Annotated in this window: 56 protein-coding genes, 1 tRNA gene and 1 rRNA gene (1 of these 58 cut by a window edge); 41 read left to right on the top strand and 17 right to left on the bottom strand. The window is 68.0% G+C overall.

Annotated features, from left to right (window positions below):
• Nucleotides 1-235 precede the first annotated feature (235 nt).
• From rrf to der, 17 genes are all read left to right on the top strand, one after another.
• Nucleotides 236-352: ribosomal RNA gene (gene rrf, locus ASF51_RS08895) — 5S ribosomal RNA — on the top strand.
• A 195-nt stretch (nt 353-547) separates the two neighbouring features.
• Nucleotides 548-1,702: a hypothetical protein gene (locus ASF51_RS08900; RefSeq protein WP_235497201.1), complete on the top strand. Its 1,155-nt coding sequence runs from the start codon at nt 548-550 to the stop codon at nt 1,700-1,702.
• Entirely contained in the window at nt 1,674-2,693 is a 1,020-nt protein-coding gene (locus tag ASF51_RS08905) for an HAD-IIA family hydrolase (RefSeq protein WP_055928207.1), read from the top strand. The genes ASF51_RS08900 and ASF51_RS08905 overlap by 29 nt, the downstream gene beginning before the upstream one ends.
• 28 nt (nt 2,694-2,721) lie before the next feature.
• Nucleotides 2,722-2,877, top strand: coding sequence for a hypothetical protein (locus ASF51_RS19415; RefSeq protein ID WP_200920405.1), 156 nt, complete (start codon nt 2,722-2,724; stop codon nt 2,875-2,877).
• Nucleotides 2,870-3,673, top strand: coding sequence for a TlyA family RNA methyltransferase (locus ASF51_RS08910; RefSeq protein ID WP_055928209.1), 804 nt, complete (start codon nt 2,870-2,872; stop codon nt 3,671-3,673). Before ASF51_RS19415 ends, ASF51_RS08910 begins: the two co-directional genes overlap by 8 nt.
• A 2-nt stretch (nt 3,674-3,675) precedes the next feature.
• Entirely contained in the window at nt 3,676-4,590 is a 915-nt protein-coding gene (locus ASF51_RS08915) for an NAD kinase (RefSeq protein ID WP_055928214.1), read from the top strand.
• On the top strand, nt 4,583-6,289 hold the full coding sequence (gene recN / locus ASF51_RS08920; protein WP_055928217.1) for a DNA repair protein RecN: 1,707 nt from the start codon (nt 4,583-4,585) through the stop codon (nt 6,287-6,289). Before ASF51_RS08915 ends, recN begins: the two co-directional genes overlap by 8 nt.
• Before the next feature lie 118 nt (nt 6,290-6,407).
• Nucleotides 6,408-8,171, top strand: a complete 1,764-nt coding sequence (locus tag ASF51_RS08925; RefSeq protein ID WP_055928220.1) for a CTP synthase — start codon at nt 6,408-6,410, stop codon at nt 8,169-8,171.
• The gene (locus ASF51_RS08930) at nt 8,164-8,826 is read left to right on the top strand and encodes an NUDIX domain-containing protein (RefSeq protein ID WP_369797305.1); all 663 of its coding nucleotides are present in this window, start codon (nt 8,164-8,166) and stop codon (nt 8,824-8,826) included. Before ASF51_RS08925 ends, ASF51_RS08930 begins: the two co-directional genes overlap by 8 nt.
• 3 nt (nt 8,827-8,829) lie before the next feature.
• On the top strand, nt 8,830-9,756 hold the full coding sequence (xerD, locus tag ASF51_RS08935) for a site-specific tyrosine recombinase XerD (RefSeq protein WP_055928223.1): 927 nt from the start codon (nt 8,830-8,832) through the stop codon (nt 9,754-9,756).
• A 71-nt stretch (nt 9,757-9,827) separates the two neighbouring features.
• The gene (locus tag ASF51_RS08940) at nt 9,828-10,733 is read left to right on the top strand and encodes a ParA family protein (RefSeq protein WP_055928227.1); all 906 of its coding nucleotides are present in this window, start codon (nt 9,828-9,830) and stop codon (nt 10,731-10,733) included.
• Entirely contained in the window at nt 10,717-11,544 is an 828-nt protein-coding gene (locus tag ASF51_RS08945; RefSeq protein ID WP_055928231.1) for a ScpA family protein, read from the top strand. The genes ASF51_RS08940 and ASF51_RS08945 overlap by 17 nt, the downstream gene beginning before the upstream one ends.
• The gene (gene scpB, locus ASF51_RS08950) at nt 11,534-12,154 is read left to right on the top strand and encodes an SMC-Scp complex subunit ScpB (RefSeq protein ID WP_055928234.1); all 621 of its coding nucleotides are present in this window, start codon (nt 11,534-11,536) and stop codon (nt 12,152-12,154) included. Before ASF51_RS08945 ends, scpB begins: the two co-directional genes overlap by 11 nt.
• Nucleotides 12,141-12,962, top strand: a complete 822-nt coding sequence (locus ASF51_RS08955; protein ID WP_055928238.1) for a pseudouridine synthase — start codon at nt 12,141-12,143, stop codon at nt 12,960-12,962. Before scpB ends, ASF51_RS08955 begins: the two co-directional genes overlap by 14 nt.
• A 3-nt stretch (nt 12,963-12,965) precedes the next feature.
• Nucleotides 12,966-14,048 carry a prephenate dehydrogenase gene (locus ASF51_RS08960; protein WP_055928241.1) on the top strand — a complete coding sequence of 361 codons (1,083 nt, stop codon included), beginning with the start codon at nt 12,966-12,968 and terminating at the stop codon, nt 14,046-14,048.
• Nucleotides 14,045-14,785: a (d)CMP kinase gene (gene cmk, locus ASF51_RS08965; RefSeq protein WP_082479706.1), complete on the top strand. Its 741-nt coding sequence runs from the start codon at nt 14,045-14,047 to the stop codon at nt 14,783-14,785. The genes ASF51_RS08960 and cmk overlap by 4 nt, the downstream gene beginning before the upstream one ends.
• Before the next feature lie 25 nt (nt 14,786-14,810).
• Nucleotides 14,811-16,319: a ribosome biogenesis GTPase Der gene (gene der / locus ASF51_RS08970; protein ID WP_055928244.1), complete on the top strand. Its 1,509-nt coding sequence runs from the start codon at nt 14,811-14,813 to the stop codon at nt 16,317-16,319.
• Between the two features lie 44 nt (nt 16,320-16,363).
• On the opposite strand, the gene ASF51_RS08975 is transcribed toward der, so the two are convergent.
• A complete protein-coding gene (locus ASF51_RS08975; RefSeq protein WP_055928247.1) occupies nt 16,364-17,638 on the bottom strand; it encodes an HNH endonuclease signature motif containing protein in 1,275 nt (424 codons plus the stop codon).
• Between the two features lie 76 nt (nt 17,639-17,714).
• On the opposite strand from ASF51_RS08975, the gene ASF51_RS08980 reads away from it, so the two are divergent.
• Entirely contained in the window at nt 17,715-18,119 is a 405-nt protein-coding gene (locus tag ASF51_RS08980; protein WP_055928249.1) for a DUF3054 domain-containing protein, read from the top strand.
• Nucleotides 18,120-18,142: 23 nt separating this feature from the next.
• Here ASF51_RS08980 and ASF51_RS08985 read toward each other — a convergent pair whose 3' ends face one another.
• The 3 genes from ASF51_RS08985 to ASF51_RS19575 are packed head-to-tail and all read right to left on the bottom strand — an operon-like array spanning nt 18,143 to nt 21,076.
• Nucleotides 18,143-19,012 carry an ABC transporter permease gene (locus ASF51_RS08985; protein ID WP_082479707.1) on the bottom strand — a complete coding sequence of 290 codons (870 nt, stop codon included), beginning with the start codon at nt 19,010-19,012 and terminating at the stop codon, nt 18,143-18,145.
• A complete protein-coding gene (locus ASF51_RS08990) occupies nt 18,999-19,979 on the bottom strand; it encodes an ATP-binding cassette domain-containing protein (RefSeq protein ID WP_235497241.1) in 981 nt (326 codons plus the stop codon). Before ASF51_RS08990 ends, ASF51_RS08985 begins: the two co-directional genes overlap by 14 nt.
• Complete coding sequence (locus tag ASF51_RS19575; RefSeq protein WP_055928255.1) at nt 19,979-21,076, bottom strand: hypothetical protein; 1,098 nt, start codon at nt 21,074-21,076, stop codon at nt 19,979-19,981. The genes ASF51_RS08990 and ASF51_RS19575 overlap by 1 nt, the downstream gene beginning before the upstream one ends.
• A 194-nt stretch (nt 21,077-21,270) precedes the next feature.
• Here ASF51_RS19575 and ASF51_RS09000 point away from each other — a divergent pair.
• Nucleotides 21,271-21,344 (top strand) — tRNA-Pro (locus tag ASF51_RS09000).
• Nucleotides 21,345-21,440: 96 nt separating this feature from the next.
• Here ASF51_RS09000 and ASF51_RS09005 read toward each other — a convergent pair.
• Together ASF51_RS09005 and ASF51_RS09010 are read right to left on the bottom strand one after the other, a co-directional pair.
• Entirely contained in the window at nt 21,441-22,397 is a 957-nt protein-coding gene (locus tag ASF51_RS09005) for an alpha/beta fold hydrolase (protein ID WP_055928259.1), read from the bottom strand.
• 83 nt (nt 22,398-22,480) lie between these two features.
• A complete protein-coding gene (locus ASF51_RS09010) occupies nt 22,481-23,464 on the bottom strand; it encodes a Ppx/GppA phosphatase family protein (RefSeq protein WP_055928263.1) in 984 nt (327 codons plus the stop codon).
• 83 nt (nt 23,465-23,547) lie between these two features.
• Here ASF51_RS09010 and ASF51_RS09015 point away from each other — a divergent pair, with 83 nt between their 5' ends.
• The 5 genes from ASF51_RS09015 (at nt 23,548) to ASF51_RS09035 (ending at nt 27,432) form a co-directional block, all read left to right on the top strand.
• A complete protein-coding gene (locus ASF51_RS09015; RefSeq protein ID WP_055928266.1) occupies nt 23,548-24,279 on the top strand; it encodes a HEAT repeat domain-containing protein in 732 nt (243 codons plus the stop codon).
• 5 nt (nt 24,280-24,284) lie between these two features.
• Nucleotides 24,285-24,581, top strand: a complete 297-nt coding sequence (locus tag ASF51_RS09020; RefSeq protein ID WP_055928270.1) for a hypothetical protein — start codon at nt 24,285-24,287, stop codon at nt 24,579-24,581.
• A 95-nt stretch (nt 24,582-24,676) separates the two neighbouring features.
• Nucleotides 24,677-25,237 (top strand): PadR family transcriptional regulator, encoded by a 561-nt coding sequence (locus ASF51_RS09025; protein WP_055928273.1) that lies wholly within the window; start codon nt 24,677-24,679, stop codon nt 25,235-25,237.
• A gap of 5 nt (nt 25,238-25,242) precedes the next feature.
• Nucleotides 25,243-26,985 carry an AarF/ABC1/UbiB kinase family protein gene (locus tag ASF51_RS09030; protein WP_055928276.1) on the top strand — a complete coding sequence of 581 codons (1,743 nt, stop codon included), beginning with the start codon at nt 25,243-25,245 and terminating at the stop codon, nt 26,983-26,985.
• 36 nt (nt 26,986-27,021) lie between these two features.
• Entirely contained in the window at nt 27,022-27,432 is a 411-nt protein-coding gene (locus ASF51_RS09035; protein ID WP_235497202.1) for a hypothetical protein, read from the top strand.
• On the opposite strand, the gene ASF51_RS09040 is transcribed toward ASF51_RS09035, so the two are convergent.
• Both ASF51_RS09040 and ASF51_RS09045 read right to left on the bottom strand, forming a co-directional pair.
• A complete protein-coding gene (locus tag ASF51_RS09040) occupies nt 27,414-29,798 on the bottom strand; it encodes an HAD-IC family P-type ATPase (RefSeq protein ID WP_055928281.1) in 2,385 nt (794 codons plus the stop codon). The genes ASF51_RS09035 and ASF51_RS09040 overlap by 19 nt on opposite strands.
• A gap of 64 nt (nt 29,799-29,862) precedes the next feature.
• Nucleotides 29,863-30,879 carry a LacI family DNA-binding transcriptional regulator gene (locus ASF51_RS09045; RefSeq protein WP_055928284.1) on the bottom strand — a complete coding sequence of 339 codons (1,017 nt, stop codon included), beginning with the start codon at nt 30,877-30,879 and terminating at the stop codon, nt 29,863-29,865.
• Nucleotides 30,880-31,105: 226 nt separating this feature from the next.
• On the opposite strand from ASF51_RS09045, the gene ASF51_RS09050 reads away from it, so the two are divergent.
• From ASF51_RS09050 to ASF51_RS09065, 4 genes are all read left to right on the top strand, one after another.
• On the top strand, nt 31,106-32,389 hold the full coding sequence (locus tag ASF51_RS09050) for an extracellular solute-binding protein (RefSeq protein ID WP_055928287.1): 1,284 nt from the start codon (nt 31,106-31,108) through the stop codon (nt 32,387-32,389).
• Nucleotides 32,390-32,400: 11 nt separating this feature from the next.
• Nucleotides 32,401-33,417, top strand: a complete 1,017-nt coding sequence (locus tag ASF51_RS09055; RefSeq protein WP_082479709.1) for a carbohydrate ABC transporter permease — start codon at nt 32,401-32,403, stop codon at nt 33,415-33,417.
• Nucleotides 33,417-34,289: a carbohydrate ABC transporter permease gene (locus ASF51_RS09060; RefSeq protein ID WP_055928290.1), complete on the top strand. Its 873-nt coding sequence runs from the start codon at nt 33,417-33,419 to the stop codon at nt 34,287-34,289. The genes ASF51_RS09055 and ASF51_RS09060 overlap by 1 nt, the downstream gene beginning before the upstream one ends.
• Before the next feature lie 79 nt (nt 34,290-34,368).
• Nucleotides 34,369-36,603: a glycoside hydrolase family 3 N-terminal domain-containing protein gene (locus ASF51_RS09065; protein ID WP_082479888.1), complete on the top strand. Its 2,235-nt coding sequence runs from the start codon at nt 34,369-34,371 to the stop codon at nt 36,601-36,603.
• A gap of 9 nt (nt 36,604-36,612) precedes the next feature.
• Here the strand turns inward: ASF51_RS09065 and ASF51_RS09070 are convergent, their stop codons facing one another.
• Nucleotides 36,613-37,209, bottom strand: coding sequence for a GIY-YIG nuclease family protein (locus ASF51_RS09070; RefSeq protein WP_235497203.1), 597 nt, complete (start codon nt 37,207-37,209; stop codon nt 36,613-36,615).
• A 94-nt stretch (nt 37,210-37,303) separates the two neighbouring features.
• Between ASF51_RS09070 and ASF51_RS09075 the strand changes: the two genes are divergently transcribed.
• Nucleotides 37,304-37,873 (top strand): ECF transporter S component, encoded by a 570-nt coding sequence (locus ASF51_RS09075; RefSeq protein ID WP_055928299.1) that lies wholly within the window; start codon nt 37,304-37,306, stop codon nt 37,871-37,873.
• A gap of 83 nt (nt 37,874-37,956) precedes the next feature.
• Here ASF51_RS09075 and ASF51_RS09080 read toward each other — a convergent pair whose 3' ends face one another.
• Nucleotides 37,957-39,000 (bottom strand): NAD(P)-dependent alcohol dehydrogenase, encoded by a 1,044-nt coding sequence (locus ASF51_RS09080; protein ID WP_055928302.1) that lies wholly within the window; start codon nt 38,998-39,000, stop codon nt 37,957-37,959.
• Between the two features lie 68 nt (nt 39,001-39,068).
• Nucleotides 39,069-39,581: a MarR family winged helix-turn-helix transcriptional regulator gene (locus ASF51_RS09085; RefSeq protein WP_055928305.1), complete on the bottom strand. Its 513-nt coding sequence runs from the start codon at nt 39,579-39,581 to the stop codon at nt 39,069-39,071.
• Nucleotides 39,582-39,620: 39 nt separating this feature from the next.
• On the opposite strand from ASF51_RS09085, the gene ASF51_RS09090 reads away from it, so the two are divergent.
• Nucleotides 39,621-40,532 (top strand): EamA family transporter, encoded by a 912-nt coding sequence (locus tag ASF51_RS09090; protein WP_055928308.1) that lies wholly within the window; start codon nt 39,621-39,623, stop codon nt 40,530-40,532.
• Nucleotides 40,529-40,921, top strand: coding sequence for a PPOX class F420-dependent oxidoreductase (locus tag ASF51_RS09095; protein ID WP_055928310.1), 393 nt, complete (start codon nt 40,529-40,531; stop codon nt 40,919-40,921). The genes ASF51_RS09090 and ASF51_RS09095 overlap by 4 nt, the downstream gene beginning before the upstream one ends.
• 28 nt (nt 40,922-40,949) lie before the next feature.
• On the opposite strand, the gene ASF51_RS09100 is transcribed toward ASF51_RS09095, so the two are convergent.
• Both ASF51_RS09100 and ASF51_RS09105 read right to left on the bottom strand, forming a co-directional pair.
• On the bottom strand, nt 40,950-42,767 hold the full coding sequence (locus ASF51_RS09100; RefSeq protein WP_055928312.1) for a DEAD/DEAH box helicase: 1,818 nt from the start codon (nt 42,765-42,767) through the stop codon (nt 40,950-40,952).
• Between the two features lie 34 nt (nt 42,768-42,801).
• Nucleotides 42,802-43,158: an MmcQ/YjbR family DNA-binding protein gene (locus tag ASF51_RS09105; protein ID WP_082479710.1), complete on the bottom strand. Its 357-nt coding sequence runs from the start codon at nt 43,156-43,158 to the stop codon at nt 42,802-42,804.
• A 29-nt stretch (nt 43,159-43,187) separates the two neighbouring features.
• Here ASF51_RS09105 and ASF51_RS09110 point away from each other — a divergent pair, with 29 nt between their 5' ends.
• Nucleotides 43,188-43,889: a hypothetical protein gene (locus ASF51_RS09110; RefSeq protein ID WP_055928315.1), complete on the top strand. Its 702-nt coding sequence runs from the start codon at nt 43,188-43,190 to the stop codon at nt 43,887-43,889.
• On the opposite strand, the gene ASF51_RS09115 is transcribed toward ASF51_RS09110, so the two are convergent.
• Nucleotides 43,886-44,884, bottom strand: a complete 999-nt coding sequence (locus tag ASF51_RS09115) for an LLM class flavin-dependent oxidoreductase (protein WP_055928318.1) — start codon at nt 44,882-44,884, stop codon at nt 43,886-43,888. The two genes, ASF51_RS09110 and ASF51_RS09115, sit on opposite strands and share 4 nt — an antisense overlap.
• A gap of 70 nt (nt 44,885-44,954) precedes the next feature.
• Nucleotides 44,955-45,209 (bottom strand): DUF4190 domain-containing protein, encoded by a 255-nt coding sequence (locus ASF51_RS09120; RefSeq protein ID WP_055928321.1) that lies wholly within the window; start codon nt 45,207-45,209, stop codon nt 44,955-44,957.
• Nucleotides 45,210-45,563: 354 nt separating this feature from the next.
• On the opposite strand from ASF51_RS09120, the gene ASF51_RS09130 reads away from it, so the two are divergent.
• The 5 genes from ASF51_RS09130 to ASF51_RS09150 all read left to right on the top strand — a co-directional run bounded on the left by ASF51_RS09130 (nt 45,564) and on the right by ASF51_RS09150 (nt 51,676).
• A complete protein-coding gene (locus ASF51_RS09130; RefSeq protein ID WP_082479890.1) occupies nt 45,564-46,853 on the top strand; it encodes a glycine betaine/L-proline ABC transporter ATP-binding protein in 1,290 nt (429 codons plus the stop codon).
• The gene (locus tag ASF51_RS09135; RefSeq protein WP_055928328.1) at nt 46,850-47,821 is read left to right on the top strand and encodes a proline/glycine betaine ABC transporter permease; all 972 of its coding nucleotides are present in this window, start codon (nt 46,850-46,852) and stop codon (nt 47,819-47,821) included. Before ASF51_RS09130 ends, ASF51_RS09135 begins: the two co-directional genes overlap by 4 nt.
• 71 nt (nt 47,822-47,892) lie before the next feature.
• A complete protein-coding gene (locus tag ASF51_RS09140) occupies nt 47,893-48,795 on the top strand; it encodes a glycine betaine ABC transporter substrate-binding protein (RefSeq protein ID WP_055928331.1) in 903 nt (300 codons plus the stop codon).
• Between the two features lie 69 nt (nt 48,796-48,864).
• A complete protein-coding gene (gene ligD / locus ASF51_RS09145; RefSeq protein ID WP_082479711.1) occupies nt 48,865-49,887 on the top strand; it encodes a non-homologous end-joining DNA ligase in 1,023 nt (340 codons plus the stop codon).
• Nucleotides 49,888-50,029: 142 nt separating this feature from the next.
• Nucleotides 50,030-51,676, top strand: a complete 1,647-nt coding sequence (locus tag ASF51_RS09150; RefSeq protein WP_157412095.1) for a M20/M25/M40 family metallo-hydrolase — start codon at nt 50,030-50,032, stop codon at nt 51,674-51,676.
• Here ASF51_RS09150 and ASF51_RS09155 read toward each other — a convergent pair.
• On the bottom strand, nt 51,649-52,701 hold the full coding sequence (locus tag ASF51_RS09155) for an ATP-dependent DNA ligase (protein ID WP_055928340.1): 1,053 nt from the start codon (nt 52,699-52,701) through the stop codon (nt 51,649-51,651). The two genes, ASF51_RS09150 and ASF51_RS09155, sit on opposite strands and share 28 nt — an antisense overlap.
• A 98-nt stretch (nt 52,702-52,799) precedes the next feature.
• Here ASF51_RS09155 and ASF51_RS09160 point away from each other — a divergent pair, with 98 nt between their 5' ends.
• The gene (locus ASF51_RS09160) at nt 52,800-53,243 is read left to right on the top strand and encodes a hypothetical protein (protein ID WP_055928344.1); all 444 of its coding nucleotides are present in this window, start codon (nt 52,800-52,802) and stop codon (nt 53,241-53,243) included.
• A gap of 1 nt (nt 53,244) precedes the next feature.
• Here the strand turns inward: ASF51_RS09160 and ASF51_RS19065 are convergent, their stop codons facing one another.
• Entirely contained in the window at nt 53,245-53,421 is a 177-nt protein-coding gene (locus ASF51_RS19065; RefSeq protein ID WP_157412096.1) for a hypothetical protein, read from the bottom strand.
• A gap of 326 nt (nt 53,422-53,747) precedes the next feature.
• Between ASF51_RS19065 and ASF51_RS09165 the strand changes: the two genes are divergently transcribed.
• The 3 genes from ASF51_RS09165 to ASF51_RS09175 all read left to right on the top strand — a co-directional run.
• Nucleotides 53,748-54,605: a hypothetical protein gene (locus tag ASF51_RS09165; RefSeq protein WP_082479894.1), complete on the top strand. Its 858-nt coding sequence runs from the start codon at nt 53,748-53,750 to the stop codon at nt 54,603-54,605.
• A 74-nt stretch (nt 54,606-54,679) separates the two neighbouring features.
• Nucleotides 54,680-54,985 (top strand): helix-turn-helix transcriptional regulator, encoded by a 306-nt coding sequence (locus ASF51_RS09170; protein ID WP_055928350.1) that lies wholly within the window; start codon nt 54,680-54,682, stop codon nt 54,983-54,985.
• Nucleotides 54,982-55,678: the beginning of a cellulase family glycosylhydrolase gene (locus ASF51_RS09175; protein ID WP_055928353.1), read on the top strand. It continues 935 nt past the right edge of the window; 697 of the gene's 1,632 nt are visible here — the first part of the coding sequence; it begins with the start codon at nt 54,982-54,984; the stop codon falls past the right edge of the window. Before ASF51_RS09170 ends, ASF51_RS09175 begins: the two co-directional genes overlap by 4 nt.

Raw genomic sequence — 55,678 nt, forward strand, 5'->3', positions numbered from 1 at the left:
GCTAGACTACTGGGTTGATAGGCAGGATGTGGAAGTAGGGACTAAAGACCTACGGAGCTGACCTGTACTAATAAGTCGATAACTTGATAACACCCAAAAACTTGCAAAAAAGCACATGCGCTTGCGTCCACTATGTGGTTCTCGATGTACGGTCGAGAACCAAACACACCAACACCCATATTTACGATGGGCGTTGTGTCTGTTTGAAACTTCTAGATAGTTACATCTCTAGTGTTTCGGCGGCCATAGCGAGAGGGAAACGCCCGGTCACATTCCGAACCCGGAAGCTAAGACTCTCTGCGCCGATGGTACTGCAAGGGGGACCTTGTGGGAGAGTAGGACACCGCCGGACTCCTATTACACGAATGGCCACCCCCATAGGGGGTGGCCATTTCGCGTTAACGACCAACACCTCACGCGGCGCGGTTGCTCACAACCGTGTACCGTGTGCGAAGGACCCGACGACTCGTATTCCGAGCGTCTGCGCGTCTTCCAACTACACAGCACGCAAAGAGCACGCCGGCCCCGTCCGCGCGAGGAGATATCCATGACCGATTCATCTGACCGTGGTCCGCAGAGACCAGGACGACGCGACGACTCTCCTCGTCGAAACAACGGTCCCCAGTCCGGCCGGCCGTCGAACTCGGACCGGCCGAAGCGGCAAGACGGTTCCGAGCGTGCTGCGCGCCCCGACCGTCCCGCTCGATCGGGAGGACCCACGGGCTCCGATCGCCCTGAGCGGTCGAGAAGCGACGGAGACCGTCCTCAGCGCGACAGGCCCGTACGCGGGGGTCGTCCTGACCGTGGTTCGGATCGCAAGCTCTGGACCAGCGGAGGCAAGCCTGCCCGCAACGACCGGGACGCTCGCGCCCGCGAAGTCGAGCTGAGCGAAGAGGAGAAGCAGGCTCGGGCGCTTCGCGCCGTGCGCCCGCGTCACGACGATCCGGAGATCCCCGAGGGTGTCACGGCCCGCGACCTCGACAAAGGTGCTCGGAACGAGCTGAAGACCCTGAGCAAGGAGAACGCGGAGGGCGTGGCCCAGCACCTGGCCATGGCTGCGCGATTGATCGAGTCGGACCCTGAGCTCGCGCACCGGCACGCCATCTCGGCGGCTCGGCGAGCAGGCCGCATCGGCATCGTTCGAGAGACGCTGGCCATCACGGCCTACGCGACAGGTGACTTCGCGCTTGCCATCCGTGAACTGCGCACATACCGGCGCATCTCCGGTTCGAACGAGCAGCTGGCACTGATGGTGGACAGCGAGCGAGGCGTCGGTCGTCCTGACAGGGCCCTCGAAGTGGGTCGGTCGGTTCAACGCTCTGAGCTGTCGTCGGCCGCGCAGGTCGCCGTAGCGATCGCCATGAGTGGTGCACGTCTCGACCTCGGCCAGACGGAGGCGGCCCTCGACGAGCTCGACATCCCGCAGCTGAACCCCGACGTCGCATACTCGTACAGCGCCGACCTCTTCTCCGCCTATGCGGAGGTTCTCGAGGACCTGGGCAGGGTCGAGGAGGCCGAGTCCTGGCGTGACCGCGCCGCTCGGGCCGATGCCGCTCTCGGTGACGACGACGGCGACCTCGTCGAGGTGTATGAAGAGGACATCGACGAAGAGGAGATCGTCTTCGATTCCGTCGACGACGCCATTGCAGATTCCAGCGGGGAAGAGAGCGGCGATGAGCCTGTTCGCCCGTCGGAGTCGTAGCGTGGCGACCCCTCTCGATGGAGTGGACGCGGTTCTCGCGGACCTCGACGGCGTCGTCTATCAGGGTCCGAAGGCCATTCCTTTTGCCGTCGAGTCCCTGACCAGGGTCGCCGCAGCGGGCACGAAGATCGGGTACATCACCAACAACGCCTCCCGAACCGATCGGCAGGTCGCAGAGCACCTGTCGAGCTTCGGCCTCGACGTCGCGGCAAGCGACGTGGTGACCAGTCCGCAGGCGGCCGTGCGGCTCCTGGCGGACCTCGTGCAGCCGGGCTCCCTCATCCTCGTGGTCGGCGGCGACGGCCTCGTCGACGAACTGGGCAAAGCCGGGTTCCGCGTGACGCGGGAGTCCGCCGATGAGCCGGCCGCCGTCATCCAGGGCTTCTCGCCCGAGGTCGGCTGGAAGCAGCTTGCCGAAGCCAGCTTCGCGCTTCACCGTGGCATCCCGTGGGTCGCGACGAATACGGACTGGACCATTCCTGTGGCCGGGGGCATCGCGCCCGGCAACGGCACTCTCGTGTCTGCTGTGCACACGGCCGTCGGGCGGCTTCCCGTGGTCGCGGGAAAGCCCGAGGTCGCGATCTTCGAAGAGGCTCGGCGCCGATTCGGGGCGTCGTCGCCGCTGTTCGTCGGCGACAGGCTCGACACCGACATCCTGGGTGCGAACCGGGCGGGAATGCCCGTGGCCCACGTGTTGACCGGCGTCGACACGGCCAAGCAGCTGCTGTCGGCGAAGCCCGACGAGCGTCCACAGTTCATCCTCGACGACCTGCGCGGACTGTTCGAGCCGTACCCGGTGACCACGTTCTCCAAGGACTCGTCGACCGCGACGGTGGGCGGCGCGAAGGTGCAGATCCGCGGCAACGACGTGGTGATCGCGTCGGCCGGCGACAGTCGCACGGACCTGCTGAGGGCCGCCTGCGCGGTCATCTGGACATCGGGCCGCGCGATCTACGGACTTCAGGTGCCGGAGGAGCTCTACGAGGGGTGAGGCGCATGCCGGCGCTACTCTAGAACCTGTGACTGACACCGACCCCGAGACGTCGAACGCACTTCTCTCTCGCCTTCGGGTGATCGAGGAGCAACCTCTCGACGCCCGAGCCGAGGCCTACGTGCAGGTGCACGACGCCTTGCGCGTGCGACTCGAGGGCGGGGACGCCCTTGTCGATGACTGAGTCTCGACTCGACGCCGCTCTGGCCGCGATGGGCCTCGCCCGAAGCCGCACCCACGCGGCCCAGCTCATCGCCGACGGGCTCGTGCGTGTCGACGGGGTCGGCCAGGTGAAGCCGTCATTTCGTGTGGCCGAGGGGCAGGCGCTCACGGTCGACGGCGATGACGGGTACGTCAGCAGGGCGGCGGGCAAGCTTGTGGCGGCGCTGGATGCCTTCCCCGACTTGGCCGTGCAGGGTCGCCTCGCGCTCGACGCGGGTGCCTCGACGGGCGGGTTCACCCAGGTGCTGCTCGAACGCGGTGCGCGCCAGGTGATCGCTCTCGACGTGGGACACGGTCAGCTCGCGCGGGTGATCGCCGACGATCCGCGGGTGCAGGTGGTCGAGGGGTTCAACGTTCGATTCGCCACGCCCGAGACCCTCGGTGCAGCCGCGAGGGTCGACGAGTCGCCGTCGCTTGTCGTCGGAGACCTGTCGTTCATCTCGTTGGCGACGGTTCTGCCGGCACTCCAGTCGGTGGCGACGCCGGATGCGGACTTCGTGCTGCTCGTCAAACCCCAGTTCGAGGTCGGGCGCACGGGCATCAAAGAGGGCATCGTGAAGAATGCCGGACTACGCGGCGAGGCCGTCGCGAGCGTCCTGTGGAGCGCCTTCGACCTGGGACTCGGCACGGCGGGCATCACGTCCTCCCCAGTCATCGGTGCCGCCGGAAACAAGGAGTACCTGATCTGGCTGAGCGCGGTTGTCGGAGGCAATCCGACAGAATGGTTGGATCGCGTGACCAGAATGACGGGAGTCTGAGAATGGTGAACCAGCGCAACATCCTCGTGGTGCTGCACACGGGCCGCCAGGATTCCGTCGATGCTGCGGTGCGGGTCTGCGCCCAATTGCGCGACGCCGGCGTGACGGCGGTGATCGCACCCCAGGAGATCGACGACGTCGGCGCCTATCCCGAGCAGCTCGCCGGCATGCCGGTTCTCGGCATCGATGTCGACATGGCCGATCTCGAGCTCGTGATCGTGCTCGGCGGCGACGGCACGATCCTTCGTGCCGCAGAGCTGGTGCGCGGTTCGGCGGTTCCGCTGCTCGGCGTCAACCTGGGCCACGTGGGTTTCCTGGCCGAGAGCGAACGCGAAGATCTCACCGAGACGGTACGCCGGGCCCTGGCCCGCGACTACCACGTCGAGGAGCGCATGACGCTCTCCGTGCGGGTCAAGGTCGACTCCGAGGTGGTCTACGAGACCTGGGCGCTCAACGAGGCGACGGTCGAGAAGGCCAGTCGAGAACGCATGCTCGAGGTCGTCATGGAGGTCGACGGTCGGCCGATCTCCAGTTTCGGCTGCGATGGAGTGGTCATGTCGACGCCCACAGGCTCGACCGCGTACGCGTTCTCGGCCGGCGGACCCGTCGTCTGGCCCAGCCTCGACGCCCTGCTGATGGTGCCGCTCAGCCCTCATGCGCTCTTCGCCCGCCCCCTCGTCGTGAGTCCCGACTCCGCACTGGCGGTCGAGGTCCTTCCCCGAACGCAGGGCACCGGAGTGCTCTGGTGCGACGGACGACGCACCCACGATCTCCCGCTGGGCGCACGGGTCGTCGTGCGGCGTTCGCCGACGCCCGTGAGGCTCGCGAGGCTTCACCTCGGCCCGTTCTCAGATCGACTCGTGGGCAAGTTCAACCTGCCCGTCACCGGATGGCGAGGCCCGACGACCCGTGATTAACGAAATCTCCATCCGCGACCTCGGTGTCATCGACGACGCGGTTCTACCGCTCGGCGCCGGCTTCACGGCCGTCACGGGGGAGACCGGTGCCGGCAAGACGATGGTCGTGCAGGCGCTCGGTCTCGTGCTCGGCGCCCGGGCCGATTCGGGCACAGTGCGCAGCGGCAGCAAGCAGGCATCCGTCGAAGGGCGCTGGATCGTTCCGGCGACGGGCGAGATCGCGACGCGGGTGCAGGATGCCGGGGGAGACCTCGACCCGCAGGGTGACGACACGGCGGAGCTCATCCTGCTGCGCACCGTGTCGAGCGAGGGTCGCAGCCGAGCCGTCGTCGGCGGCCGCGGAGCGCCCGCCAGCCTGCTCGCCGAGCTCGGAGAGCACCTCATCGTGGTTCACGGGCAATCCGACCAGATGAGGCTCACCTCGTCGACCGAGCAGCGATCGGCCCTCGACCGGTTCGCCGGAGAGACGTTGGCCCGCATCGCGGAGCAGTACTCTGCGGTGTTCGGCCAGGCGCGCGCGGCACGGGCCGAGCTCGCCAGCCTCATCGACGAGCGTGACGAGCGTGCACGTGAGGCCGAGGGGCTGAGGGTCGCCCTCGGCGAGATCGACGAGCTCGGGCCGATCGAGGGTGAAGACCTGGAGCTCGCGGAGAGGGCAGAGAAGCTCACCAACCTCGAGGATCTCCGGCTGGCCGCTGAGGAGTCCCGAGACCTGGTCTCGAGCGAGGCCCTCGACTCCCATCCCGACATCATCGGGCTGCTCGACAGTGCGCGTCGCCAGCTCGAGCGGGTTGCGCCGCACGATGCCGCCCTGCAGCCCATCGTCGAGTCCCTCGCCAGCGCCGGGTTCCTCGTGGCCGAGGTGTCCACACAACTGTCGAGCTACATCGCGTCGCTCGACTCCGACGGGGCGGCCGAACTCGACTCGATCCAGCAGCGGCGGGCGTCGCTGGCGGTGCTCGCCCGCAAGTACGGCCCGGAACTCGGCGACGTCATCCGCTTCGGCGAGGCCGCCGGGCCGAGGCTGCTCGAACTCGACAACGATTCCGACCGTATCGAGCAGCTCAGGGCAGAACTCGACGACCTCGACACGCGGGCGACCGCACTGGCGGCCCAGCTCACCGCCGCACGAACCGAGGCGGCCGCCGCCCTGTCGGCAAGGGTGACCGACGAACTCGCCGCACTCGCCATGCCCACCGCGCGCTTCGTCATCGAGGTGACGGCCCGCGACGAGCTCACCGCCTCGGGCGCCGACTCGATCAGATTCCTCCTCCAGCCCCACGGCGGAAGCACGCCCCGGTCCCTGGCCAAAGGCGCCTCCGGGGGAGAGCTCTCGCGGGTGATGCTCGCTATCGAGGTGGTTCTCGCCGCTACAGATCCCGTGCCCACCTTCGTATTCGACGAGGTCGACGCCGGCATCGGCGGGGCGGCCGCCATCGAGATCGGGCGACGACTCGCCCTGCTGGCGAAGACGTCGCAGGTGATCGTGGTGACCCACCTCGCCCAGGTCGCCGCGTTCGCCACGAACCACCTGACCGTCGTCAAGGATTCGTCGGGCGCGGTGACCGCGTCGAGCGTCACGCAGCTCGACGGCGACGCCCGGGCGGCTGAAATGGCCAGGCTTCTCTCCGGCCTGCCCGATTCGAAGAGCGGCCTCGAGCACGCCCGCGAACTGCTCGATCTTGCGGCTGCCGGGTAGTACGGCTCGTTCGGCGGGCCCGCCGAACGAGATCCACGGGGCTCACCGCCCGCAGCGACTGTTAGGATGAAACTCCGTGGCAGATGGTCAAAATCCCCAGGTCCTTTCCGGCTCGTCGATGGCATCCCAGGCGGGCGCTTCGGTGACCGGCCTCCCCTCGACTTCTAACACCCCGACGAAGCACATCTTCGTCACGGGTGGTGTGGTATCCAGTCTCGGCAAAGGCCTCACGGCCGCCAGTCTCGGCAACCTCCTCACCGCCCGGGGGCTGCATGTCGTCATGCAGAAGCTCGACCCGTATCTCAACGTCGATCCCGGAACGATGAACCCGTTCCAGCACGGCGAGGTGTTCGTGACCGACGATGGCGCCGAGACCGACCTCGACATCGGGCACTACGAGCGCTTCCTCGACATCAACCTCGACCAGGCCGCCAACGTGACGACGGGCCAGATCTATTCGACGGTCATCGCCAAGGAGCGCCGCGGCGAGTACCTCGGCGACACGGTGCAGGTCATCCCGCACATCACTGACGAGATCAAGCGCCGCATGCGCCTGCAGGCGGAGCCGCCGGCCGACGGCTCACCCCGACCCGACGTGATCATCACCGAGATCGGTGGAACGGTGGGCGACATCGAGAGTCAGCCGTTCATCGAGTCCGCTCGCCAGGTGAGGCACGAACTGGGCCGCAAGAACGTCTTCTTCGTGCACGTCTCGCTCGTTCCGTACATGGGAGCATCGGGCGAGCAGAAGACGAAGCCCACCCAGCATTCCGTCGCCGCCCTCCGATCCATCGGCATCCAGCCCGACGCCCTGGTGCTGCGCAGCGACCGGCCCGTCTCGGAGTCGAACAAGCGCAAGATCGCGCTCATGTGCGACGTCGACGAGGCCGCGGTCGTGAACGCCGTCGACGTTCCCAGCATCTACGACATCCCCACCATGCTGCACGACCAGGGGCTCGACGCCTACATCATCGACAGCCTCGACCTCGCCCAGGGCGCAGGCGACGTCGACTGGTCGCGCTGGTCGCCGCTGCTCACGGCGGTGCACGAGCCGAAGCACGACGTGACCATCGGCCTCGTCGGAAAATACATCGACCTTCCCGACGCGTACCTGTCGGTGACCGAGGCCCTCAAGGCCGGCGGATTCGCCCACAAGACCAAGGTCGCCATCAAGTGGATCCCGTCGGACAACTGCGAGACGCCCGAGGGTGCCGCTCGCGAGCTGTCCGACGTCGACGGCATCTGCGTTCCCGGAGGCTTCGGCGTGCGCGGCATCGAGGGCAAACTCGGCGCGCTGCGCTTCGCCAGGGAGAACGGCATTCCCACGCTCGGACTGTGCCTCGGTCTGCAGTGCATGGTCATCGAGTACGCCCGGCACGAGGCAGGCCTCGAGGGCGCGTCATCGAGCGAGTTCGATCCCGACACCGAGTTCCCCGTCATCGCCACCATGGCCGAGCAGGTCGACATCATCGCCGGGGGAGACCTCGGCGGAACGATGCGGCTCGGCCTCTACGAGGCCAACCTGGCGCAGGGATCCATCGTCGAGGCCCTGTACGGCGCTCCCGTCGCGAGCGAGCGTCACCGTCACCGCTACGAGGTGAACAACCACTACCGCGCCCAGATCGCCGACGCCGGCCTCTGGTTCAGCGGAACGTCGCCCGACGACTCGCTCGTCGAGTATGTCGAGCTTCCCCGCGCCGTTCACCCGTTCTACGTCGCGACCCAGGCGCACCCCGAGCTGCGAAGCCGACCGAGCAGCCCGCATCCGCTCTTCCGCGGCCTCGTCGAGGCGGCCCTCGAGCGGCACGAGGCGTCGAGCCTGTTCTCGCAAGACGAAGCCGCATCGATCGGCGAGGTCGACGAGGTCGCCGACCGTGCCTGATCAGCAGCCCGAGCAGGTGCAGGGTCTGCTGGCCGACGATCGCGTCGACCTGCCGATCGTGTCGAGCGACATCGTCTTCCAGGGCAAGATCTGGGATGTTCGGCGCGAGACCTTCGACTACAACGGCCAGCAGATCACCCGCGAATTCGTCGACCACACGGGAGCGGTCTCCGTTCTCGCGGTCGACGACGAGGAGCGCGTGCTGCTGATCAAGCAGTACCGGCACCCCATCCGTGCCCGCGAGTGGGAGATCCCTGCCGGCCTCCTCGACGTCGCCGACGAGGATCCCCTTGAGGCCGCCAAGCGCGAGCTGGCCGAGGAGGTCGACCTGGCCGCCGCATCGTGGAGCGTGCTCTCCGACTACGTGACGACGCCCGGCGGAAACAACGAGGCGATCCGCGTGTACCTCGCGAGAGACCTCACAGAGACCGCTGCCTTCGCTCGTGAAGACGAGGAGGCCGACATCGAGAAGCGCTGGGTGCCGCTCGACGAGGCGCTCGATGCGGTCGTCGCGCGGCGCATCCAGAACCCGTCTCTGGTCGTGGCCGTCTACGCGGCGGCGATCTCGCGATCCCGCGGCTGGTCGACCCTGGGTGCGGCCGATGCGCCGTGGCCCCAGCGCGACGTGCTGCGCAGCTCCCGCCGGCCCTCATAGCCCATGGCGCTCGAGCCGCAGGTGCACGACTATCTGCGCCACCTCACGATCGAGCGCGGCCTGTCGACGAACACGCTCGCCGCCTACTCGCGCGACCTGAAGCGGTACACCGAGTGGCTCGAGTCCCAGGGCGTGTCGGATGCGCGGGTCATCACCGCCGCGCAGATCGGCCAGTTCGCGGGATCGCTGCGCACCGTCGACATCGGTGACGACGCTCCTTCCGAGCCGCTGGCCGCGTCGAGCGTGGCGCGCATCCTGTCGTCCGTGCGGGGACTCCACCGGCATCTCGCCGACGAGGGAGCGGTCGATTCGGACCCGGCCAGAGAGGTCAAGCCGCCGAAGCTCGCCAGCAGGCTCCCCAAGGCCATCACCATCGACCAGATGAACACCCTGCTCGGCGCCGTCACGGGCGACGACGTGCTCGCCCTGCGAGATCGCGCCCTGCTCGAGATGCTCTACGCGACCGGCGCTCGGGTGTCGGAGGCCGTCGGACTCAACGTCGACGACGTCATGGACGACAACGAGATCGTGCGCCTCGTGGGCAAGGGCAGCAAGCAGAGGGTCGTTCCGGTGGGCAGCTACGCCCGTGAGGCCGTGGATGCCTACCTCGTGCGGGCGCGACCGGCACTGTCGGCTCGTGGTCGGGCCACGCCCGGGCTCTTCCTCGGACAGCGCGGCCAGCGTCTCTCGAGGCAGGGAGCCTGGCTCGTCATCCAATCGGCGGCGCGCCGTGCCGGGCTCGAGGCGCACGTGTCGCCGCACACCTTCCGGCACTCATTCGCAACCCACTTGTTGCAGGGCGGAGCCGACGTGAGGGTCGTCCAGGACCTGCTCGGACACTCCTCAGTAGCGACCACTCAGCTGTACACGCTGGTCACGGCCGACACGCTCCGCGACATGTACGTGACGGCTCATCCTCGGGCGCGCTGAGTCGCCTACGCGGCGCAGTGCTGCGGGGCCGGTACAGTTGAGTTCGTTCCGGTGACAGGCTGCCGGGAGGAATGGGAGCAGCGTTCGTGGCGGGCACTAAGAACACCGGTCGGTCCGAGCTTCCGGGACTCGAGACACCGAAGTTCGGTCCCACCGGGCGCCCGCTTCGGGAGTTCCCCGATCCAGCACCGCTCAAGTCGCACGGCCCGGCACGCATCATCTCGCTCTGCAACCAGAAGGGTGGCGTCGGCAAGACGACGACCACCATCAATCTCGGCGCGACCCTCGCCGGCTACGGCCGCCGCGTGCTCGCGATCGACTTCGACCCGCAGGGCGCCCTCTCCGCCGGACTCAACGTGAACACGCATGACGCCCTGACGATCTACGACCTGCTCCTCGGCAGCGCGAAGGACCCGTCGGCCGCCATTCAGCACACCTCGGTCGAGGGCCTCGACGTGATCCCCGCCAACATCGATCTGTCGGCCGCCGAGGTGCATCTCGTCAACGAGGTGGCCCGCGAGACGATCCTCGCTCGAGTTCTGCGCAAGGTCAGCGCCGACTACGACGTGATCCTCATCGACTGCCAGCCGTCTCTCGGGCTGCTCACCATCAACGCCCTCACGGCCAGCCATGGTGTCTTCATTCCTCTCGAGTGCGAGTTCTTCGCGCTCCGCGGTGTCGCCCTGCTGGTCGAGACGATCGACAAGGTGCGCGACAGGCTCAACCCGGCCATCGAGCTCGACGGCATCCTCGCCACGATGTACGACCCGCGCACGCTCCACTCGCGCGAAGTGCTCGAGCGGGTCGTGGATGCGTTCGGCGACGCCGTGCTCGAAACGGTCATCGGCCGCACGGTCAAGTTCCCCGACGCGTCGGTCGCCGGCCGTCCCATCACCCAGTTCGCGCCGGAGCATTCGGCTGCGAAGGCCTACAAGCAGCTCGCCCGAGAACTGGTCGCGCGTGGCGCGGTCGCCTAGCCCCGACTTGCTCGCGGGCGAGAATGCGCCCGCGTTCGAACTCCGCCTCGACAACTTCGAGGGTCCGTTCGACCTGCTGCTCTCGCTCATCTCGAAGCACGAGCTCGACATCACGGACATCGCGCTCAGCAAGGTCACCGACGAGTTCATCGGATTCCTGCGCGGCCTCGACTCCGCAGAGGAGCTCGACCGCGCATCGGAGTTCCTCGTGGTCGCCGCGACCCTTCTCGACCTGAAGATCGTGGGGCTCCTGCCCCAGGGCGAGCTCGTCGACGCCGAAGACGTGGCGCTGCTCGAGGCGCGCGACCTGCTCTTCGCCCGCCTCCTGCAGTACCGGGCGTTCAAACAGGTCGCCGAGTGGTTCGGCGCGAGCCTCGAAGCCGAATCGACCCGGCACGTGAGGCAGGTGCGGCTCGAAGAGAAGTATCGTCGGCAGACGCCCGAGCTGGTCTGGACTCTGACCCCCGACGACTTCGCCGCGCTTGCGGCCCTTGCCCTCGCGCCCCGGGAGATGCCCACCGTGGGACTGGAACATCTGCACGCGCCGCTGGTCAGCATCCGGGAACAGGCCGCCCACGTCGTGACCCTTCTTCGTTCGACAGACGGACCGATGTCGTTCCGCCAGCTGATAGCAGGGATCGCCGAGAAGGGCGTCGTGGTCGCCCGGTTCCTCGCCGTGCTCGAGCTCTACCGGCGCGCGTCGATCTCGTTCGAGCAGATCGAGCCGCTCGGCGAGCTGACGCTCAGCTGGACGGCCGAGTCGTGGACCGAGGAGAACCTCTCTAATCTGGGAGCGGACTATGACAACTGATATCTCGCTCGAAGACATCCCCTCACCCGACGATCCGGTCGCCCCGGCCCCCGTCGTGGTCGCCGACGTCGATCGAGCGCTCGAGGCGATTCTCATGGTCGCCGACGAACCGCAGAGCCTGGTCGCCCTCGCCACGGTCGTGTCACGCCCCGTCGCCGTCGTGCGGCAGGCCATCGAACGACTCGTCGACGACTTCGACGGCGTCGACGGATCGATCAGGCGCGGATTCGAACTGCGTGAGGTCGGAGGCGGCTGGCGCCTGTACGTGCGGGCAGACTACGACTATGTCGTCACCGACTTCGTGTCGACCCAGAACCCGTCGCGCCTCAGCCAGGCCGCCCTTGAGACGCTCGCCGTGATCGCCTACAAGCAGCCCATCTCGCGCGGATCCATCGCGTCGATCCGCGCGGTGAACGTGGATTCGGTCGTGCGTACCCTGCTCGGTCGCGGCCTCATCACCGAGGTGTCGACGGATGCCGAGACGCACGCGATCCTGTACGGCACGACAGACCTGGTGCTGACCCAGCTGGGCCTCAACTCCCTCGACGAACTCCCCCCGATCTCGCCGCTCCTCGCAGACGGCGCGGAAGGCTTTGATGAACGACTTTGACCACGGAACCCCCGACGAAACAGGCATTCGCCTGCAGAAGGTGATGGCGGCCGCCGGTGTGGCCTCGCGTCGCGCATCCGAGGAGCTGATCGCCGCCGGGCGCGTGCGCGTCAACGGCCAGGTGGTGCGGGAGCCGGGGCGGCGGATCGATCCGGCCGTCGACAAGCTGGCCGTCGACAACGTCGCCATCCAGCTCGACCAGTCGAAGCGCTACGTGATGCTCAACAAGCCCGTGGGCATCGTGTCGAGCCTCGCCGACGAGAACGGGCGGCCCGATCTGCGCGAGTTCACCGACCAGTTCGAGGAGCGGCTCTTCAACGTCGGGCGTCTCGACGCGGAGACCTCGGGCCTTCTGATCCTCACGAACGACGGCGACCTCGCGCACGTACTCGCCCACCCGTCATTCGGCGTGATGAAGACCTACATCGCCAAGGTGCGCGGCGCCATGACGCCGCAGACCGTGCAGCGGCTGACGACCGGACTCGAACTCGAGGACGGCCCGATCGCCGCCGACAAGGCTCGACTGCTCGAGACCTCGAACGGGTTCAGCCTGATCGAGATCACACTCCACTCCGGCCGCAACCGCATCGTGAGACGCATGCTGAAAGAGGTCGGGCACCCCGTGGTCGACCTCGTGCGCCGCTCGTTCGGCCCCCTGCACCTCGGCAACCTTCGCGTCGGCGCGACCAGGGAGCTCACCTCGGCCGAGCTCGGCCAGATTCTGACTCTCTCGCGCTCGAAGGATGCGGCCGAGCCGGCCGGTTTTTCCACGGATTTGCCTGACGACTCGTCGGAAGCGGGGGAGTAGGCCATGGCCGAATCCCGTCTCACCGGGCAGGTGCGCGTCGTCGGCGTCGGCCTGCTAGGCACCAGCATCGGCCTCGGCCTGCGCGCCCGAGGCGTCGACGTCATCCTCGCCGACGCGTCGCCCACCAACCTCAGCATCGCCATCGACTACGGCGCCGGACGAGCAGCCGAGGCCGACGATTCGCCGCAGATCGTCGTCGTCTGCGTTCCCCCGGACGTGACGGCGCAGATCGTCGCCGCAGAACTCCTCGCCTACCCCGAGGCCCTCGTGACCGATGTCGCCAGCGTGAAAGTCGCCCCCCTCGAGGAGCTGCGCGCATCCGGTGCCGACGTGACGCGCTACCTCGGATCGCACCCGCTCGCCGGGCGCGAGCGCGGTGGCCCCCTGTCTGGCAGGGCCGATCTGTTTCTCGGGCGTCCCTGGGTCGTGGCCGACCACGGGGGAGTCTCGTACCAGCGCGGCTCGCTGCTCGACGACCTCATTCTCGACCTCGGGGCCACGCTCGTGGAGATGAGCCCCGAGCAGCACGACCTGTCGGTCGCCCTCGTCTCCCACGTTCCCCAGGTGATCTCGAGCGTCATGGCCAGGCGGCTCACCGACGCGCCCGATGCCGCTGTGAACCTGTCGGGCCAGGGTCTGCGCGACGTGACCCGCATCGCGGCGAGCGATCCGGAGCTGTGGGTTCAGATCCTCGGAGCCAACGCCGGACCCGTCGCCGACGTGCTTCGAGACTTCCGCGCCGACCTCGACCGGTTCATCGACGCGCTCGAGCATCCGTCGCAGGGATCCTCGCGACGACGCATCAACGAGGAGCTCGCGGGCGGCAACATGGGCGTTGCCCGCATTCCGGGCAAGCACGGCCTCGACCGGCGGTACTCGTCGCTCGTGGTCATGGTCGACGACAAGCCGGGCGAACTGGCGAGACTGTTCCACGAGATCGGCGAGGCGAACGTGAACCTCGAAGATCTGCGCCTGGAGCACTCGCCCGGCGCCCAGATCGGCCTGGCCGAGATCTCGGTTCTGCCCGAAGCGGTGCAGCGCCTTACCGACGAACTGTCGCAGCGCGGCTGGAGGATTGCAGGATGACCACCCCGGAAAAAGAAAACACGCGGCGCGAGACCGCATCGGATGCCAACAGCGACACGACCTTCGTCGTCGCCGTCGACGGCCCGGCGGGCAGCGGCAAGTCGAGCGTGAGCAAGGCCGCGGCGGCTGCCCTCGGCTACGCCTACCTCGACTCGGGAGCCTGCTACCGGGCGCTGGCCTGGAGCCTGCTCGACCGCGGAGTCGACCTCGAGGACCCGGCCGCCGTTGTCGAGGCTCAGAAGACATTCGACCTGCGTATCGGAACAGAGCCCGCCGACTACTACGTGCGGGTCGGCGAGACCGACGTGACCGACGCCATCCGGGAGCCCCGCGTGACGAACGCCGTGCGGCACATCTCGAAGCTGCCCGAGGTGCGAGCCGGGCTCACCGCGCTGTTCCGCCGCATCATCCGCGCCGCACCGAACCCGGGGATCGTCGTGGAAGGTCGCGACATCACGACGGTCGTCGCGTCCGATGCGCCCGTGAGAATCCTGCTAACAGCGTCGGAAGAGGCTAGAATGGCGAGGCGTTCCAAGGAACTGACCGATCAGAGTGCTGCCGTCGTGGGTGAACAGCTCCGGTCCCGAGATCAGGCCGACTCTCGAGTCGTCGATTTCATGAACGCCGCCGATGGTGTTCTCACCCTCGATTCAACCGAACTCGACTTCGACCAGACCGTTCACGCGGTGGTCGAGATCGTCCACACTCAAACAGCGAGGATCTCGCATGGCCGATAAAAAGGCTCCCAACCCGTCCAGCCCGATGACCGACTCCGAAGACGACTTCGAGGGCACCGACCCGACCCTGCTCGACAGGCTCGACACTCTCGACGACGAGCTGATCTCAGCGCGCACCGAGACGCTGCGCGCGGGCCTCGCCGACTTCGACCTCGACGACGACGACCTTCAGATTCTCGAGGCCGCGACCGACGACCCCGACGCCATCACCTACCTGCCTGCGCTTCCCGTGCTCGCGATCGTGGGCCGGCCGAACGTCGGCAAGTCCGCGCTCGTGAACCGCATCCTCGGCCGCCGCGAGGCCGTCGTCGAGGACACCCCCGGCGTCACCCGCGACCGCGTCTCGTACAAGGCCGAGTGGGCCGACCGCTTCTTCACCATCGTCGACACCGGTGGCTGGGAGCCCGACGCCAAGGGCATCAACGCCTCCGTCGCCATGCAGGCCGAGATCGCGATCGACCTCGCCGACGCCGTGCTCTTCGTCGTCGACGCCAACGTCGGCGCGACCTCGACCGACGAGCACGTGGTTCGTCTGCTGCGCAAGGCGAAGAAGCCCGTGTATCTGGCCGCGAACAAGGTCGATGACCTGCGCCAGGAACCTAACGCCTCGGTGCTGTGGTCCCTCGGGCTCGGCGAGCCGTACCCCGTCTCGGCACTTCACGGCCGCGGCGTCGCCGACCTGCTCGACATCATCCTGAAGGACCTGCCGCCGGTTTCGGCCGTCGCCAAGCAGGAGGTGGGCGGGCCGCGTCGCGTCGCCATCCTCGGCCGCCCGAACGTGGGAAAGTCGTCGCTGCTGAACAAGGCCGCGGGCGAAGAACGCGTGGTCGTCAACGAGCTCGCCGGAACGACCCGCGACCCGGTCGACGAGCAGGTCGAAATCGCCGGACGCATCTGGCGCTTCGTCGACACCGCCGGAATCCGTCGTCGGGTGCACCTGCAGCAGGGCGCCGACTTCTATGCGTCGCTGCGCACCTCGGCCGCTCTCGAGAAGGCCGAAGTCGCCGTCGTCATGATCGACGTGACCGAGCCGATCAGCGAGCAGGACGTGCGCATCATCGACCTCGTTCTCGAGTCGGGACGTGCCCTCGTGCTCGCCTTCAACAAGTGGGACATGCTCGACGACGAACGCCGTCGCTACCTCGAACGCGAGATCGAACAGGATCTCGCTCACGTGTCGTGGGCGCCGCGCGTCAACATGTCGGCCAAGACCGGTCGTCACCTCGAGAAGCTCGTGCCCGCGCTCGAGCTCGCGCTCGACTCGTGGGACACCCGCCTTCCGACGGGCAAGTTCAACGCGTTCCTGGCCGAGCTCACTTCGGCGCACCCGCACCCCGTGCGAGGAGGCAAGCAGCCGCGCATCCTGTTCGGAACGCAGGCCTCGAGCCGCCCGCCGACATTCGTGCTGTTCACGACCGGGTTCCTCGACCCGGGCTACCGTCGCTACATTCAGCGCCGGCTGCGCGAGGTCTACGGCTTCGAAGGCTCGCCGATCATCGTCAGCATGCGCGTGCGCGAGAAGCGCAAGCGCTAGCCGACGAGAGCGCAAAAGAATTTCAGAGAGCGGCGTCGATCCGGTTACAGGGTCGGCGCCGCTTTCATTGTCACCGCGGGATGCGTGACGTAGGTCTTCTTGGTCGGCGACGTGAATTCGAGGGTTCCGCCACCGCGATGCGTGTAGCTCCAGTCGGTGCGGTGCTTCAGGGCATGATGACGGCGGCAGAGATGCGCGAGGTTGTCGTGTGCCGTGAGACCCTCGGCATTCCATTCGGTGCAGTGATCGCAATCGCTCCGACGCGCCAGTCTGTTGCAGCCCGGAGCTCGACAGGTCTCGTCTCGCACGCGGAGCCAGCGACGCAGGTCGGCGGGAACGTCGTAACGGTCGCGCCCGACTGACAGCACCGTGCCCGTCTCGAGATGGGTGAGCAGTCGGAAGAAACTGGGTGCGTGTGCAGCCACCCGCCGTGCGGTGTCGGCGTCGATCGGCCCGTATCCTTCGAGCGTGGCCGGTTCTTCGCTCACCCCGAGCAGGGTGAGGGCGGGCACGGTGACGAGCACGGTCGGTCGGATGCCCTGGGTCGCCCCGGCGAGGGTCGGCTCGCCGTTCTCGAGCAGGTCGAGAGCGACGTCGGCGATCAGCTGCGTGAGCGTGCGGATTTCGTCTGCCGTCTGCAGGCCGCGTGCGATGTCGCTGAGGCGGTTGTAGACCGCCTGGGCGCGTTCGCACGGCACGTAGGCCGTGAGCCACGACATGCCGTCGTGGGCGGGCTTCAGCTCGACCGAGCGGTCGAGTGCAGCCGTCGCCCGTCGTGACTGGATGCTCTCGGGATGCGTGAGTTCGCGCACGCGCCGTGCGCGACGCTCGAGCTTGGAGACAGTGAGCGTCTTGGCGTCGGGAAGAACGGCCTCTTCGAAAGGGATGCGGCTCTCTGCCGGCAGCGAGAGCGCCTGGTCGATGATGACCTGCGCGTGCCGGTAGCTCAGCGAGCCCTGGCTGAGCGCGTCGTAGGTGCCGGGGAGCTGGTGCAGCAGGGCTTCGCTCTCGTCGATCAGGCGGGACATTGTGCGTTCGGGAACGCGCAGCGCCGCCGCCAGCTCGGACTCGAGGACGCGCCGGCAGGTGACCTCGGGCGACCAGCCCATGGATCGCGGAGCATTCTCGAGTCGATAGGTGAATTCGCACCATTGGCGTGCGTCGTCGATGGTCTTCGCCCGGCGGGCGTGGGCCCGGTTGAGCTCGGCATCGGCGGCGATCGAATCGTCGACGAGCAGGCCGAGTACGTTCATCAGCGAGTGATGCGACGAGAACGGGGCCTCGTCGGGCGGTGCGTGCATATCGGTCATCGTGTGCATGTTCCAAGTCAACACGCACCCTCCGACATCGCCCCGGCCGCCGCCTTCACGGCGAAGCGAACCGTAGGATCGTCAGGTGCCCACCCCCGTCGTAGCCCCTCGCCTTGCCCTCATCACCGCCGCCGCAGACCTGATCCTGGTGCTCGTCTTCGTACTCATCGGCCGAGGCAGTCACGACGAGGGCTTCACCCTGCTCGGCACCCTGAACACGGCTTGGCCGTTCGTCACCGGCCTTGCCCTGGGATGGCTGGTCTCAAGAGCGTGGCGTGCGCCCCTGTCGATGAGGCGCACGGCTCTGCCGGTCTGGGCATCCACGGTCGTGATCGGCGTGATTCTGCGGGCCGTCAGCGGCCAGGGAGTCGCCGTGTCGTTCGTGATCGTGACGCTCCTGGTGCTGGCGGCGTTCCTGTTCGGCTGGCGCGCCCTCGCCAGGCTTGTCGCCTCCCGCAGAACCCGCCGCGAGGCGCACGTGCAACACTGACCGTTACACGAGACGGACGCACTCTACGACAGGATGTCCTTGCTCGAGAACCGCCCATAGGCGAGCGCCCCGAACACCACGACATAGCCGAGTTGCAGCAGAGCGTTCTGCCCGAACGACGACCACTCGATGGGTTGGCGAAGCAGGTCGGCGAAGCCGAGCCAGTAGTGACTGAAGAGCCATGGATGCAGCCACTCGGTCTGCGAGAGCGAGTCCAGCACCTGGGCCACGATCGAGAGCACGACCGTGGCGGCCATGGCTCCGACCGGCGCGTCGGTGAGCGTGGAGATGAACAGGCCGACCGCGGACAGGCCGAGCAGCGACACCGTGGCGTAGAGCGCAATCAACAGCGACCGTACGAGCGAATCGCCGATGCCCACCGTGTCGCCGGAGAGCAGGGTGACCGGCCCCACAGGGAAGAGGGCGATGCCGATCAGGATGCCGGCAATCGACAGCGTCAGCGCTGCCGCCAGGCAGAAGACGACGGCCGCGAGGTACTTCACGACGAGCAGCCGGATGCGCCCGACGGGCGAGACGAGCAGATAGCGCAGCGTGGCCGTGTTCGCCTCGCCCGCGATCGAGTCGCCCGCGACGACGCCGACCGTCAAAGGGAGAAAGAGGGGGATCGCGATGGTGAGCCCCGCGATGCCCACGAACAGGCCGTTCTGCGTGATGCTGTCGATGAACGCCGGACCGCGGCCGCTCGATCCAGACGACGAGATGCGTACCGCGACAGCGATGAGTATGGGAACGGCGGCCAGCGCCAGGAGCATCGCCCACGTGCGGCGACGGCGGAAGAGCACGGCGAGTTCCGAGGCGAAGAAGCCTGCGCCCAGGCTGCGCGTGGTTCGACGGGCGTTGAGGCCGGATGCTCTCGGGTCACTGGACGACATCGAATCCCTCCCCGGTCAGTGCGACGAAGAGGTCCTCGAGCGACGCGTGATCGACGGCGAAACCGCGCACCCGCACGCCCGCGGCGACCAGCGCCGCGACGATGTCCTCCGGCTCGATCGACTCGGACAACGTAGCGGTGACGGCCGGGCCCGGCGCATCCGGATGCCCGGGGTCGAGACCCAGCGTGCGCAGCACCCGGGCGGCGGCGTCGGCATCGGGCGTCGTCACGATCACGCGGGTCGTGCCCGCGGAGCGCAGTTCGTCGAGGGTTCCCTGGGCGACCAGCTTTCCGGCCCGCATGACCGCGGCGTGTGTGCACATCTGCTCGATCTCGGCCAGCAGGTGGCTCGAGACGAAGACGGTCGTTCCCTCGTCGGCGAGCGAGCGGATGAGACTGCGCACCTCGCGCGTCCCTTGCGGGTCGAGGCCGTTGGTCGGCTCGTCGAGCACGATGAGGTCACGCGGCGCGAGGAGGGCGTTGGCGATGCCGAGCCGCTGCTTCATGCCCAGGGAGTAGGCGCGCACCTTCTTGTCGGCGGCGTGGCCGAGGCCCACCGTGTCGAGGGCTCGCGAGACCCGGGCGGACCGGGTGCCGTTCGGCGCGAACCCGTCGGCGGAGTCGAGCCTGCGGAGATTGGCGGAGCCGGAGAGGAACGGGTAGAAGCCGGGACCCTCGATGAGGGCACCGACTCGCGGAAGGACCGAGCCGAGCCTCTGCGGCATGCGTTCGCCCAGCACGCTGATCTCGCCGTCGCTCGCCTGGGCGAGGCCCAGCAGCATGCGGATCGTCGTCGTCTTTCCCGAGCCGTTGGGGCCGAGGAAGCCGAAGACGGAGCCGCGAGGCACGGACAGGGCGAGGTCGTCGACGACCGTCTGGCGGCCGAAACGCTTGGTCAGCGCCGTCGTCTCGATCGCGAGCCCGGATGCGTGTGCGGGCCCGGTCGAGCCCGCTACGCTGCCATCGATCACTTCCCGGCTGCCGCCTGCAGGCTCTCGACCGGCACGGCGCCGGCGAGCACGCGCCCGTCGTCGGTGATGAGCACGGTCAGCAGGGTCGTCTGGAGCACGTGGCCGCCGTCGACGGATGTCGTCAGCTGCGAGAGCATCGGCGAGTCGGTGAGCGACGAGGGGTCTGTGCTCGCGGGGAGTTCGACGATGGTGTCCCATCCCGTTCCCGTGACGATCGGCTCGGGGTGCGTGCCGGCATCCGGTGTCGCGCTGCCCTCGGCGGGAGCGTCGTCGCGGTTCGGGAGGGCCTTCTCGGTGACGTCGGTTCCGGCCGGGGGAGTGAAGTCGAAGAGATCGGCGGAGGGAGTGTCGAGCGACAGCGACGTGAAGGCCACGTGGAACGCCGGGTCGGACGTGCCCTGGGCGAAGACGTCGACGCTGAGGGGGAGTCCGGTGTCGGCGTCGACCGCGATCTCGACCGACGAGACGAGGGTCGTCGAGCTGTCGGGGGTGAGGATAAGGTCATAGGCGGAGCGGCCGGCCACGGTCACCGGGTCGCCGATCGTGACGTCGGTACTGGGGTCGACGGCGTCGAGGAAGCGGGTGGCGAGCTCTGCGGGGGTCAACGACTCTGCCGACGCATCGGGTGCAGTGGATGCGTCGGCCGGCAGGGTGGAATGCACGGCAGTGGAGTCGCTCGAGTCGTAGAGCCACAGGTCGTCGCCGTTGCGGATCGCATCGCGCTCGGCCATGTCGTCGAGGATCTGCACGCGGCTCTGCTCGGGGCCGTCGACGTAGACGCGCAGCGTGTGCGAGGCGGTGAGCAGCTCGAGAGCGGAGGAGAGGTCGCTGCCGTCGGAGGAGTCGGATGAGGAGCCGGAGTCTGAGGAGCCGCCGAGGCCTGACACGTCGGGCAGCCCGAGGTTCGACGACTGCTCGATGGTGCCCGAGAAGGTGTCGACCGTGCTCGAGGCGGCGAGTTCGAGAACCTGCTGCGGAGTCTTGTCTGCCGGGTCGGCCGAAGCGCTGGTCGCGAAGACCCCGCCCAGAACGACGGCGCCGATAGCAACGGGAGCTGCGGCGGCGGGGATCCAACGGTGCCAGGTGCGGGGCATGAGCGGCCAACTTTCGGGTGGTGCGGGCGTCGTGAGCGTGCGCCACGTCGCAATGCTCCTGACGCTACGCCCGAAGTCCGTGAATCTGCTCAGTCTTCTCCTGCGCCCTCAAGGCTGTCACTCGTGGCGCGTGTTCGCGAGCGGGCGAAAGTCAGGCTAATATGGACAAGTTGTCTTCGCGGATGACAAAGCCACGGGCTGTGGCGCAGCTTGGTAGCGCACTTGACTGGGGGTCAAGGGGTCGCAGGTTCAAATCCTGTCAGCCCGACAGATAAGCCCCGAACTTCGATGAGAAGTTCGGGGCTTTTTGCTGTTTCTGGCGGGTGGCCTTGGTGGGCACGATAGTCCTGTCGTCATCGGGGTGCTAGAGACCATCTACGCCGGATCCCGCCCGGCCCTCGCTCCACGCACGAAACCCCTCAGCGATCTTTGCCGAGTGCGCGTGATGCAGGTAGTGCTCCCCATCGATCGGCACCACCGTCCCATCCGACACCGCCGCCGCCTGCTCCTCATGCAACTGCAACCAGCCCGGGTTGCTCGAATTGTTCGCTACGACAAAAAGCAGCAACGGCAGCCCCTCCGGAAAACCCGTACCCGCAGCATCCGCGAAGTTCGTACGGATATGTGCCATCTCGTCGAGATACGTGGGGCTCAGCGAGTTGCGATTGCTCAGGATGGTGAGCTGCTCCCTGTCGTGCTCGGAGTATGAGGAGGAACCGTAGTCATCACCGCTGACGGCGGCCACGAGGCGCAGCAGCCCGAGGTTCTTCGCCGCGGCCAGGAGGCCCGTCGGGAACTCGGCATCCATGCCGGGCTGGCCGGGAACGCTCGAGTCGATTCCGACGAATGCCGTGACCTCGTCGGGGTAGCGGTTCGCGTAGTCGATGCCGTCGATGCCGGCGATGGAGTGGCCCATGAGTGTGTATCGCTCGAGACCCAACGCAGCGACGGCGTCGTGGATCTCCGTGACGATGTTCGCGGTCGTGCGCTCGGCAGCCGTGCCGTCGCTGAGGCCGTAGCCGAACGGCTCGATGACCGTCACTCGATGGTCGGCGGCGAGCTCCTCCACGAGCGGCGCGAAGTCGAGCGCGGGGGAGGCCGTGCCGAATCCGGGGAGCAGCACGATGTCGGGGCCCTCACCGGCCACCACGACGTTCATCCGCTTTCCATCGACCGTGACCGGGCTGCCATACGGCGAGATCCGGTCGCTTTCCACCGACGTCGCGACCGCGTGCACCACGGTGGTCGTCGCCAGACCGAGCGACAGAATGGCGCCGACGGCGGCCACGGACAGAATGGCTTTTCGGGCAAATCTCTTCATGTGTTCCTCTCGCGGGGACACAGGAATTTGCCCCCCATCTCATGCTCCTGGCCACGAGAGGCGGGCGCGTCAACCCAGAGGAGTCACTCTTCGGCCGCGGTTACCGCAAGCGCGGTACGCGCGCCGAACGCACGGTCGCGTCCGTCGAGTGCGTCGATGTAGCGCAGCACGATCCCTTCGCGCAGCGCCCACGGCGAAATCGTCATCGTCTGCACGTCGAACACCTTCATGGCCGTGCGCAGCACGACCGCGCCCGCGAGGATCTGATATCCGCGCTCGGGCGTGATGCCGGGCAGGTGCTCGCGGGCGGCACCCGTCATCGCCCGCAGGGACGGCTCCCACTCGCGCAGACCCGCATAGTGCAGCTGGGCCAGGTCGCCGGTCACCGGATCCGACGGACCACCGACCAGTCGGGCGAGCGAGCGGATCGTCTTGGAGGTGCCGGCCACTCGCTTGGGGCGCGGCCGATCCGCGAACAGCTGATCCCGCAGTCGAGTCAGCTCGGCGCGGGCGTGCGCGCGCAGTCTCGAGATGTCGGCGCGCTGAGGTGGATCCTCGGCAAGGAATCCGACCGTCGTGCGCCCGGCGCCGAGGGGAAGAGACGCCTGAACGTCGGGGTACTCGTCGGCGCCCTGCGCGATCTCGAACGACCCGCCCCCGATGTCGAACAGCAGGATCTCGCCGGCCGACCAGCCGAGCCAGCGTCGCACGGCGAGCATGGTGATGCGGGCCTCGTCCTCGCCCGAGAGCACGTGCAGCTCGACGCCGGTCTCCCGCGCGATCCGAGCCAGCACCTCCTCGCCGTTCGCCGCCTCGCGGATGGCGCTGGTGGCCGTCGAGATGAGGTCGTCGACCCCGATGTCGCGGGCGGTCTCGGCGGACTCCTTCACGGCCGCGACGATGAGCTGCACGCCCTCCTCGACGATCGCACCGTCGGCATCCAGATAGCGCATGAGCCGCAGCGTGGAGCGCTGGGAGTGATAAGGCACGGGGCTCGCTCCGGGATGGGCGTCGACAACCAGGAGGTGGACGGTGTTGGACCCTACATCGATGACTCCGAGGCGCATGCCCCGGAGTCTATTGCCCGTGTACGCGTCATACGGGCACGCTCCCGTGCCCGACAGTGTTGACTGGTACGCATGAGGACGTCATGAACACGCGACCCGACGAGGCACTGCGCGCAGCCCTGAGCTCGGCGGACGCCTCGACGAGGCTTCAGGCCGCGCTCTCGGCCGGTACCTATCCGAACGACGACTACGTCGATGTCCTCGTCGATCGCTGCGCGGTCGAAGCCGATTTCTTCGTGCGCGACATGCTCACCTGGGCCCTGACGCGGCATCCGGCCGACCTCACCGTGCCACGCCTGACCGGTGAGACGACATCGGCCGTGCCGCAGGCGCGCAGCCAGGCGTTCCACAGCCTGTCGAAGGTGGGCGACCCGCGCGGGTGGGCGGCCGTCACCGAGAGCGCAATACAGGATGCCGACGAGTCGGTCGCACGGGCGGCCTGGCGCGCCGGGGTCATCCTCGTGCCGGTCGGCCAGGAGGGGGAGGTGGCGACGATGCTGAGCACGCAGCTCGGCCGTGGCGATCGCGACGTGCAGCTGAGTCTCGCCCGGGCGCTCGCGGAGCTCGGCGATCATGCCGTTCCGGCGCTCCGAGCGGCGAGGATCCACCCGAGCACCGGGGTCAGAGCGCACGCCCTCGCGATCGAACGGTTGATCGACGACCCGGACGACTACTTCGACGAGGCGATTTTCGAGGCCATGAGGATCGTCACCCGACAGGGCGAGCCCGACGGGACGCCCGACGGGACGACCGACGGGGCGCCCGATTCGACCCCTGATTCGCAGCGCGATCCCCACCCCGAGGGCACAGAATAGGACCCATGTCCCGATCCACGATCCTGAGGCAGTTCGCTGCCGGTGTCTTTCTCGTCAACGCGGTGCCGCACGGCGTCGCCGGTGTTCAGGGCAGGCGCTTCCCGTCGCCGTTCGCGCGTCCGCCCGGCCGTGGACTCTCGTCGCCGACGGTGAACGTGGCGTGGAGCGCCCTGAACGCGGCGGCCGGGGCGGCACTGCTGCGTCGCGACCGCACGACCGGCGAGAATGCGGCCGTCGGAGCGGGTGCCGCGATCATGGCGATCTTCCTGTCGCTCTACTTCGAGAAGAGCGACAGGGACTGAGAGCACCCCGCCGCGAATCCCGTCGAACACGGAGCCGGCTGTCAGCTTGCCGATATATCGTTGACTATCGTTCGCGAGTTCATTTGGAGGACATCATGGGCAACTCATTCCCCGCAGGCGGGTTCAACCTCGGCAATCTCGGAAATGCCGACGGCATGTGGCAGGCGATGGAACAACTGCGCGCCACCTTCGAGAAGAAGACCGGAGCGGGCACCCGCATGGGCAAGGGCGACGTGCGCGCCGCCGTGCTCTCGCTGCTCGCCGAGCAGCCCATGCACGGCTACCAGATCATCCGCGAGATCGAGGAGCGCTCGGGCGGCAGCTGGAAGCCCAGCGCCGGCAGCGTCTACCCGACCCTGCAGCTGCTGTCCGACGAAGGTCTCGTGAGCGCCGAGGAGTCGAACGGGCGCAAGACCTATGCCCTGACCGACGCCGGCCGACAGGTCGTCGACACCGACGGCACCTCGACCCCCTGGGCGTCGACCGACACGAAGGACGATGGCCCCAGCTTCGGCGCCCTGCCGAAGTCAGGCGTCGAGCTCGCTCAGGCAGCCGCCCAGGTGGGGCGTACCGGCACGCCGGAGCAGGTGCAGCAGGCCGTCGCCGTGCTCGACGACGCCCGTCGTCGCCTGTACTCGATCCTCGCGCAGGACTGACGGGAGTGACGTCGGTCAGACCGAACGGGGCACCGACCTTCTCCCAGGGGAACACGGGCTCGGCGGGCGCCGGCAACACGCGAGCGCGCTATCGTCGCATCCTGCGTTTCTCCGCCTGGCACCTGGCCGTGACCTGGTGGTTCGAACTGTTCCTGCCCCGCATCGGCCTGCTGAGAATTGCGGAGCGCACGCGCACCCGGCGCATGCAGCGCTTCGCCCGCAGCTTCCACGTGCTCGCCGTCGACCTCGGCGGACTCATGATCAAGGTCGGCCAGTTCATGTCGTCGCGCCTCGACGTGCTTCCGCCCGAGATCACCAAGGAGCTCGAGGGACTGCAAGACGAGGTTCCCGCGGTTCCGTTCGCGGCCATTCGCGCGCTCGCGGAGGCCGAGTTGGGCGTGTCGCTCGAGACGGCGTTCGCGCGAGTCGATGAGACGCCCGTCGCCGCGGCATCCCTCGGCCAGGCCCACCGGGCGCTTCTGTCTCCGCGCGATGCCGCCGATACCGGGCTCACGGGTGTCGTGCTCAAGGTGCAGCGTCCGGGAATCGACGAGATCGTCGACGTCGACTTGGCCGCCCTGCGCAAGGTGGGCGGGTGGTTGAGCCATGTGCGCCTCGTCTCCGACCGCGTCGACATGCCCTCCCTCGTCGAGGAGTTCGCGGCCACGAGCCTCGAGGAGATCGACTACCTGCACGAGGCCGCGAGCTCCGAGCGATTCGCCGCGGACTTCGCCGGCGACGACCGGGTGGCCGTGCCGTCGATCGTCTGGGAGCGCACCACGCGCAGGGTGCTGACACTCGAAGACGTCACGGCGATCAAGATCACCGACGCCGCCGCACTCCGCGCCGCCGGCATCGATCCCGCCGAGGTCGCGCCGGTCTTCGCCGCCGTGATGTTCGACCAGCTGTTCACGAATGGCTTCTTCCACGCGGACCCGCACCCCGGCAACATCTTCGTGACCCCCACGGGCGACGGGCCGGATGCGTCGGGCGCGACCACCTGGAAGCTCACCTTCATCGACTTCGGCATGATGGGCGAGGTGCCCGGCAACACACGCAGCGGGCTGCGCAAGCTGCTTATCGCCGCCGCGTCGCGCGACGGCAAGGGCCTGGTGGATGCGATCCGCGACGTGGGCGTGCTGCTCCCGTCGGCAGACACCACCGAACTCGAACGCGCCATGACCCAGCTCTTCGCCCGCTTCGGCGGAATGGGGTTCGCCGAGCTGCGCGAGGTCGACCCCCGGGAGTTCCGCGACTTCGCCGACCAGTTCGGCCACGTCGTCAGGTCGCTGCCGTTCCAGTTGCCGGAGAACTTCCTGCTCATCATCCGCGCCATGTCCCTGACCTCCGGCGTGTGCAGCGCGCTCGATCCGTCGTTCAACCTGTGGGACTCCGTCGAGCCCTATGCGGCGCAGCTCATCCGCGACGAGCGCGGCAACGTGGTGGGCGATCTGGGGAGGCAGGCGGTCGACAATGCCGCCCTCGTCTGGAGACTGCCCAAGCGCATCGATGGTCTGGTGACACGCATCGAGGACGGCTCCGTCGCCGTGGCCAACCCGGGGCTGGAGCGCCGGGTGATGCGGCTCGAGCACGCGGCCCGCCGGCTCGTATCGGCGCTGCTGTTCGGTGCCCTGCTGCTCGCGGGTGCCCTCGTGCGAGCCGATGACACGGTGTTCGGCACCGTGCTCATGGCGGTCTCGGCGATTCCGCTGCTGCACGCCGTGTTCTCGGGGCGGCGCCCCGGTTGATGCGCGTCGGCCCGCATCCGTGGTTCTCTTAGCGGTATGACTCAGAGCGCTTCACGGGATCGGCCTGGCTTCGTCACCGTCGCCGTTGTGGTGATGTACCTGGGCGGGATCGCCCAGATCGCCCTCGGCATCCTGACCCTGTTCATTCGCTACATTCCCGACGCGCCGACCGGCGACGTCGGCCTTCTCGTGTCGCTCTTCGGTGCGGGCATGATCCTGTTCGGACTGTTCGTCATAGCGCTCGCGTCGGGGGTGGCCCGGGGGAGCCGGGCGGCTCGGGTGTCAGCCACTGTCGTACTGCTGCTCGCCCTCGCCCTGGCGATCGCCGATCTGATCGTCGCGGGCGACGGCGACTGGTCGGGCGTGGCAGTGCAGCTCGTGTCGTCGGCCGCCGTCATCCTGCCCCTGTGGACGGGAGCAGGGCGTCGCTACTTCGCCCCGCGCTGACTCACGGCCAGCTCCGCGTCACGGCGAGCTATCCTGCGGTGGGCGAAGCGCACGATCTCGATCAGCGCGATCGACACGAGCGAGGCTGCGAGCACGAGCAGGGCGGTCGGCAGCGTGAGGTCGACGAGCTGAAGGAAGTCGCGCACGATCGGCACCGTGTACACCAGCACGAGGCCGATCATCATGGCGCCGATCACCACGCCCTTGAACCTGGTCACCGGGCGTGACAGCACCACGAGGATCCAGAGACCGATGATCGTGAGGATCAGGGTCGAGCCGGTGCGGATCTCGGCCTCGGCGATGTTCTGGCCGGCTGCGAGCCGCGCGTAGGCGGCGATGCCGAGCGTCACGGCGACGCCGGCCGGGATGGCGAAGGTGAGCGAGCGGCGCAAGAAGCCGGGCACATAGCGCTGGGCGTTCGGCAGCAGCGCGAGGAAGAACGCCGGGATGCCGATGGTCAGGCCGTCGGTCACCGACAGCTGTCGAGGCAGGAACGGAAACGGCAGCAGCAGGATGCCGAAGGTGATCGCGAGGAACGTGGCGTACGCGGTCTTGGTGAGGAACAGCATGGACACGCGCTCGATGTTCGCGATCACCTGGCGCCCCTCCGCCACGACGCTGGGCAGGTGCGAGAAGCGCCCGTCGAGCAGCACCAGCCGGGCGACCGCCTTGGTGGCGGCGGCCCCCGAGTTCATCGCGACCCCGATGTCGGCCTCCTTGATCGCGAGCGCGTCGTTCACCCCGTCTCCGGTCATGGCGACCGTGTGGCCCGCTGCCTTGAGCCGCACCACGATGCGCTTCTTCTGATCCGGGGTGACCCGGCCGAACACGATGTACTCGTTCAGCACCGCGAGCAGCTCATCGTCGCCGTCGGGCAGCTCGCGGGCGTCGAAACCGCGGGGCGCGTCGAGACCGACCTCACGCGCGATGGCCGCGACCGTCTGAGGATTGTCGCCGGAGATGATGCGCACGCCCACGCCCTGGGCGGCGAAGTAGCCGAGCGTCTCGGCGGCATCCGGACGGATGTTCTCGCGAAAGGTGAGGAGCGCGACCGGAACCGCGTCGGCGGGGACCGTCTCGTCGTCGGTCGGCGAGCCGTGGGCGAGGACGAGGGTGCGGCGACCGGTGGCCGCGAGCTCCGCCGCCCGTGCCGCGAGCTGCTGGTGATCGTCGCCGTCGGATTTCCCGGACGGGAAGACCATCTCGGGCCCGCCCAGAACCCACATGCCGTCGTCGAAGATCACGGCGCTCCACTTTCTGGCGGAGGAGAACGGCACACGATCGAGAACGGCCTCGCGGGGCGAGTCCGTGAACCGGGAGGCGAGACTGCGTGCCGTCGCGTTCGCGTCGTTCTGCACGCCATACCAGGCGAGCACCCCCTCCCAGCCGGTGACCTCGGTAAGCACGTGCGCTTCGTCGAACACGATGTCGCCCTGCGTCAGCGTTCCGGTCTTGTCGAGGCAGATCATGTCGACCCGGGCGAGGCCCTCGACCGCGGGAAGCTCCTGCACGAGAACCTGCTGCCTCGCGAGCTTGACCGCTCCGACGGCGAAGGTGATGCTCGTCATCAGAACGAGACCCAGCGGCACCATGGCGACGACCGAGGCGATGGTCGCCGTGGCGGCGACACGCCAGCCTCCGCTCGAGGCCGCGTCGACCCAGCCGCCCTGTGTCATCATCTGGGCGTTCAGCACCAGCAGGGCGACCGGGCCGATGATCCAGGCAACCCATTTCAGCACCCGGTTGATCGAGGAGCGCAGTTCGCTCGCGACGAGGGAGAATCGCTTCGCCTCGGCGGAGAGCGAGTTCGCGAACGAGTCCGCGCCGACGCGGTCGACGACCGCGGTGCCCTCGCCCCCGACGACGACCGAGCCCGACAGCACGCGATCCCCGGGTACCTTCTCGACGGCATCCGATTCGCCGGTGAGCATCGACTCGTCGACCTGCAGGCCGCTCGAGGCGTCGATGAGTCCGTCGGCGGCCACCTGGTCGCCCGCCCGCAGCACGAGCGTGTCGTCGACCACGACGAGCGCGATGTCGATCTCGGTCTCGGAGCCGTCTCGCAGCACTCGGGCGTGCGGGGCATTCAGCACGGCCAGTCGGTCGAGCGCCCGTTTGGCCCGGTACTCCTGCACACTGCCGATAACCGCGTTGGCGACCGCGCTGAAGCCGAACAGGGCGTCCTGCCAGCGGCCGATCGCGAGAAGCACCAGGAAGCACACGAGGATGATGCCGTTGAAGAGCGTGAGCACGTTGGTGCGCACGATGCTCCACACGCTGCGGCTCGTGTCCTGGACGAACGCGTTCGTCCTGCCGTCGGCGACGCGCTGTGCCACCTCGGCGGAACTCAGACCCGAACCCGTCACGTGCGCCCCCTCGACTTCGGCTCACTGTAGCAATCGAGCCGCGCCGAGCGCAGGCGAACTGCTCTCAGCGGGGTGTGTCCGCGACGCGCGGGGGAGCCGTCGTGGCCCGGGAGACGAGTCGGGTGGGCAGGAGCACGTGGGTCGATGACAGCGTCTCGCCGTCCATGAGGCTGGTCAGCATGCGCGCCGCGGCCTGACCGATGCTCTGCATGGGCTGGCGCACCGTGGTCAGGGGCAGGGCGAGTCGGGAGGCCTCGGGCACGTCGTCGAAACCCACGACGGAGAGGTCTCGTGGAACGTCGAGTCCGAGAGAGCGGGCGACCTCGATGATCGCGATCGCCGAGAGGTCGTTCGAGGCGAAAACGGCGGTCGGAGGGTCGCGCTGCATCAGCAGTTCCTGTGCGGCGCGGCGGGCCGTGTCGGCCTCGTAGAAGCCGACCCGCACGAGGTCGGGATCGAAGGCGATGGATGCCGCGGCCAGGGCCTCGCGATAGCCGGCGTCGCGCAGACGCGACGACTTGAGATCGGGACGCCCGGAGACGAAGCCGATGCGGCGATGGCCGAGGCCGATCAGGTAGGCGGTCGCTTCGAACGCGCCCCCTCGGCTGTCGGCCTCGACCGTCGGGAGGTCGGCTCGACCGGTGTGGGGGTCGACCGCCACGATCGGCACGTCGGCTGCGACGTTCACGATGGTCGGGGTGACGATGATGGCCCCGTCGATCAGGGTGCCGCTGAGCCTGCTCAGCGATCGGCGCTCCCAGCCCTCCCCGTCGCCGCGGCGCGATCCGCTGTAGGCGAGGAGGTCGTAGCGGGAGTCTCGCAGGCCGACGGCGACGCCCTTCAAGACCTCCGCGCTGAACGGCTCGAAGTCGGCCACGAGCACGCCGATCACGCCTGTTCGTCGCGAGCGCATGCTGCTCGCGACGAGGCTCGACTCGTAGCCGAGGGCCGCCACCGCCGCGAGCACGCGGTCGGTGGTGCCCGCCGACACGCCGTAGCGACCGTTGACGGCCTTCGACACGGTGGCGACGGACACACCCGCCGCCGCAGCGACGTCGTGGATTGTCGCCCTCGCCATCATGGGCCGATCCTAGTGCGGATTTCGGGCCGTGCGAAAATGATTTCGAAAACGTTTGACGGTCCTCACGGGGTCACGCACACTGATGACGCCCGACCCGACAGCATCGCCTCGGATCCATGACGGATCCGGGTATCAGGTCGGACGGTACGACGCACGACCCCGTGCACCAGCACAGCGCCCGCACAGCCGCGGGCGCCCCTCAATGAAGAGAGCAGGTTCGAATCACATGAGACTCACCAAATTCGTCGCTGGCTCGGCCGCGATCCTCGTGGGCGCACTCGCGCTCAGCGGATGCAGCGCCGGATCGAGCGACTCCGCCGACGGGAAAGTCACTCTGACGATGTGGCACAACTCCACGACCGGCGACGGCAAGAAGTACTGGGACGACACGGCGGCCGCGTTCGAGAAGGCGAACCCCAACGTCACCGTGGAGATCCAGTCCGTGCAGAACGAGGAGATGGACGGCAAGCTGCAGACCGCCCTCAACTCCGGCGACGCGCCTGACATCTTCATGGCGCGCGGCGGCGGCAAGCTCGCCGACGTGGTCAAGGCAGGCCAGGCGATGGACCTCACATCGGGGCTCACCGACGCGACGAAGACGGCGGTCGGAAACAGCCTCTCGGCGTTCGAGATCGACGGCAAGAACTACGGAGTGCCCACTGCAGTGCTCCCGTCCGGCTTCTTCTACTCGTCTGATCTGCTCACCCAGGCGGGCATCACCGACACTCCGAAGACGATCGACGAGCTCGAGGCCGCCGACGAGAAGCTCAAGGCGGCCGGCATCGCCCCCATCGCCGTCGGAGCGAAGGACGCGTGGCCTGCAGCCCACTGGTACTACAACTTCGCGCTGCGCGCCTGCTCGCAGGATGTGCTCAACGAGGCAGCCACGAGCCGCAACTTCGACGACGACTGCTGGCTGAAGGCCGGCGAGAATCTGGAGTCGTTCATCAAGACGGAGCCGTTCAACGACGGCTTCCTCACCACCGCAGCCCAGCAGGGCGCGGGTTCCTCTGCCGGTCTGATCGCGAACAGGCAGGCCGCCATGGAACTGATGGGCGCCTGGGATCCGGGAGTCATCGCATCCCTCACCCCCGACCAGAAGCCTCTCGCCGACCTGAAGTGGTTCCCGTTCCCCGAGGTGCCGGGCGGCGACGGTGAGGCCGGAGCCATGATGGGTGGCGTCGACGGTTTCACCTGCTGGGTGAACGCTCCGAAGGAGTGCGTCGACTTCCTCAACTTCACGGCAGAGAAGGCCAACCAGGAGGCGTACGCCACGGCGTTCCAGACCTTGCCCGCATCGACTGAGGCCCAGTCGTCCGTCACCGACCCTGCTCTGAAGGACGTGCTGGCCGCGTACAACGACGCTCCCTACGTGAGTGTGTGGCTCGACACGCTTTACGGGCAGAACGTCGGCAACGCGCTGAACGTCGCGGTCGTCGACATGTTCGCGGGCAAGGGCGATGCGCAGAGCATCGTCGACGCCGTGAACGCTGCGGCAGCGAAGTCCTAGGAGAGAAACCGATGGCTGTCCTGCGCGAAGAAACGCACACAGAGGAAGCCGCGCGGGGCAGCCGGCGCCCAGCCGAGGGAGGCGCTTCGGCGCTTCCCCCGGCGGTTCCGAGCCCGCGCGCCCGGTCCCACTGGCCCAAGCGAGCAGAGCTCCTGCTGCTGATCGGCCCCGCCCTGCTGGTCTTCCTGGCCTTCGTCATCCTGCCCGTCGTCCTCGCCGCCTACTACGGCTTCTTCAGCTGGTCGGGCTACGGCGCGGCCACAGACTTCGTGGGTCTGCGCAACTACATCACCATCCTCACCGACCCGGCCTTCCTGGAGGCCCTCGGTCACAACGGGTTCATCGTGGTGATGTCGCTCGTGCTGCAGGGCCCCCTCGCCCTCGGCATCGCGCTTCTGCTCAACCGCAAGCTGCGCTTCCAATCGTTGATCCGGGTTCTGATCTTCGTGCCCTACGTCATCTCCGAGGTCGTCGTGGGCCTCGGCTGGAGCCTGATGCTCCAGTCCAACGGCGCTCTGAACGGCCTGCTCGAGAAGGTCGGACTCGGAGGCCTCGCCACCGACTGGCTCAGCGACCCGAGCGTGGCGATCTGGACCCTGCTCGTGATCATCACGTGGAAGTACGTCGGGTTCGCGGTCATCCTGTTCCTCGCCGGACTCCAGGGGATTCCCGACGAGATCACCGAGGCCGCGCGCATCGACGGGGCCAGCTACTGGCAGGTTCAGCGCTACATCGTTCTGCCGCTCATGGGACCGACCGTTCGCATCTGGGCGTTCCTGTCGATCATCGGCTCGCTGCAACTCTTCGACCTGGTCTGGATCGTCTGGGGTCAATACGTGGCCGGCACTGCGGGCACCTCGACCATGGCGACCTACATGGTGGCGAATGGTCGCAACTCGGGCAGCTACGGCTACGGCAACGCCGTGGCGGTCGTCATCTTCCTCATCTCCCTCGTCGTCGCGCTCCTCTACCAGCGCTTCATCCTGCGCCGCGATTCAGCGGTCACCACTACCGGAGGCGCACACTGATGGCCATCGCCGCACCCCTCGCATCCCGACCCCGCCGCAGGCGAGTGTCGGAACAGAGCAGGCGCTCCAGCCTGATCTCCTACCTCGTCGCCCTCGTGCTGGTCGGGCTGATGCTGGCGCCCGTGGCGTACATCATCCTCGGTGGGTTCCGCACGAACTCCGAGATCACGGTCGATCCCTCGGGATTCCCCCAGGCCTGGGCCTGGTCGAACTTCGGCGACGTCCTGGCCAGCGGGTCGTTCTGGACGCAGGTGCTCAACTCGACGGTCGCCGCTGTCTGCACCACCGTCTTCGTCGTCGTGCTGGGACTCATGGCCGCCTATGGTCTTTCGCGCTACGCGTTCCGCGGAAGGGCGGCCGTCTACGCGCTGTTCACGGCGGGGCTCATGTTCCCGCTCACGGTTGCGATCACACCGCTGTACATCCTGGTGCGCAACCTCGGCCTGACCAACTCCCTCGCCGGCGTCATCATCCCGCAGATCGCCTTCGCTCTGCCGCTCACGATCATAGTGCTGGTGCCTTTCCTCGCGGCCATTCCGAACGAGCTGCAGGAGGCCGCCGCGATCGATGGACTCGGCCGGCTCGGGTTCTTCTTCCGTATGGTCGTGCGACTGTCGCTTCCCGGTGTCATCACCGTCGGCATCCTGGCGTTCATCGCGAGCTGGAACGCCTACCTGCTGCCGCTGTTCATCCTGAACGGAGAGGCGTCGTACACCCTGCCGCTCGGAACGCAGGCCTTCGCCTCGCAGTACGCCGTCGACACCGCCAAGGTGCTCGCCTTCACGTCGTTGTCGATGATTCCGGCCCTCGTCTTCTTCAGCCTGTTCGAACGTCGCATCGTCGGCGGTCTCACCGGTGCGGTCAAGGGCTGAGCGCGTGAGTATCGGACAGGTGGAGATCGCCGCGGCGACTCCCGGGGCATCCTCCCGCGTGCTCGAGCTGCTCGCGCGCATGACTCTCGAGGAGAAACTGGCTCAACTGGTGGGTTTCTGGGTCGACCAGGGCGACGAGGTCGTGGCGCCCATGGCGGGCGAGATGGCCTCGTCGACGAGGTACGAGGATGCGACGGCGCACGGCCTCGGTCACCTCACGCGGGTCTACGGCACGCGGCCCGTCGACCCCGCGGAGCGCGCAGCATGGCTGTGGTCGGAGCAGCGCCGGCTGCAGACGGAGACCCGCCTCGGGATCCCCGCCCTTGTACACGAGGAGTGCCTCACCGGCCTCGCCGCCTGGAAGGCCGCGACGTTCCCGACACCGCTTGCCTGGGGTGCGGCTTTCGATCCGCAGCTGGTCGAACGCATGGGACACGCCATCGGCCGCTCCATGCGCGAGCTCGGTGTGCACCAGGGCCTCGCCCCGGTGCTCGACGTCATCCGCGACCCCCGATGGGGCCGGGTCGACGAGTGCATCGCCGAGGATCCCTACGTCGTCGGCACCATCGGCACCGCCTACGTGCGGGGCCTGCAGGATGCCGGGGTGCACGCGACCCTGAAGCATTTCGTCGGCTACTCGGCGTCTCAGGCGGGCCGCAACCACGCCCCGGTCCACGTCGGGCGTCGCGAGCTCGAGGACGTGCTGCTGCCTCCGTTCGAGATGGCCGTGCGCTCCGGCGCGGTGCGCAGCGTCATGAACTCCTACGCCGAGGTCGACGGTGTGCCGGTCGCCGCGACACCCGAGTACCTGACGGGCATCCTCCGCGACCGGTGGGGTTTCGACGGCGTCGTCGTCTCCGACTACTTCGCCGTCGCATTCCTCGAGACCATGCACGCCGTGGCCGCCGATCCAGGACAGGCGGCCCATCTCGCCCTCGAGGCGGGAATCGATGTCGAGCTTCCGAGCGGCGATGCCTATCTGGAGCCGCTCCTCGAACGGATTCGCGACGGACGCACCCCTGAGGAGTTCGTGGATCGAGCGGTTCTGCGTGTGCTCGCGCAGAAAGTGGATCTCGGCCTGCTCGATGCGACCTTCGACACTCCTCCCGCATCCATCGACCTCGACGACCCCGAGCACCGGGCGATCGCACGGGAACTCGCCGAGAAGTCGATCGTGCTCCTGTCGAACGACGGGATCCTGCCGCTCGCGACGCCGACGAGCGTCGCACTGATCGGCCCGAACTCCGACAGCGCCGAGGCGCTGATGGGCTGCTATTCGTTCGCGAACCACGTGCTCGCGCACCACCCGGGTACACCTCTCGGATTCGAGATCCCGAGCGTGGAGGAGGCGCTTCGATCGAGATATCCCGGCGCGCGTATCGACGTGGAGCACGGGTGCGCCGTGGAGGGCGACGATCGCACGGGAATCGCCGCAGCCGTCGAGTCCGCCCGGTCGAGTGACGTGGCCATCGTGGTCGTCGGCGATCGAGCCGGTCTCTTCGGCAGAGGAACCGTCGGTGAGGGCAATGACGTCGAGTCGCTCGACCTGCCCGGAGTGCAGCGTGACCTCGTCGAGGCGGTGATTGCGACGGGCACGCCCGTCGTCGTCATCGTTCTCTCGGGACGCCCTTACGCCATCGGCTGGGCGCTCGACGGACCGACGCCCGCCGCAGCCGTCGTGCAGTCGTTCTTTCCGGGGGAGGAGGGCGGCAACGCTCTCACCGCGATCCTGGCCGGCGACGCGGAACCGTCCGGTCGCCTGCCGGTCTCTCTTCCTCGCTCGGCCGGAGCCCAGCCCTACAGCTACCTGCACCCGATCCTCGGCGGACCGAACGAGGTGACCAGCTCGGACAGCACGCCGGTGAGACCGTTCGGGTTCGGGCTCGGGTACACGACGTTCGACCGCACAGACCTGCGCGTCGAGCCACGAGTGGCCACCGACGGAACCATCCGGGCGAGCGTGCGCATCAGCAACAGCGGACAGCGCCGGGGAAGCGACCTCGTGCAGCTCTACGGGCGCGACCTCGTGGCCAGCGTCACCCGCCCGGTGGCCCAGCTGCTCGGCTATGCCCGGGTGGAGCTCGAGCCCGGAGAGGTCGTCGTCGTCGCATTCGACGTTCCGACGGCTCGCCTCGCCTTCAGCAACCGCGACTTCGAGCGGGTGGTCGAGCCTGGCGACATCGAGCTCTGGGTCGGCGGCTCGTGCGCCGACAAACAGACCCGTGCCTCGGTCACTCTGACCGGGGTCGACCACAGCATCGGTTCGGAGCCGCCCGTGCTCACCGGCGTGACGGTGGAACGCGGCCGAGAGTGAGGGGGCGGGTCAGCCGTGCACGGCGAGGTGCTGGCTGACCCACAGGCTGTAGCTGTTCCACGGGTCGTCGACGCCGGCCCGCAGTTCGTCGATGTGCGCCAGCAACGCGTCGTGCACGGCGAACCATTCGCCGCCTCCCAGCCGGTGCTCTCCGAACTGCCCGTGCCTGCGGTGCTCGAGCGTGCGCGTGCCCCGCTCGAACGCGAGGAGTTCGTCGAAACTCAACTGGGCGAGGCGTGCTCGAGGATTGCCGGATGTGCCGATCTTGATGCGGTCGCCCGCCCGCAGGTAGTAGACGACGTCGACCCGGGTGGATGCGACACCGCCGTCGGGCAGGTCGCCCACCTTCCACTCGCACACGGCGCACAGCCAGCCCGAGGGGTAGCGCACGCCGAGCCTCGAGCCGCACGCCAGGCAGGGTGAGGGGAGGATGTCGGTGACTCCGACGTCGCGGGCCACCCAGTCGTAGGCGATGAGGTGGTGTCGGAGGCAGAGATCGAGCTCGGCGCCCTGCGCGACCGGCGCCGTGCATGCGCCCTGCGCATCCACACCACGGCATACCGCGACCCGTGCCGAGGTCTGCCGGGGCGATTCGGTGGGATTCATGACGTCACGGTATCGCGCACGACCGACATCCCCGCTAAGTTAGGGTTGCCTAACCAACTGTCGTCCGGTCCGTATCGCCGAGGAGAGTCATCCGATGAAGAGAGCGTCCACCGCCTACCTGCTGACGTGCGCCGTGCTGGGCGTCGCGGGAGGCCTGCTGCTCGCCCCCGCGAACTGGCTCTCGACCGCCCTGTACGCGACAGTGCCCTTCTTCTCGATCGCCATCGCCGGCCTGTGGCTGCTTCCGGCGATCATCGCGCTGCGCCTCATTCAGCGCCCGGGTGCCGGTCTTCTCGTGGGGATCATCTCGGGACTCGTACTCGCGCCCTTCTCCGGCTACGGATTCACGACGGTCGCCACGAACGTCTGGTGGGCGTTCTTCGCCGAGATCGGATTCCTCGTGGTCGGCTATCGTTTCTGGACCATCTGGCAGCACTACGCCGGGGCCGTCGTCGTGGGCATCGCCTACCCGATCCTCGCGCGCCAGTCGTTCGCGCTCGACACCTACCCGCTCGGGCTGCAGATCGTCTTCTTCATGCTGACGCTCGCGAGCTGCCTGGCGGCGACCGCCATCGGCATCGCCATCGCCGCGGCCCTCCGCCGAGCGGGAGTCGGGGCTGCAGCCCGCCGCCGACCTCGGGCGGTCGAGTCCCAGGCTGCCTAGGCGGGCTTCGCCGGACATGACTCGACGCCCACCCCCGGCTGCGGGATGGGCGTCGAATCAGGTGCTCGCGGGGGCGTGGTCGATCAGGCCAGCGTCGCCACGTCGATCACGAAGCGGTAGCGCACGTCGGAGGCGAGCACCCGCTCGTAGGCCTCGTTGATGTAGTCGGCCGAGACGAGCTCCGTCTCGGGCGCGATGCCGTGCTCGGCGCAGAAGTCGAGCATCTCCTGGGTCTCGCGGATGCTGCCGATGCCCGACCCGGCGAACGAGCGGCGGTTGCCGAACAGGCTGAAGACCTGCACGGGCAGGGGCTCGGGCGGGGCGCCCACGCTCACGAGGGTGCCGTCGAGCCGGAGCAGGGACAGGTATGCGTTGATGTCGATCTTGGCGCTCACCGAGTTGACGATCAGGTCGAAGGTGTTCGCGAGCTTCTCGAACGTGGCCGGGTCGCTCGTGGCGTAGTAGTGGTCGGCGCCGAGACGCAGGCCGTCCTCCTGCTTGCTGAGGCTCTGTGAGAGCACCGTGACCTCGGCGCCCATGGCGTGTGCGATCTTCACGGCCATGTGTCCGAGGCCGCCCATGCCGACGACGGCCACCTTCGAGTCCGGGCCGACCTTCCAGTGGGCGAGGGGCGAGTAGGTGGTGATGCCGGCGCACAGCAGCGGGGCGGCCTTCTCGAAGGGGATGGACTCCGGCACTCGGAGCACGAAGTCCTCGACGACGACGATGTGGGTCGAGTACCCACCCTGGGTGATGGTGCCGTCGCGGTCGACCGAGGCGTAGGTGCCGGTGTTGCCCTTCAGGCAGTACTGCTCCTCGCCGGCGAGGCAGTTCTCGCACTCGCGGCACGAGTTGACCATGCAGCCGACGCCGACGCGGTCGCCCACCTTGTGCAGGGTCACGTCGGAGCCCACCTCGGTGACGGTTCCCACGATCTCGTGCCCGACGACCTGCGGGTAGGCGACGTCGCCCCACTCGCCGCGCACCGTGTGGATGTCGGAGTGGCAGATCCCCGAGTAGGCGATCTCGATCAGGACGTCTTTCGCGCCGACGTCTCGGCGTTCGATGGTGGTTCGGGAGAGGGGCTCGGTGGCTGAGGTCGCGGCAAACGCGTTCACTGTAGGCATAGAGCGATTATCCCGCGTGGTTCCCGTGCAAAGTCCGGGTGCGCGGACTGTGATACGGACCTGCCGGTTCAGCCCTCGAAGCGCGCCAGCCAGGCAGTGAGGAGCGACTCGAGCTGCTCGACCTGGTCACGCGTGAGGCCGTCGAGCAGTTCGCGTTCGTTCTCCATGTGCTCGGTGAACACCTCGTCGATCAGGTGTCGACCTTCTTCGGTGAGCCCCACGACGCGCGAACGCCCGTCTCTCTCGCTCACGCGGCGCGCCACGAGCCCGGCGCGTTCGAGACGGTCGACCCGCTTCGTGACGGCTCCCGTGGTCACCATGGTGTGTGCGGCCAGTTCCCCCGGCACGCGTTCGAATGGATCGCCTGCCCGACGCAGGGCGGCGAGAACATCGAACTCGCCCTCTCCCAGTCCGTGACGGGCGTACACCTCCACGATCGACTCGGTCAGATGCATGCCCACGCGATGCAGCCTGCCGATGACGCCCTGGGGGCGCACATCGACATCAGGCCTCTCTCGCTCCCACTCCTGTTGGATTCGGGCGACGTGGTCGGGCTCGCTGGACGACTGATCTTCGCGCATACCGCCATATTACCTTCCGCGGAAGATATAATAGTTTCCATGGAAGCTATATGGAGCAGGCGTGCCGTTCACCGGCCTGGCACCTGGGCGCTGGTCACCGCGGTGGCGCCGATCGCCTGGGGCACGACCTACTTCGTCACCCGGGAGTATCTGCCGGAGGGGTATCCGCTGTATGGCGCGCTCATCCGGGCGCTCCCGGCGGGACTCCTGCTGCTGTCGATCGTGCGTCGCCGTCCGCACGGGTCGTGGTGGTGGAAGGCGGTCGTTCTCGGCACCTTGAACATGGGTGCCTTCTTCGTGCTGGTCTATCTGGCCGCCCAGCTGCTGCCCACCAGCGTCGCGTCGACCGTCATGGCCGCTGCTCCCGTGGTGATGATGCTGTTCGCCTGGGCTCTTCTCGACGCAAGGCCGCGCGTGGCGCAGGTGCTCGCGGCGGCCATCGGCATCCTGGGTGTGGCTCTGCTGCTCCTGGCCGGAACGCGCGCCGTCGACCCGGCCGGAGTGATCGCATCCGTTGCGGCTCTGGGGATGTCGTCTCTCGGCTACGTGCTCGCCCAGAGATGGAGCGCCGGCATCGACGCCGTCTCGCTGACCGCGTGGCAGCTCGTCGCCGCCGGCCTGATACTGGCGCCGGTCGCCGTCGCGGTCGAGGGCGCGCCGCCGGCGATGGATGTCACGACCGTGCTCGCGTACGGATACATCGCCATCGTGGGAACGGCCGTGGCCTTCGTGGCCTGGTTCACGGGACTGCGCCACCTCGGCGCCGGAACAGTCGGACTGATCGGTCTGCTGAATCCGGTCACGGGCGTGCTGCTCGGAACCCTCGTCGCGGGCGAGCTCCTGACCCCGCGGCAGCTGATCGGTGTGCTCATCGTGCTCGCCGCCGTGGTGCTCGGCCAACCCGGAATCTCTCGTGCACTCGTGCGTCTGCGTGCTTGGATGAGGGCATGACAGACATCATCCCCGCCGACTACGCCGAGCTGTTCGAGAACGCCAACTACGGCCACCTGGGAACGATCCGCCCCGACGACACCGTGCAGGTGAACCCGATGTGGTTCCTGCGCGACGGCGACACCCTGCGTTTCACCCACACGACGAAGAGGGCCAAGTTCAGGAACCTGCAGCACAATCCGTCGATGAGTCTCTCCGTGATCGACCCGGAGAATCCGTTCCGCTACCTCGAGGTGCGCGGACGGCTCATCGCCGTCGAGCCGGACCCCACCGGAGCGTTCTACGTCGTGCTCGGAAAGCGTTACGGCAACGCCGAACAGACGCCGCCGCCCGACTCCGCTGATCGCGTCGTTCTCGTGATGAGCATCGAGAAGAGCACGAAGCAGTAGCCGACCGTACGGCGCCGTTCAGCGGGGCTCAGTCGCGACCGTAGCGGGGGCGATCCTCACGCTTGGCCGAGTTGCCCGCGCGATCGGGCTTGAGCTCGATGAGCTTTCCGCTGATGCGCGTGTTCTGCAGGCGGTCGAGCACCTCGCCCGACAGGTCGGCCGGAAGTTCGACCAGCGAGAAGTCGGGCCTGATCTGGATGGCGCCGAAGTCGCCACGATTGAGCCCGCCCTCGTTCGCGATGGCGCCGACGATCTGGCGCGGTTCGACCTTCTGGCGCTTGCCCACCGCAATGCGGTAGGTGGTCTTCGGTCCCGAGCTGCGGGGCGCACGGTCGGGCCGGTCGCCGCGGTCGGGACGCTCCCACTTGTCTCCGTGGCTGCCGCGTTCGCCGCGGGCCGGTCGGTCGTCGCGGAACCGGTCCTGGCGATCCGACCGCTCGGGCCGTTCGCGGGAATCGCGTTCGAACCGCGGCGTGCGCACCGGCTCCGGATCGAGCAGCAGGGGGGTGTCACCCTGGGCGACGACGGCGAGCGCCGCGGCGACATCGGCCTCCGGAACGTCGTGGTGTTCCACATAGTGGCCGACGATGTCGCGGAACTGCTGGATCTGCTCCGGCTGGCTGAGAGCGGCGGTGATCGCGTCGTCGAAGCGGGTGAGTCGCGTGGCGTTCACATCGTCGACGCTCGGCAGCTTCATCTCGGTCAGCGGCTGCCTGGTCGCCTTCTCGATCGCGGTGAGCATGCGACGCTCGCGGGGGGTGACGAAGCTGATCGCGTCGCCCGTGCGGCCGGCTCGTCCGGTGCGGCCGATGCGGTGCACGTACGACTCGGTGTCGATGGGGATGTCGAAGTTGACGACGTGGCTGATGCGCTCCACGTCGAGACCGCGCGCGGCGACGTCGGTGGCCACGAGGATGTCGAGCTTGCCCGACTTGAGCTGGTTGACCGTGCGTTCGCGCTGGGCCTGCACGATATCGCCGTTGATCGCGGCAGCGGAGTATCCCCGCGCCCGCAGCTTCTCGGCGAGCGTCTCGGTCTCGTTCTTGGTGCGGGTGAAGACGATCATGCCCTCGAAGTTCTCGGTCTCGAGGATGCGGGTCAGCGCGTCGACCTTCTGCGGATACGACACGATGAGGTAGCGCTGGGTCGTGTTGACCGAGGTGGTGGTCTTGTTCTTGACCGTGATCTCTTCGGGATCGTGCAGGTACTTGGCCGAGATGCGTCGGATCTGCGACGGCATGGTGGCTGAGAACAACGCCACCTGCTTGTCGTCGGGGGTGTCGGCGAGGATCGTCTCGACGTCTTCGGCGAAGCCCATTTTGAGCATCTCGTCTGCCTCGTCGAGCACCAGGTACTTCAGCTGCGACAGGTCGAGCGTGCCCTTCTCGAGGTGATCCATGATGCGGCCGGGGGTGCCGACCACGATGTGCACACCGCGGCGCAGGGCCGAGAGCTGAACGCCGTATCCCTGGCCGCCGTAGACCGGAAGCACGTGCACGCCGCGCAGGTGAGAGGCGTACTTCTCGAAGGCCTCGCAGACCTGGAGGGCGAGTTCGCGGGTCGGAGCGAGCACCAGGGCCTGCGGCGTCTTCTGCGAGAGGTCGAGGCGGGAGAGGATCGGAAGAGCGAATGCGGCCGTCTTGCCCGTGCCTGTCTGGGCGAGGCCGACGACGTCGCGGCCGTCGAGGAGAAGGGGGATCGTTGCTGCCTGGATCGCGGACGGGGTCTCGTAGCCGACGTCTTTGAGCGCCTTGAGCACTGCGTCATCGAGGCCGAGATCGGAGAATGTCTGCTCGGCCTGAGCGGCGTCGGCCTCGGTCGGGCCGGAAATTGTAGAGGATGCCATCCCTCAACGGTAGTCCACGCCGTGGATGCGGGCGTCAGGTCGGGCGCTTGGCGCGCGGCAGGCCTTCGACGACCCGCTCGTAGGAGTTGACGATGAGGTCGGTGACGAGCTGAGGATCCGCGTCGGGACCGATCGTCACCGTCACCCAGTGACGCTTGTTCATGTGGTAGCCGGGCGTGATCCACGGATAGTCCCTGACCAGGGCCTCGGCGTGGGGAGGATCGGCCTTGAGGGTGACCGTCACGGGTTCTCCGTCGAGGTTCGTGATGGCGAAGACCTTGCCGACGACCTTGTACACGCTCGTCTCGGGGCCGAACGGGGTCTCGTTCCGCGTGGCCGGCAGGGCGTCGCAGACCGCGAAGACGTCATCTCTCGAGAACAGCTCTGCCATGATCCGAGCGTACAGTTGGCCTACTGCCCATGAACAGCTATCACCTGCCCCCGTCGAGGCCGGTCGCCAGGCCGGTCTCTGTTCGCGCGCGACTCGCGCGGCGCATCCTGGGCCTCACTGCGGGAGCAGCGGTGCTGGCGCTGGCCGCCCTCACCGCGATCGCACCGGCACCCCTGCCCGCACAGGAGGAGCCGGCTCTCGCGAACTCCGCCTCCGCGCGCCGGGCCGGTGAGCAGGTGCTCGACCTGCCGGAGGGAGTTGCGCAGGCATCCATCTCGCGCGACTCGTTCGCGACCGTGGCCGGCGTTCAGGGGCTGGCCGCCGGAAGCACGAACCGGGACTGGGCCGAACTCGTGCTGCTCCTCGGCGACTTTCCGCGCACCGACGACAACATCACCGTGATGCTGCGCTGGATGCGGCAGGAGAACGGCCCCGACGACTGGTGGAACCGCAACAACCCGCTCAACAACGGCTGGGGGTCCGGCGGCAACAGCGGGCTGGGAAGCTACGACACCCTCGTGATCGCCGCCGAGAACGCGGCAGAGGCCCTGCACTCGAACCCCGGCTACGCGAGCATCGTCGCCGGATTCTCGTCGTCGGCGCCGACGGCCCAGATCGAGCAGGCCATCTGGGCGTCGCCGTGGGCGACGAGCCACTACGCCAACGGCGCCCACTGGTCGTACGCGCCGGTGCCGATCATCGAGTCGCCGCCGGGAACCTGGACGGGCTAGACCGAGACCGACTCCATCGCTTCGGCGGTGAGCTCCACCGAACGAAGTCGCTCGGGCAGCTCGGGGGACTGGTGGGCCAGAATCAGCTCGTCGGCCTGCGCGTGGCGGGCGAAGTCCTCGAGGTAGTCGCGCACCTCTGTCGGGGTGCCGACCGCGGAATAGGTCATCATCGAGGCGATCTGGCGTCCGTTGGGGGTGGTGAGGAACTCGTCGATCTGCGCATCGCTGTAGTCGGGAGTGGCCGGACCGCGGGAGATCATTCCGCGAACGCGGGCTCGCCGGGTCGTGGCGGCCTGCTCCACCGCATCGTCGTGGTCGTCGGATGCGACCACGTTCACGCCCGCGATGACGTGGGGCTCCGCCAGCTGCGCCGAGGGCCGGAACCCGCCGCGGTATGCCGCCACGGCCTCGTGCAGCGCATCCGGTGCGAAATGCGACGCGAACGCGTAGGGCAGGCCGAGCTGCGCGGCGAGCTGGGCTCCGAACAGCGACGAGCCGAGGATGTAGAGGGGCACGATGCCGCCGGCCCGGGGCACGGCCTGCACACCGGGAATGCGCGAGTCTCCGCTGAGGAAGCCCTGGAGCTCGACCACGTCCTGCGGGAAGGAGTCGGCCGACATCGGGTCGCGCCGAAGTGCTCGCATCGTGTTCTGGTCGCTTCCGGGAGCGCGGCCGAGGCCCAGGTCGATGCGACCCGGGAACAGGGTCTCGAGGGTGCCGAACTGCTCGGCGATGGTGAGCGGCGAGTGGTTGGGCAGCATCACGCCGCCGGAGCCGAGGCGGATCGACGAGGTGTGCGCGGCCACGTAGCCGATCAGGACGCTCGTCGCCGACGAGGCGATGGTGGGCATGTTGTGATGCTCGGCGTACCAGACCCGTCGGTAGCCGGATCTCTCGGCCGCCTGCGCGAGCGCGACGCTGCCTTCGAAGCTCTCGCGGGCCGTCTGGCCCGGGGCGATGGGAGCGAGGTCGAGGATGGACAGCGGAATCGACATGGAGTGACAGCTTTCGTATCGGAGTGCGGACGGCGGATGCGAAGAGCGCCGTTCACCCTCTCAACGACTCTCAGCTCCCGGACATTCCGCGACCGACGAAGACGGCCACGAGGATGCCGATGAAGACGAGGTAGCCGAGCAGGGTGAGGTATCCGAGCACGAGGCCGATGATCGCCATGACCCGGCCCTGCTCGCCGGTTCTCCTGATCTGCGCGAGCGAGATATGACCCAGAATGATCGGCACCACGGCCAGGCCGAGAATGCTCGTGACCAGGCTCACGATCGACAGAACGTTGGTGCGGGGGTTCTCCGTGTAGGCATCCATGCGCGTCACGTTACCCCGATTGGTAACGAATCGGCATCGCCGCCGATCGCCTCCAGCGCGCCGATCGCGTCGGCTTCGAATGACCGCGACCCCCGTTCGAGGGACGTTTTGGGGTCGACATGCGTCGGATAGCTGTTACCGTTGACCCCGGTCCATTGACCCATCACCCCAAGACGCGCGTCCGCAGGCATTGCCGCGGGTTCGTACGGTGAAGCCGTGACGAAGCGCTCTCATGATGGCTTCTGCCCGCGCTGCATTCCAGCGTCGAGAGCGGTTACGACAACCCGTCTGCGAGCACAGAACACCTCTGGCGACCGCATTTAACAGCCGCCGGACGTGACGGAGATTCTTCACGTGACATCGACTATCCCGGCATTGAAGGCCGAAAACCTCTACAAGGCGTTCGGCCGCCGACCATCCGACATCGTCGACAGGCTCCGCGCCGGCAGCTCGAGGGCGGAGGTGTCCGCGCTCGGCACGGCCGCGGTGATCGACGCATCGTTCGACGTGCAGCCCGGCGAGATCTTCGTGGTCATGGGCCTCTCCGGCTCGGGCAAGTCGACGCTGATCCGCATGCTGAACGGTCTGCTCGACGCGACCAGCGGCAGCGTGACGATCGGCGGGTCCTCGATCACGGGCGTGCCCAAGGCCAGGCTTCGCGAGATCCGCCGCCAGCGGGTCTCCATGGTCTTCCAGCACTTCGCGCTGCTGCCGCACCGCTCCGTGGTCGACAACATCGCCTACGGCCTCGAGATCCAGGGTGTCGGCAAAGCCGAACGGATGCGACGGGCCCGCGACATGGTCGCCACGGTCGGGCTCGACGGCTGGGCCGATTCGCTTCCCGGCGAGCTGTCGGGCGGAATGCAGCAGCGCGTCGGCCTCGCCCGCGCCCTCGCGGCAGACACCGATGTCCTGCTGATGGACGAGGCGTTCTCGGCGCTCGACCCGCTGATCCGCCGGGAGATGCAGGAGCAGCTCATCGAGCTGCAGCAGAAGCTCGGAAAGACGATCGTCTTCATCACCCACGACCTCAACGAGGCCATGTTCCTCGGAGACAGGATCGCCGTGATGCGCGACGGCCGCATCGTGCAGATCGGCACCCCCGAGGAGATCCTCACCGACCCGGCGAACGACTACGTCGCCCAGTTCGTGCAGGATGTCGACCGCGCCCGCGTGCTCACCGCCGCCAGCGTGATGGAGCAGGCCCGTGCCGTGCTTCCGCTGTCGGCCGGCCCCCGGGCCGCGCTGCGCATCATGCGAGACCTGCAGACCTCCGCGGTGTTCGTGACCCGACGCGACCGCACTCTGGCCGGCGTCGTTCGCGACCGCGACGTGCTCCGTCAGGTGAAATCGAATCAGAACGACCTCGAGGGCATCCTCCGGCACGAGGCCACCATCGTGCCCTCCGACGCACACCTCGTCGACCTCGTCGAGCCGTCGGTCGGCAGCGACCTGCCGATCGCGGTGGTCGGCGACGACGGTCGACTTCTCGGCGTCATTCCCCGGGTCACGCTGCTCGCAGCGCTCGGCAACGTGTCGACGAACACGGCGGATGTTCCGGTCCAGCTTCCGCCCACGACGCTCACGCTCGAGGTCATCGCAGAGACCCTCCGCGAGTCGACGACGGAAGGAGCCGTACGATGACCGACTTCCGTCTCGACCTCGGAACCTGGGTAGCCGGTTTCATCTCCTTCGTCACCGACACCTTCGGCGGCGTCTTCGACGTCATTCGAGCGGTCTTCTTGGCCGCCTATGACGTGGTCGACCTGCTGCTCGCATCGCCGCCCTTCTGGGTGGTGATCGTCATCGCCGCGATTCTCGGCTATCTCGCCCGAGGATGGAAGTTCGCGCTCGGCACGGCAGTGGGCCTCCTTCTGATCGTGAGCGTCGACCAGTGGGAGAACGCCATGGACACCCTGGCGCTCGTGCTCGTCGCGAGCGTGCTGGCGGTCCTCGTGAGCATCCCGCTCGGGATCTGGGCGGCGACGTCGTCGATCGCGTCGCGGATCATCCGGCCCGTGCTCGACTTCATGCAGACGATGCCCGCCTTCGTGTACCTCATTCCGGCGCTCATCCTCTTCCGCGTTGGCGTCGTTCCCGGAATCGTCGCCACGGTCATCTTCGCCCTGGCTCCCGGGGTCAGGTTGACCGAGCTCGGCATCCGGGGCGTCGACAAGGAGATCGTCGAGGCCGGACAGGCCTTCGGCGCGTCGCGCTGGCGGATCCTCCGGCAGATCCAGCTCCCGCTGGCACGCCCCACGATCATGGCCGGTGTCAACCAGGTGATCATGCTGTCGCTCTCGATGGTCGTCATCGCCGGAATGGTCGGCGCCGGGGGACTCGGCGCCCAGGTCGTCGCCAGCCTGAACCGCATCGATGTGGCGCTCGGATTCGAGGCCGGCCTGTCGGTCGTGATCCTCGCGATCTACCTCGACCGCCTGACCGCCGCGCTCGGCACGGGCGAGACCGTGCTGGGCCGGATGCTCGGCGCCCGCGTCCTGCACCGCCGAGTGCCGACTGCAGAACCGAACCCGGAATCCGCATCACACAGTGATCCAGATCCCGTTGCCGCAACCGACGTGCCGAAGAACTCCGACCGGGTCCCCGCCTGACCGGCACACGGCCCCGCAGACCTTTTCACCCGACGGGCCGCCCCAGCCGGCAGCCCAGAACAGGAACACCAATGAAGAACAGCACTCGCCTTCTCTCCCTTCTCGCCCTCTCGACCGCGGGCGTGCTCGCGTTCGGCGGCTGCGCCGCCACCGAGGCGGAGGTCGTCGGAGACGGCAACGCCGACCAGAAGAAGCTGAACCTCGCCGTGTTCAACGGCTGGGACGAGGGCATCGCCGCGTCTGAACTCTGGAAGGCGATCCTCGACGAGAAGGGGTACGACGTCGAACTCGAGTACGCCGACGTCGCGCCCGTCTTCTCCGGCCTCTCGACCGGCGACTACGACCTCACGCTCGACGTCTGGCTGCCCGACACCCACGCGTCGTACCTCGACGAGTACGGCGACGACATCGTCGACATCGGCGCCTGGAACGAGGAGTCGAAGCTCACCATCGCCGTGAACGAGGACGCCCCCATCGACTCGCTCGCCGAGCTGGCCGACAATGCCGACCTGTTCGACAACCGCATCGTCGGCATCGAACCGGGCGCCGGCCTCACGAAGGCGACGACCGAACGGGTCATTCCGGGCTACGGCCTCGAGGACATGGAGTACGTCACGTCGTCGACCGCGGCCATGCTGACCGAACTCACGAGCGCCACCGACGCGGGCGAGAACATCGTCGTGACCCTGTGGGAGCCGCACTGGGCCTACACCGATCTGCCCATCAAGAACCTCGAAGACCCCGAGGGAACGCTCGACTCCGTCGAGAGCCTGCACGCGTTCGCCAAGACCGACTTCGAGAAGGACTTCCCGCAGGCCGCCGAGTGGATCGGCGACTACGAGATGGACCTGGAGCAGCTGTACTCGCTCGAGAAGGCCATGTTCGTCGACTACGACGGCCAGGACTTCGGCCCCGTCGTCGAGAAGTGGATCTCCGAGAACCGCGACTACGTGGACTCGCTGACCGCCGAATAGAAGAAACGAGCACATCGGGGCGGCGTCGGGGGCGTGACGCCGCCCCTCAAGCGCGGGTAGCCTGCCCCTATGGCGAGCGAAGCGGCACACATCACGGTTCCCGGACCCCATGGCGATCGAGAGGTGCGCATCTCTTCTCCGTCGCGTGTCCTCTGGCCCGAGGCGGGCATCACGAAGCTCGACCTCGCACGCTATCTCGTGACGGTGGGCGAGCCGTTCATCGAGGCCAACGGCGACCGGCCGGTGTCGCTGCAGCGATTCTCCGGAGGTATCGACGGCGAGCAGTTCTTCTCGAAGAACCCGCCGAAGGGGACTCCCGACTACGTGCGCAGCGAGATGGTCGTCTACCCGAGCGGCCGAACGCATCCGCAGCTCGTGCTCGACGAACCGGCCGCCGCCGTCTGGGCCGCGCAGATGAACACCATCGTGTTCCACCCGTGGGCCTCGCGCGCGGAACGCAGCGACTATCCCGACCAGCTGCGCATCGACCTCGACCCGCAGCCCGGCACCGACTTCGACGACGCCAAGCCCGTCGCCGTCGAGTTGCGCGCGGTCCTCGCCGAGGCCGGGTTGGATGCCTTCATCAAGACCTCGGGAAACCGCGGGCTGCACGTCTTCGCACCCATACGGCCGGAGTGGGAGTTCCTCGAGGTCAGGCACGCGGTGATCGCCGCGGCCCGCGAACTCGAACGCCGGATGCCTGAGGCCGTCACCACGCACTGGTGGAAGGAGGAGCGCGGCGAACGCATCTTCGTCGACTACAACCAGGCCAACCGCGACCGCACGATGGCCGGTGCCTACAGTCCGCGAGCGCTCGCCCACGCTCCCGTGTCGTGCCCGATCGAGTGGAGCGAGCTCGATCGTGCCGACCCGGCGGAGTTCACGATCCTCACCGTTCCGGAGCGACTGTCGACCACGGGCGACCCCTGGGCGGCGATGGGTGAGAAGCCCGCGTCGATCGACGTGCTTCTCGAGTGGTGGGCTCGAGACGTCGAGAACGGCCTCGGCGAGCTTCCCTTCCCCCCGGACTACCCGAAGATGCCGGGCGAGCCGCCGCGGGTGCAGCCGAGTCGGGCGAAGAAGCCGTCCTGATCCGGCTGTGACGCGCATCCTGCGTGTTTCGTCGGTGTAAAGAATGAGTAACGGTCCCGTACCCCCTCTTGGGGGCACGTTGCTGTCTCCCTAGGCTGGCGAAACCGGCCCGCAGCCGCGGGCCACATCATCAGGGGGACCCTTGCAGAAGAAACAACGACGTTCACGTTCCGCCCTCGCCGCGATCGGCGCCACCGCTCTCGCGGGGGCCATGGTCTGGGGTGGCGCGACATCCGCATCGGCCGTGGACCAGGACGCATTCGCCGATTCCGTCACCGTCGACGCGATCATGGAGCGGCTCGCCGACCTGCAGGCCATTGCGGATGCTCCGGGCAACGGTGGCAACAGGGCCGCCGGCAGTCCGGGGTACGAGGCGAGTGGCCAGTACGTCGAGGCCGTGCTCGCCGAGGCGGGCTACATCACCTCGCGACAGGTCTTCGAGGCCACGACCCAGACGATCCAGTCGCAGTCGGTCACGGTGGGTGGCGAGACCCTCACGCCGGAACAGGCCATTCCCATGGAGTACACGCCCGGCACCGCGCCCATCACCTTCGATGCGATCCTGCCCACCGTGAACACCGGCTGCACCGACGACGACTGGGCCGGAGTCGACGCGACAGACCGCATCGCCGTCGTCAGCCGCGGCGTGTGCTCGTTCACCGAGAAGTCCCTGGCCGCCGCCGCCGCGGGCGCTCGCGCCCTCCTCGTGTACAACTCGGAGCCGGGCCCGCTGAACGGTACTTTCGGCGAGGTCGTCGACGGCACCGTGCCGTCGTTCGGCATCGAGGCAGACCGAGGCGCCGCGCTCGTCACCGCGATCGGCGCGGGCGCCGTCTCGATCTCCGTCGCTCTCGAGCAGACGACCGAGACGATCTCGACGTTCAACGTGATCGCAGAGACCGCGACAGGGCGTGCCGACAACGTCGTGATGCTCGGCTCGCACCTCGACAGCGTGCCGGAGGGTCCGGGCATCAACGACAACGGAAGCGGCTCCGCGACCCTGCTCGAGGTCGCCGTGCAACTCGCCAAGCAGGGCGAGCTGAACAACAAGGTGCGCTTCGCCTGGTGGGGGGCCGAGGAGCTCGGTCTCGTCGGGTCCACGCACTACGTGGACGACCTGGTGGCGAATGACCCCGCCGCCCTCGATCGAATCGCCACCTACCTCAACTTCGACATGGTCGGCTCTCCGAACTACATCATCGGAACGTACGACGCCGACGAATCGAGTGTGGAGGCCGGCGCCGAGATCCCGCCGGGATCGATCGAGACCGAGGACGTGTTCGAGAACTACTTCACGTCGATCGGCCAGCCGTTCGTGGGCACCTCGTTCGACGGACGCAGCGACTACCAGGCGTTCATCGACAACGGCATCCCGGCCTCGGGCCTGTTCACCGGCGCCGACGACGTGAAGACCGAAGCGGAGGCGGCCCTGTTCGGCGGCATCGTCGGAGAGACCCACGACCAGAACTACCACCAGGCCGGCGACAACCTCGAGAACATCAACGAGGAGGCCCTCGGCATCATGTCGAAGGCCATCGCATTCGCCACGGCGTCGCTCGCGAACGACACCGTGCTGATCAACGGGGTGGCCGCGCCGAATCCGGTCGAGGTGGCTCCGGCCGCTCCGGCAGCGCCGGCACCCGCCGCGCCTCAGCCTGCTCTCGCCGCCACGGGTTCGGCCGAAGCGGTTCCGCTGCTCGCGGTCTCGTCGCTCACCCTGCTCGTCGGGGCCACGATGATCGGGCTCCGCGCCCGTCGTCGCTACTCGAGCACGGCCCCGAAGTCGTAGGCGACGGGGGTCTCGAGCTGGTCGAACGTGCACGAGCGTGCCTCGCGGTCGGGCCGCCAGCGGTCGAACTGCACCGTGTGGCGGAACCGCGATCCTTCCATCTGGTCGTAGCGCACCTCGGCGACGATGGTCGGCTCGAGGCGCACGAATGACACGTCCTTGCCCGAGGAGAAGCGGCTTCGTTCTCCTTCACCGGTGACGACGGCGCCCTCGGAGTCGCGCATCACGGCGGGCTCGAGCTCGGAGACGAGCTCGAGCCGTCGTGCTGCGGTGAACGCCGAGGCGCCGCCGACGCTTCGCAGCTCGCCCGAGTCGTCGTAGAGGCCGAGCAGCAGGGAACCGACGCCCTCGCCGCGCGTGTGCACGCGGTAGCCGATGACGACCACGTCGGCGGATCGGTGATGCTTCACCTTGAGCATCACGCGCTTGCCGGGGGAGTACGGCGCGGCGAGGGGCTTGGCGACCACTCCGTCGAGCCCGGCGCCTTCGAACTCCACGAGCCAGCGCCTGGCGGTGTCGGCGTCCTGCGTCAGCCGGCTCAGGTGAAGGGGAGCGACGGCCGAGCCGAGCAGCTCGGCCAGCGAACTCCGCCGCTCGGAGAACGGCTGCTCCATCAGAGAGCGACCGTCTCTCTCCAGCAGATCGAAGGCGATGAAGCTCACCGGTGTCTCCTGCGACAGGGTCTGGATGCGACTGGCGGCCGGGTGGATCCGTTGCGAGAGCGCGTCCCAGTCCAGCCGCTCACCGCCCGGGGCGCCGCGCCGCAGCACGATCTCCCCGTCGATGACGCACGCCCCCTCGAGCTGTGAGAGGAAGGCATCCACCAGCTCGGGAAAGTACCGGGTGAGAGGCTTCGACCCGCGACTCGTGATCTCGAGCGACTCCCCGTCGTACGAGACGATTCCGCGGAAGCCGTCCCACTTGGGCTCGTAGCCGAGCCCGCCGGCAACGCTGTCCTGGTCGGGAAGCTCGGGAACGGACTTCGCCAGCATGGGTGCGGGGCCGGGCACGGAAGAAGATGACATGAGCCGATCCTGCTCCGTCGGCGTCGCGACGCCAACCCCCTTGTCTCAGGCGACGGCAACCCCCTGACCGGATCTCCGCGTCTGTCTAGCATGGGGCCATGACGGAACACGATGGACCGGACGCGGCGCACCTGCGTCCCGAGCACCTGGACGACGCGACGGTCGAGGCACTGGGAAAGCTCTCGGAGGCGCTCGAGATCGTGGAGCAGGCCCGCGGCGAGCTGTATGCGTTTCATCGCCTCACAGGCATGGGCGACCTCGCCCTGGGTGAGGCCGTGGAGCTGCTCAGGGGCGCCGGGCACGACGAGATGGCCTCCCGCATCGACTCCGAGCTGGTCGGCCGGAATGTCATCGAGGGCCGCTGGACATTCCAGATCGTCGAAGACTATGACGACGGCTACTACGCGGCGTTCCGCGACGCCGAGGCATCAGCGCGGTCGGAACTGGCCGGCGGGCGCCGTCATCTCTTCGAGGCGGAGATGAAAGAGGATCGGCGCACCCGGGGCAGGCGTCACCACGAGGCGCTGCCGCCGGGCGACTGAGCTAGTTCTCGAGGTCTTCCTCGTCGGCCAGCGCGAAATCCTCGATCTCGTCGCCCTCGGCGGTGACGGATGCGTCGGCCGTGCCCTCATCGAGGGTTCCCGTGCCGTCGGGGTACCCGGCCGCGTCGGGGTACTCGTCGCCTTTGCCGGGGCGTGCTGCGGAATCGTCGTGTGACATCGATGCTCTCCTTCGTCTGCATGATCAGGATGACACGGCGGGCTCGTCGACGACAGGCCGACTTCGCCCGGCTGTGCACGGGGTGCACAGGGGTTTAACCGTGAAATCTCAGGAGTACTGCGCATACTTGCCGCTTCGCCCGCGCGCTGATACAGGCCCGGGCGCACCCGACACCGATTCGTCACGCCACGAGACCTCGCCCCGCTTACCCGGTTGCGTCCCACGGTCTCGTCCCCTCCGGACAGACAGAGCACCACGGGGAAAGCGAGCGCCCTGGCACGGCCGCGCCCGCATTCGGCATGCCGGTCGAAGATCCATTGGACGACATGCACCACGCTTCAGACACCGCCTCCACCCCGACCGCAGCAACCCGATCCGCTGCCACCCGACGCGAGCTGGCGAACGTCCGCCGCAGAACCGCCCGCAAGCGATATCTCGCCGCTACTGCCATCGTGGCCGTCGCGGGAACGCTGGTCGGCACCGGGTTCGTCGTGCAGGCGAATTCGGCGGCCGAGGAGAGGGTTGCGGCGACGGCCCGACTCGCCAGCGGAACAGGCCTGGAACGCGATCAGCTGAGCGTCTACGAGGTCATCGCGAAGGCCCAGGCGAACGAGAAGGCGCAGAGCACCATCGACGACGCGAACCAGGTGATCGCGGCCGTGCAGAACAAGGTCGACACGACTCCGCTCTCGACGACGGTGGCCTCGCTCGCTGCGTACCAGTCCCTCGACCGGGACACCGTCCTGTCGCTGGTGAAGCAGGCCTCCGACGCGAAGGCCAGCGTGCAGGCCGCGGCGAGCGAAGCGGATCAGGCTGCGGCCGCTGCCGCGGCGGCCGCAGAGGCTGCCGCCGCCGAGGCCCTGGCGGCCGGCAACACGGTCGCCGGCGCGAAGGCGACGGCCCAGTCCCTCGGAGCCTCGAAGTACGGCTGGGGCGACGACCAGTTCTCGTGCCTGGTCTCGCTCTGGCAGAAGGAGTCGGGCTGGAACTACCAGGCCGAGAACGCATCGAGCGGGGCGGCCGGAATTCCGCAGGCGTTGCCGGGAAGCAAGATGGCCTCGGCCGGTTCCGACTGGGAGACGAACGCGACCACCCAGGTGACCTGGGGACTCGACTACATCAAGCGCGGCTACGGCACCCCCTGCGCCGCCTGGTCGCACTCCCAGTCGGTGAACTGGTACTGATTTCCGCGCATCGCAACCCGTAGGTTGCCTTAGACTGACGGCACCGCCCGCCGCCCACGTCGAAGGAGCCCCGAATGGCGCACGATCTCGAACACCTACGGCAGGTCTGCTCGGCTCTCGGCGAGGCGACCCGGTGGCAGATCCTCGGTCGGGTCGCGGGTGCCGAGCTCTCGGCCTCCGCCCTCGCGGAAACAGTTCCCGTCAGCAGGCAGGCCATCGCCAAACACCTCGCGGCACTCGACGCCGCCGGCCTGGTCTCGTCCAAGCGTGTGGGGCGTGAGCTGCGCTACTCGGCCCGTCCCGATGTGCTGAGCGAGGCATCCCGGCATCTCGGAGAGATCGCCGCGGCCTGGTCGCAGCGAACCCCGGATGCGCCGTGACGACGTCTTCCCGAGCCGCGCGTTCGCGTCTCGCAGCGCTGGGCGGCGCTCTCTCGCTGCTCGCGTTGCTCGCTGCGCCGTTCGGCTCCACCGCGACCGCGCTCGAGCTGCCGTCGGGCACCATCGTCGAGACGGCCGAGGCCGCCGTGCCCGCCGAGACAGGAGACGATGTGATCACCGCCCCGATGCGCACAGACGGCTCGAACATCATCGACAGCACCGGAGACGTCGTGGTGATCCGCTCCGTCGCCTGGTTCGGCATGGAGACCTCGAACTGCGCCCCGCACGGACTCTGGTCGATCTCCCTCGATGCCGGCATGGCGCAGATCGCCGCCATGGGCTTCAACACCGTCAGGCTCCCGTTCTCCACCGAGTGCCTCGCCGCGACGACGGCGACGTCGATCAACGAACAGCTCAACCCCGATCTCGTGGGGCTCGCGCCGCTCGAGGTCATGGACCGGGTGATCCAGAGCGCGGCCGATCACGGTGTGGCGGTGATGCTCGACAGGCATCGGCCCGACTCCGGTGCGCAGTCCGCGCTCTGGTACACGCCGCAGTACAGCGAGCAGCGCTGGATCGACGACTGGACTTCCCTGGCAGAACGCTATCGCCACGTTCCGAGTGTGATCGCGGTCGACCTGCACAACGAGCCGCACGGTTCCGCCTGCTGGGGCTGCGGCGACCCCGCCACCG

It is taken from the genome of Agreia sp. Leaf283, from assembly GCF_001422485.1.
In the GTDB taxonomy this organism is placed as follows: domain Bacteria; phylum Actinomycetota; class Actinomycetes; order Actinomycetales; family Microbacteriaceae; genus Agreia.

Coding starts and splice junctions, on each gene's coding strand:
- ASF51_RS08900 (WP_235497201.1), top strand. CDS start 548: ATGACCGATTCATCTGACCGTGGTCCGCAGAGACCAGGACGACGCGAC.
- ASF51_RS08905 (WP_055928207.1), top strand. CDS start 1,674: ATGAGCCTGTTCGCCCGTCGGAGTCGTAGCGTGGCGACCCCTCTCGAT.
- ASF51_RS08910 (WP_055928209.1), top strand. CDS start 2,870: ATGACTGAGTCTCGACTCGACGCCGCTCTGGCCGCGATGGGCCTCGCC.
- ASF51_RS08915 (WP_055928214.1), top strand. CDS start 3,676: ATGGTGAACCAGCGCAACATCCTCGTGGTGCTGCACACGGGCCGCCAG.
- ASF51_RS08925 (WP_055928220.1), top strand. CDS start 6,408: ATGGCATCCCAGGCGGGCGCTTCGGTGACCGGCCTCCCCTCGACTTCT.
- xerD (WP_055928223.1), top strand. CDS start 8,830: ATGGCGCTCGAGCCGCAGGTGCACGACTATCTGCGCCACCTCACGATC.
- ASF51_RS08940 (WP_055928227.1), top strand. CDS start 9,828: ATGGGAGCAGCGTTCGTGGCGGGCACTAAGAACACCGGTCGGTCCGAG.
- scpB (WP_055928234.1), top strand. CDS start 11,534: ATGACAACTGATATCTCGCTCGAAGACATCCCCTCACCCGACGATCCG.
- ASF51_RS08955 (WP_055928238.1), top strand. CDS start 12,141: ATGAACGACTTTGACCACGGAACCCCCGACGAAACAGGCATTCGCCTG.
- ASF51_RS08960 (WP_055928241.1), top strand. CDS start 12,966: ATGGCCGAATCCCGTCTCACCGGGCAGGTGCGCGTCGTCGGCGTCGGC.
- cmk (WP_082479706.1), top strand. CDS start 14,045: ATGACCACCCCGGAAAAAGAAAACACGCGGCGCGAGACCGCATCGGAT.
- der (WP_055928244.1), top strand. CDS start 14,811: ATGACCGACTCCGAAGACGACTTCGAGGGCACCGACCCGACCCTGCTC.
- ASF51_RS08975 (WP_055928247.1), bottom strand. CDS start 17,638: ATGCACACGATGACCGATATGCACGCACCGCCCGACGAGGCCCCGTTC.
- ASF51_RS08985 (WP_082479707.1), bottom strand. CDS start 19,012: ATGTCGTCCAGTGACCCGAGAGCATCCGGCCTCAACGCCCGTCGAACC.
- ASF51_RS19575 (WP_055928255.1), bottom strand. CDS start 21,076: ATGCCCCGCACCTGGCACCGTTGGATCCCCGCCGCCGCAGCTCCCGTT.
- ASF51_RS09005 (WP_055928259.1), bottom strand. CDS start 22,397: ATGAAGAGATTTGCCCGAAAAGCCATTCTGTCCGTGGCCGCCGTCGGC.
- ASF51_RS09010 (WP_055928263.1), bottom strand. CDS start 23,464: ATGCGCCTCGGAGTCATCGATGTAGGGTCCAACACCGTCCACCTCCTG.
- ASF51_RS09015 (WP_055928266.1), top strand. CDS start 23,548: ATGAACACGCGACCCGACGAGGCACTGCGCGCAGCCCTGAGCTCGGCG.
- ASF51_RS09020 (WP_055928270.1), top strand. CDS start 24,285: ATGTCCCGATCCACGATCCTGAGGCAGTTCGCTGCCGGTGTCTTTCTC.
- ASF51_RS09025 (WP_055928273.1), top strand. CDS start 24,677: ATGGGCAACTCATTCCCCGCAGGCGGGTTCAACCTCGGCAATCTCGGA.
- ASF51_RS09035 (WP_235497202.1), top strand. CDS start 27,022: ATGACTCAGAGCGCTTCACGGGATCGGCCTGGCTTCGTCACCGTCGCC.
- ASF51_RS09045 (WP_055928284.1), bottom strand. CDS start 30,879: ATGATGGCGAGGGCGACAATCCACGACGTCGCTGCGGCGGCGGGTGTG.
- ASF51_RS09050 (WP_055928287.1), top strand. CDS start 31,106: ATGAGACTCACCAAATTCGTCGCTGGCTCGGCCGCGATCCTCGTGGGC.
- ASF51_RS09055 (WP_082479709.1), top strand. CDS start 32,401: ATGGCTGTCCTGCGCGAAGAAACGCACACAGAGGAAGCCGCGCGGGGC.
- ASF51_RS09060 (WP_055928290.1), top strand. CDS start 33,417: ATGGCCATCGCCGCACCCCTCGCATCCCGACCCCGCCGCAGGCGAGTG.
- ASF51_RS09065 (WP_082479888.1), top strand. CDS start 34,369: ATGACTCTCGAGGAGAAACTGGCTCAACTGGTGGGTTTCTGGGTCGAC.
- ASF51_RS09070 (WP_235497203.1), bottom strand. CDS start 37,209: ATGAATCCCACCGAATCGCCCCGGCAGACCTCGGCACGGGTCGCGGTA.
- ASF51_RS09075 (WP_055928299.1), top strand. CDS start 37,304: ATGAAGAGAGCGTCCACCGCCTACCTGCTGACGTGCGCCGTGCTGGGC.
- ASF51_RS09080 (WP_055928302.1), bottom strand. CDS start 39,000: ATGCCTACAGTGAACGCGTTTGCCGCGACCTCAGCCACCGAGCCCCTC.
- ASF51_RS09085 (WP_055928305.1), bottom strand. CDS start 39,581: ATGCGCGAAGATCAGTCGTCCAGCGAGCCCGACCACGTCGCCCGAATC.
- ASF51_RS09090 (WP_055928308.1), top strand. CDS start 39,621: ATGGAAGCTATATGGAGCAGGCGTGCCGTTCACCGGCCTGGCACCTGG.
- ASF51_RS09095 (WP_055928310.1), top strand. CDS start 40,529: ATGACAGACATCATCCCCGCCGACTACGCCGAGCTGTTCGAGAACGCC.
- ASF51_RS09100 (WP_055928312.1), bottom strand. CDS start 42,767: ATGGCATCCTCTACAATTTCCGGCCCGACCGAGGCCGACGCCGCTCAG.
- ASF51_RS09105 (WP_082479710.1), bottom strand. CDS start 43,158: ATGGCAGAGCTGTTCTCGAGAGATGACGTCTTCGCGGTCTGCGACGCC.
- ASF51_RS09110 (WP_055928315.1), top strand. CDS start 43,188: ATGAACAGCTATCACCTGCCCCCGTCGAGGCCGGTCGCCAGGCCGGTC.
- ASF51_RS09115 (WP_055928318.1), bottom strand. CDS start 44,884: ATGTCGATTCCGCTGTCCATCCTCGACCTCGCTCCCATCGCCCCGGGC.
- ASF51_RS09120 (WP_055928321.1), bottom strand. CDS start 45,209: ATGGATGCCTACACGGAGAACCCCCGCACCAACGTTCTGTCGATCGTG.
- ASF51_RS09135 (WP_055928328.1), top strand. CDS start 46,850: ATGACCGACTTCCGTCTCGACCTCGGAACCTGGGTAGCCGGTTTCATC.
- ASF51_RS09140 (WP_055928331.1), top strand. CDS start 47,893: ATGAAGAACAGCACTCGCCTTCTCTCCCTTCTCGCCCTCTCGACCGCG.
- ligD (WP_082479711.1), top strand. CDS start 48,865: ATGGCGAGCGAAGCGGCACACATCACGGTTCCCGGACCCCATGGCGAT.
- ASF51_RS09155 (WP_055928340.1), bottom strand. CDS start 52,701: ATGTCATCTTCTTCCGTGCCCGGCCCCGCACCCATGCTGGCGAAGTCC.
- ASF51_RS09160 (WP_055928344.1), top strand. CDS start 52,800: ATGACGGAACACGATGGACCGGACGCGGCGCACCTGCGTCCCGAGCAC.
- ASF51_RS19065 (WP_157412096.1), bottom strand. CDS start 53,421: ATGTCACACGACGATTCCGCAGCACGCCCCGGCAAAGGCGACGAGTAC.
- ASF51_RS09165 (WP_082479894.1), top strand. CDS start 53,748: ATGCACCACGCTTCAGACACCGCCTCCACCCCGACCGCAGCAACCCGA.
- ASF51_RS09170 (WP_055928350.1), top strand. CDS start 54,680: ATGGCGCACGATCTCGAACACCTACGGCAGGTCTGCTCGGCTCTCGGC.